The sequence below is a fragment of the Micromonospora sp. NPDC005194 genome (assembly GCF_040608335.1).
In the GTDB taxonomy this organism is placed as follows: Bacteria; Actinomycetota; Actinomycetes; order Mycobacteriales; family Micromonosporaceae; genus Micromonospora.
The window spans coordinates 1-57,671 of the sequence record NZ_JBEXIA010000025.1 but is presented as its reverse complement, the minus strand read 5'-3'; the positions used below and the strand labels follow the sequence as shown (position 1 = coordinate 57,671).

Below are 57,671 nucleotides of genomic sequence, written 5' to 3'. Positions count from 1 at the left end.
CCCGATGGTCAGATTGGGCACGAAATGGTTGTCCATCACGTCCACGTGCAACCAGTCCGCGGCGTCCTCGACGGCACGGACCTCTTCGGCGAGGCGGGCGAAATCGGCGGCCAGGATGCTCGGCGCGACGATCGGCGGCGGTACGGTCACGGGGCCAGTGTACGAACGCGGCCACCCGCCGCCCGCAGCACGGCACCAACTCCGACACGCTGTGATCCAGCAGTGACCAGTAGTGCAGAATAAGCCGGTCCGGGCCATCGATTCCGGACGAACAGACATCAGTGGCTGGCCGATCGACCCAAACGCGACGACACTCCAACCGGGACGGTGCCGTAGGCTGCACGCCCGCCGGGGTCGCGCCGCGGGGCGCGGTGACCGGTCGCCAGCTCCCGGGAGGGCGGACGATGCGACGGTGGCTTCCAGCGCTGGCGCTGGTCGGCATCACGACGATGCTGCTGGCCGGCTGCGGTCCGGCACGAGGCGCGGACGGTGACCTCACCGACGACTGGCCGGCACTGCGGGTTCCAAGACCGTTCACCCCCGCCACCGACACCTGCCTGCCCCGGATCACCTCCGTCGTGCAGGCCAGCACGTACGAGACTGTCGACTGCGCCCGCAGCCACCTCGCCGAGGCGATCCACGTCGGCACGTTCACCGGCACGGCCGCGCAGGCCGGCACCCGGCCGGGCCCGGGCTCGACCGCGCTGCGCGCGGCCCGCTCCGAGTGCGACCAGCGGGCCCGGGAGGTGCTCGGCGGCGACTGGCACACGGCCCGGCTCACCCTGACGCTCTCGCTGCCCAGCGGCCCAGCCTGGACCGGCGGCGCACGCTGGTTCCGCTGCGACCTCAGCGAGACCGACAGCATCGACAACACCCGGCCGGTGAACCGCGTCGGCAGCCTGCGCGGCGCGTTGATCGGCGACACCCCGCTGACCCACGGCTGCTTCGACCCCAAGCTGATCGGCGACAACCTCAACTACATGGCCCCGGTGCTCTGCACCGAGCCGCACCGCGCCGAGTTCGTCGGCGTCTACGAGGAACGGGACATGAGCTGGGCCGAGTTCACCCGCGCGGGCGAGCAGGCGCACCGGCGCTGCATGGCGTTGATCGCCACGTACGCGGCCGTGCCGAACAACAGCGACCTGCCGTACCGGGCCGGGTCCATCTACTACCCACCGTCGCAGCGGGAATGGGAGGAGGGCGACCGTGGAGTGCGCTGTTTCCTGTGGAGCGACGACCGCAAACTCACCCGTTCGATGCGCGGCGCCGGCCCCGAGGGACTGCCCGCGATCTGAGTCGCGGTGCCGTATGCTGCTGCGCCGTGGCGCTACCGGCCGGCTGGGGGCCGTCCGGAGGTCACCAGCGGCGGGAGGTCGACGATGCGACGGTGGTTGACGGCGATTGCCGGGGGCGCGGTGGTGGCCCTGGCGCTCACCGGCTGTGGCGCACCCGCCGGAGTCGACCGTGACCTCATCGACGACTGGCCGGCGCCCGTGGTGGCGCAGCAGTTCGTCCCCGCCGCCGGCGTCTGCCACCACTCCTCCCAGCAGGTCGGCTTCCTCAGCGGCTACAACCCCATGGAGTGCGCCGAGTCGCACCGGGTGGAGACCCTGCACGTCGGCACGCTCACCGGCCCCGGCACCGAACGCGGCACACCTCCGCCGCCCGGCTCGGTGGGCATGCGGGCCGCGCAGGCCGGCTGCGAGACGGAGGTCAACAAGGCCGTCGGTGCCGACTGGCGCTCCGGGCGCCTCGGGCTCGCCGTCGTGCTGCCCTCGCCGGCCGCCTGGGCCGGCGGGGCCCGCTGGTACCGCTGTGACGTCACCGAGATCGCCAGCATCGACGACACCGCCGTCGACCTGCGCACCGGCAGCCTGCGGGGTGCCCTGACCGGCGCGTCGCCGCTGGCGTACCGCTGCTTCAACCCCAAGCTGGACAGGGACAAGATCGAGGAGATGGTGGCGGTGTCCTGCACCGCCAAGCACCACGCCGAGTTCGTCGGGATCTGGCAGGCCCCGGACATCAGCTACGCCGAGTTCAACCGCACCACCAAGCGCACCCACCGGGCGTGCCAGTCGGTGACGGCCAAGTACGCCAAGGTGCCCGACAACTCGCAGCTCGACTTCCGCGCCGGAACGATCTACTACCAGCCGTACGAGCAGGAGTGGCGCAACGGCAACCGCGGCGTGCAGTGCTTCCTCTGGATCAGCGACCGGGACCTGACCCGCTCGCTGAAGAACGCCGGCACCAAGGGCCTCCCGGTCACCTGATTCCGGCCGGCACGACCGCACCCGGCCGGCTCGGCCGGGTGCGGTGTCGCGTTCAGCCCTCGCGCGGGGCGGCTGTCAGCCCTTGCGCAGGACGGCGAGGAACATCGCGTCGGTGCCGTGGCGGTGCGGCCAGAGCTGCACGGTGGGGCCGTCGCCCAGGCCGGGCATGCCGGCCGGCAGCAGCGGTCGGGCGTCGACGAAGTCCACCGACACGCCGCTGCGGCGAGCCGCCTCGGTGACCGTCACGTGCGTCTCGACGGTGTGCGGCGAGCAGGTGACGTAGGCGACCAGCCCGCCCGGTCGGACCGCCCGCAGCGCGGCGCCCAGCAACTCCCGCTGCAGCCGGGTCAACGGCGGCAGGTCGGAGGGCTGGCGGCGCCAGCGCGACTCGGGCCGGCGACGCAGCGAGCCCAGCCCGGTGCACGGGGCGTCCACCAGCACCCGGTCGAAGTGGCCCTCCGGCAGCTTCGGGTCCGCGCCGACCTCACGACCGTCGGTGGCCACCACGGTCACCGGCAGACCCCGGGTCGCCTGGGACACCAGCCGAGCCCGGTGCTCGGCCACCTCCACGGCGGTCAGGTGGGCGCCGCGCTGCGCGGCCAACGCGCCGAGCAGGCCGGCCTTGCCGCCCGGACCGGCGCACAGGTCCAGCCAGCGCCCGTCCGGGCCGTCCAGCGGCGCGTCGGCGAGCGCGGCGGCCACGAGTTGGGAGCCCTCGTCCTGGACGTGGGCGCGACCGTCGACCACCGCCGGCACGTCGCCCGGGGCGCCGCCGGGAAGGTAGACGGCGTACGGCGAGAAGGCGCCGGGCGCGCCGCCGACCTGGTCGGCCAGCTCAATCGGGTCGATCAGGCCGGGACGGGCGCACAGGTGCACCGGGGGACGCTCATTGTCCTCGATCAGGAGCCGGGCGGTCTCGCCCAGGTCGCCGTCGAGCGCCTCGGAGAAGGCCCGCACGATCCACTGCGGGTGGCTGTACGCCAGCGCCAGGTGCCCGACCGGGTCGGTCTCGATCGGCGGGGCGAGCTTGGCCACCCACCCGTCGATGTCGCGGGTGGACACCTCGCGCAGCACCGCGTTGGCGAACCCGGCGGCGCCCGGCGCGACCGAGCGGACCAGGTCCACGGTCGACGACACGGCGGCGTGCGGGGGCACCCGGGTGTGCAGCAGCTGGTACGCCCCGATCCGCAGCGCGTCGCGCGCCGGCGGGTCGATGCGGGCCACGTCCCGCCCGGACGCGTCGCTGAGGATCGCGTCGAGCGTGCCGAGGTGGCGCAGGGTGCCGTAGGTCAGCTCGGTGGCGAACGCGGCGTCGCGGCCGTACAGCCCCTCCTCGCGCAGGATGGTGGGCAGCACCAGGTTGGCGAAGGCGTCGTCGCGGTGCACGGCGGCCACCGCCTCGTACGCCACGCGTCGTGGCCGGTCCAGGGGCGGCCGGGTCGGCCGGCGGTCGCCGCCGCGGCCGGCGGACGAACCGCCTCGGAACGGACGCGTCCCCTCCGGGGCCGTCACGCGAGACCCTCGCCGGCGCTGACGCGGACGCCGCGCGCCCAGTCGGTGGCCGCCATGGCGCGCTTACCCGCGGCGCGGACCTCGCCGAGGCGCACCGGCACGGTGGCCGTGCCGGCCAGCGCCCGGTTCTTCTCCACCAGCAACTCCCCCGGTTTCAGGTCCGGTCCGTCGGCCACCGGTGCGACCGGGCCGAGCTTCACCCGCTCGTCCCGGAAGGTCGTCCACGGCCCCGGGGCCGGCGTGCAGGCGCGGATCCGCCGGTCCACCGCGAAGGCCGGATCACCCCAGCGCACCCGGGCGTCCTCCACGGTCAGCTTCGGCGCCAGCGACACCCCGTCGGCGGGCTGCGGCTCGGCGCGCGCGGTGCCGTCGGCGATCGCGTCGAGCACCGCCACCAGCAGCCCGGCGCCGGAGTCGGCGAGCCGCTCCAGCAGGTCGCCGGAGGTGTCGCCGGGGCGGATCTCGTCGGTCAGGGTGCCGAAGACGGGGCCGGTGTCCAGGCCCTGCTCCAGTTGGAAGACGCTGGCCCCGGTCAGCTCGTCGCCGTGCAGCACGGCGTGCTGCACGGGCGCGGCGCCCCGCCAGGCGGGCAGCAGCGAGAAGTGCAGGTTGATCCAGCCGTACCGGGGGATCTCCAGGGCGGCCGGCGGAACCAGCGCGCCGTAGGCGACCACCGGCACGCAGTCCGGGGACAGCTCGCGGAGCCGGTCGAGGAACTCCGGGTCGCGGGGGCGGGCCGGCGTCAGCACCTCGACGCCGTGCTCGTCGGCCCACGCGCCGACCGGGGAGCGGGACAGGCCACGCCCCCGCCCGGCGGGCGCGTCGGGCCGGGTGACCACGGCGACCAGCTCGTGCCGGGAGGCCGCGACGGCGGCCAGGGCGGGCACGGCCACCGCCGGCGTACCGGCGAAGATCACACGCATCCGGGTCACCGACCCAGACCGAAGGGGTCGCTGATGTGCGGGCTGAGCTTGACCGTGGGCGGGGCCGCCGCGTCGTACCACTCGGCCTGGCGGATCGCCTTCATGGCTTCCTTGCGCCCCTCCGGGTCCAGTCGGTCCAGGAAGAGCACCCCGTCGAGGTGGTCGGTCTCGTGCTGCACGCAGCGCGCCATCAGGCCGGTGCCGACGATCTGCATCGGGTCGCCGAACGAGCTGAAGCCCTTGGCGATGACGTTCTGCCGGCGCTTGGTGTCGAAGTAGAGCCCGGGGATGGACAGGCAGCCCTCGGGGCCGTCCTGCTCCTCCTCGTCGGGGAACTCCAGCACCGGGTTGACCAGGTGCCCGAGCACGTCGTCGACGTCGAAGGCGAACACCCGCAGGCTGACACCGAGCTGCGGCGCGGCCAGGCCGGCGCCGTTCTGCTCACGCATCGTGTCGGTGAGGTCGGCGACGAGCCGCCGTAGCTCGGCGTCGAAGTCGACCACCGGATCGGCCGGCGTGCGCAGCACCGGATCCCCAAAAAGACGGATGGGCTGGACGGTCACGCGGGACGGCTCCTTCATCAGGCGGGCGAGCGGTGCCGTACCAGTCTACGGAGTGCTCCCGAGCGCCCCGGCCGGCGTACCTCGATCGGCCACCGCCGGTGTGCCCAGCGTCACCGGCAGGCTCTCGTAGCCGCGCAGGGTCAGGCGGGTCCGGTGCCGAGGCTGCCCCGCCAGGGCCAGCTCGGGCAGACGGCGCAGCAGCATCGGGAACGCCAGCTGCGCCTCCAGCCGGGCCAGGCCGGCGCCGAGGCAGTAGTGCGGGCCGGCGCCGAAGGACAGCGGGTGCGCCTGCTCGCGGGTCGGATCGAAGCGCCCCGGGTCGGGGAACCGGCGCGGGTCGCGGTTGGCCGCGCCGAGCAGCAGCAGCGCCGTACTGCCGGCCGGCAGGTCGAGCCCGCCGCAGCGCACCGGCGCGGTGCTCGTCCGGGTGGTCAGCTGCACCGGGGAGTCGTAGCGCAACAGCTCCTCGACGTACGCCGGGGCGAGCCCGGGGTCGGCGCGCAGCGCCGAGGCGGCCTCGGGGTGACGCAGCAGCACCACCAGGCCGTTGCCGAGCAGGTTGGTGGTGGTCTCGAAGCCGGCGACCAGCAGCACGACCAGGTTGGCCAGCAGTTCGTCGCCGGCGAGCCGGGCGCCGTCGGCGTCGTGCACCTGGACCAGCGCGGTGGTCAGATCATCGGCCGGTGCCCGGCGTCGGGCGACGATCAGCTCGACGAAGTAGTCGCGCAGCTCGGCGGCGCCCGCGTCGGCGACGGCCAGCTCCTCGGTGGTGATCTCCGGCTCCAGCACCCCGGTCAGGTCGCCGGTCCAGCGGCGGAACAGCGGCCGGTCCTGCGCCGGCACGCCGAGCAGCGCGCAGATCACCCCGACCGGCAGCGGGTACGCGAAGTCGGCCAGCAGGTCGATCGGCTCGCCGTCAAAGGCGCGGGCAATCATCGCGTCGAGCAGTTCCTCGGCCTGGGCGCGCACCACGTCGCGCATCCCGGCGATCCGACGCGGGCTGAACGCGCCGGCGGCGAGTCGGCGCATACGGCTGTGATCGGGCGGGTTGGTACGCAGCATGGACCGGGCGATCGACGTGATCGCCGGGCTCTGCCGCCAGTTCGGCCAGACCTGGTCCCGCAGCGCGTCGTCGAGCACCCCGAGCCGGGGGTCGCGCAGCAGCTCGTCGACCTCCGGGTAGCCGGTCACCACGTACATGCCGGGCAACGCCTGCACCACCGGGCCGTGCGAGCGCAGCCGTTCGTACGTCGGGTACGGATCGACGCGTCCCTGCGGCGACATGAGCAGCGTGAGCGCCTCGGCAGCATCCATGGCTGGCCTCCCCCGTCGATGCGTCGGAGGCTCCATCATCCCGGTGCCGCCGGCAGCCGGCATCCCCCGCCCGGCACGCGCGTCAGCCCGGGGCGGTTGCCGCCCGGCTCAGCAGGGCGCGGACCCGCTCGCCGTCGGGGTGACCGAGGTCGTCGAGGATGCCCAGGGCACGCCGCCAGGTACGCGCCGCGCCGGCCGGGTCCCCCGCCGCGCGCCGGCTCTCGCCGAGCCGGGCGAGGGTGTCCGCCTCGTCGTAGCGGTCGCTGATCCGCCGGTACAGCCGCAGCGACCGCCCGTAACAGCGGATCGCCTCCCGGTGGTCGCCCAGGCGCGCGTGGATGAAGCCGAGGCTGTCCCAGGTGTTCGCCTCACCGTGCCGGTCCCGGGTCCGGCGCAGCAGCGCCAACGCCTGCTCGCAGTGGGCGAGCGCCGGGCGGTACTGGCCGAGCTGGGCGTGCGCCCAACCCACCGCGTTGCGGGCGCTGGCCTCCCCGGCCAGATGGCCGGCGTCCCGGTACAGCGCGAGAGCCCGCCGCACGTGGTCCAGCGCCTCGGCGTACCGGCCGAGGCCGTCGAGCATCGCGCCGAACGCCCGGTGGGTACGCGCCTGCCCGGTGTGGTCACCCAGCGCCCCGAAGAGCGCCAGGGCCTGCCGGTAGTTGCTCGCCGCCTCGTCCACCCTGCCCAGCCGGGACAGCACCCGGGCGAGGTCGCGGTGGGCGTTCGCCTGCCCGAGTCGGTCCCCCGCCCGCCGCGCCCCGGCCAGGGCGGTCCGCTGGGCGACGGCCAGATCCGGCCACCGCCCCCGGCGTTGCAGAAAGTCCACAAGCGTCCACGCGAGCTGCCAGGCGTGACCGTCGAAACCGGCACGGTTCGCGTGCGCGACCGCCGCCAGCAGCACCGGGTACTCGATGGTGAACCAGTCGAGCGCCTGCGCGTGGTCGGTGATCTCCTCGGGCGCCACACCCGGTGGGGCCGCCGCCAGGGTGACCGGATCGCGACCCGGCTGCAGCAGCAGCGCGGCCGCGTGCGCGGTGTGCAGGTAGTGGTCCAGTCCGCGCCGGATCGCGGCCCGCCGTGCCTCGGCCGGCTCGAGTCGGTCGGCCTGCTCGGCGGCGTACGCCCGGAGCAGGTCGTGCGCGCCGAACCGGCCGGGGGCGTGCTCGCTGACCAGATGGGCGTGGGCCAGCTCCGCCAACAGTCGGGGCACCTGCTCCCGGGGCAGCCCCGCCAGGCTGGCCGCCGCGGCGACCCCGATGTCCGGGCCGGGGTGACAGCCGAACAGCCGGAACAGCCGTGCCGCCGCGGGCGTGAGGCTCCGGTACGACCAGGAGAAGACTGCCTGCACGTCGGTGCCGGCGTCGCCACCGTCCAAGGAGTCCAGCGGGCGCGGCGCCGCGCGCAACTCGGCGGCGAGGGTGGCCAGGGAGAAGGCGGGATTCGCCGCACTCCGCGCGGCGAGCACCGCCAGGGCCAGCGGCAGCCGCGCACATCGCTCGATTATCTCGTCCACGGCCTGCGGCTCGACCGCCAACCGGTCGGCGCCGAGCCGCCGGGCCAACAGCTGCCAGGCCTCGGCGGCGCTGAGCAGCTCGACGCCGACCGGCCGGGCGCCCTCGGTGGCGACCAGGCCGGCCAGCCGGTTGCGGCTGGTGACCAGAACCAGGCAGGTCGGGCTGCCGACCAGCAGCGGGCGAACCTGGTCGGCATCGCGGGCGTTGTCCAGCAGCACCAGCATCCGGCGACCGGCGAGCAGGCTGCGGTAAAGCCCCACCTGCGCGGGCAGGTGGGTGGGGATCCGTTCGGGCGGCACCTCAAGGGCCTCCAGGAAACCCCGTACCGCCTCGACGGTCGTCACCACCGTTCCCGTGGAGTCGAATCCGCGCAGGTCGACGTAGAGCTGGCCGTCCGGGAAGCGGTCGGCGACCCGGTGCGCCCAGTACACCGCCAGCGTCGTCTTGCCCACCCCGGCCGTGCCGGACAGCGTCACCACGGTGGCCGGCGCCCGGCCGCCGTCGCCGGGGGTGTCCAGGCCGGCACAGGCGACATCGAGCTGGGCGAGCTGGGCGGTACGTCCGACGAATCCGGGCAGCGCCGGGGGCAGTTGGCGGGGCACGGGGAAGCGGGTCGGGGCGGCCCGGGTGCCGCCGCTGCGGGCCCGTACGGCCCCGGCGCCCGCCCGGCCGGTGGCCGCGTGGTCCCGCGTCGGACGTCGACGTCGCTCCTCGATCCGGTCCCGCGCGGTGGCCAGCACTCCCTGCTCGGTGGGGGTCGCCCCGAGCAGCCGGATGAGCGCGTCGAACCGCTCCGGCGGGGGCAGGATGTGGCCGGCGAAGTACTCCCCGATGATCCCGCGCGACCAGCCGGTCTTCGCCGCCAACTGCCGGTACGTCAGCCGCGTCTCCCCCTGCTGCCGGGCTTCGCGGCGGCGCAGCTGGCGCAACAGGCCGGCCAGCTCTGACAGGGTCTGCGCCTCGACACCGCCGCGGGCCACGTCGAACGCCGCGGGCGGCCCCTGCGGTGCTCGACGAACGCCGGACGGTACCCGTTGGTCGGACATGCGGCCCCCACCCCCTACCGGTCACCCGGTCGCCCCGGGTGCCGACACGGGCAGGCTAGTTGCGGTCACACACCGCTAGATAGGAGGCGGCCGATGTCTGACAGTTCCACATCGGACCGCTGCCCCGTCCGGCGGTGTCCGACGGTGTCCAGTCCCGTCCAGGATCGCCGTGCTGAACCGACGTCTCGTGCCACCGTCCCTGGTGCGGGTTCGGCCCGCGCCACGAAACCCTGGGGAAGGGGCACCAGATGATCCGTCCACACCCGACCGTTCGACGGTCCACGACGATGCTGCGTCGCATCGCCGTCACCGCCTGCGGCCTCACGCTGCTCGTCGCGGGCGTGAGCGCCGCACCGGCCACCGCCGCGCCGAAAGGCAAGGCCACCACCACCGGATCGTTCGTCGACAGCACGGCGGTGCCCGGCGGCTTCGCCTCCTGGTCGGAGCTGCTCGGGTTGCAGCAGCGGATGAACACCGCCGCCGCGCAGATCACCAACGCGGCGCAGCGCAGCGCGAACTCCGGCTTCGCCGGTATCGTCGCCGATCCCACCACCCGTCAGCTCCAGGTCTACTGGAAGGGCGAGCCGCCGGCCCGCCTCGTGGCCAACGCGCGGGCCACCGTCGCGACGACGGTGCTGCCCGCCGCGTACTCACAGCGGGAGCTGATGGTCGCGGCCGACCGGCTGCGCGCCACGGCCGGCGACAAGATCACCACGGTGGGGCCGCGCGCCGACGGCGCCGGCCTGCTCGTCGGTACGCAGAGCGGGCTGCTCGGCGCGACGGCTCTCGCCGGCGTCCCGGTGACCGTGCAGACCGGCGTCGCCGCCGCGCCCGCGACCCGGTGGGACGACACGTCGCCCTGGTGGGGTGGCGCAGCGTGGCGCAACACCGCCACCGGTGGCGGCTGCTCGACCGGCTTCGGGGTCTTCCAGGGCGGGGTGTCGCGGATGCTCTCCGCAGCGCACTGCGCCAACCTCAACGTCCTCGCGACCGACCCGACCGGGCAGACGATCGGCACCGTCGGAACCCGCAACGTCAGCAGCGACACCCTGCTCATCGCCGGCACCTCCGGCGGCCGGGTCTTCAACAACAGCACCGACGCGGCCGGCGGGGTGGTCAGCAAGTTCAGCAACCAGGTGATCGGCGCGCAGGCCAGCCAGGTCGGCAACTGGGTGTGCACCTCCGGCGCGTACTCCGGCACCCGCTGCTCGATCCAGGTGAAGGCCCGCAACCTGTGCATCAACGTGCGTAACTTCGGCACGGTCTGTGGCCAGGTGCAGGCCGAGAACACCACCCGCACCAACGCCGTCGGCCAGGGCGACAGCGGCGGCCCGGTGGAGATCGTGAACCCGGCGAACACCCTCCAGGTCTGGGCGACCGGCACGAACACCGCCATCGACGACACCAACACCGCGACGGCGTGTACGGGCTACGTCCCCACCGGGCGGGTGTGTGCCTGGCGGATGTACTACGAGGACATCTTCTCCGGCATGGCCGGCGTCGGCGCCTCGGGCGTGGTCCTGGGCTGACGCCTCGCGGCGAACCGTCGGTCGAGCCGACGGCCGGGCCGGCGCGCACCCCGCGCGCCGGTCCGGTTCCGCGCTGGGCTCAGGCGCCGACGCCCCGGTCCGCGGCGAGCACGGCGTCGCCGCCGAGCAGCGCCGGCTCGGGCAGCGGCAACTGGATCTTGTGGGCCGCCTCCCAGTCGTAGACCAGGCCGGGGCGCACGTGCGCGGCGAAGTAGTCCACGGCGCTCATCCCGCCCACCACCGGCTCGTCGACCTCGGCGACCAGCTGGGCGGGGACCAGGGAGAAACCGTTCTGGACGGCGGCGCTGAGCCGACGGTGACCGTCGACGACGAAGAAGTACTCGCCGGTGAAGCCGATCTTCAGCGGCTCCAGGGACTCGTCGCCGGCCTCGGCCACGTCGCCGACGAACTCGCTGTCCCAGAGCCCGCGCAGGGTCGCGATGTCCTCGGTCGGGTAGATCCGCGCCGGGTCGAGCAGCAGCAGCGGCGAGCCGTCGCGCAGCACGTCGGCGCCGAGCGTGCCCTCGTACGCGGCGATGATGTGCTCGACCACCTCGGCGGCGGAGGCCCGGGTCGTGTCGCAGATCAGGTCATAGTTGCGCAACCGTGCCTTGTCCACCCCGTAGCGGACGATGAACCGGCTGCGCTCGCTCTCGCTGCGCTCGCGGAGCTTGGCCTTCGCCTCCTCCAGCGAGGCGTAGCTCTCCGCCGGGCCGGACGGGCGGGCCAGCACCCGACGGGCCGCCTCCCCCGGCTCGGTGATCATGTGCACCTTGAGCGCGTCGGTGAAGAAGTGCCAGGCCAGCCGCGAGTCCATGATCAGATGCTCGCCGGAGGCGGCGATGTCGCGCTGGAGCTGATCGACGTAACCGTCGACGGCCTGGTCCAGCTCGGCGTGCAGATTGAGCTGCAGGGCGGTCATCTGCCGCTGCTGCGCCATCTCCCGGTAGAGGTCGCCCACGCTGACCCGGCGCATGCCGAGCCGCTTGGCGATCTCCACCGACACGGTGCTCTTGCCGCTGCCGAGGTCGCCGTTGAAGACGATCGATTGTCGAACGGTCACGACTGGTCCACCCCTGATAACCGGCTTCCTGACATCATCGACATCGCGTCCGACCGGCGCGTTCCCGGCCCGCCCGCCTTCGGGCGGTGCCGTGACCTGGGGCCGTCGTACGACCGAGCATGACGGGCGATGCTACCACCTCGGCGCCAGCGCTTTGCCGGACGCGGTGTGCGGGCGCCACCCGTCAGGCCGGCTTCCGCCCGCCGGCCGCGCCCCCCGGGAAAGCGGCCGCGCCCTGGGAAAACGGTCAGAACAGGCTCAGCGGATCGACCTGGAGACGAACCGGATCGGCGGCCTTGCGGGCGGTGCGCACCCCGGCGGCCGAGTGCAGGGCCTCGGCGAGCGCGGCGGCCCGCGCCCGGGGCACCCGGACCAGCATCCGCTCGCGCCCCTCGTCGGCCGGCACCGGCCCGAGCACCTCGGCGTCGCCGGGCAGCCGGGCCGCGGCGAGCAGGTCGGCCACCGCCTCGGCCGGGCCGGTGACGCTGGCCATCCGCACCGCCGGCGGGAAACCCAGCTCGCGGCGCTCGGCCAGTTCCCGGCCGGCGAACCAGGCGGCGTCCCAGCGCAGCAGCGCCTGCACCGGGGCGAGCGCGCCGTCGGCGACCACCACCACCCGGCCGGCCGGCGCCGGGCGGGCCAGGGCCGTCGCGGCCAGCCACCGGCGCAGCGCCTCCTCGCCGGCACGCAGGTCGGCCCGGGTCAGCAGGGCCCACGAGTCGAGCAGCAGCACCGCGCCGTAGCCGCCTTCGGCGACCGGCTCGGCGCCGGGGGTGGCGACCACCAGCGCCGCACCGCCGGGCACGTCGGTCAGCACCTCCTCCCGTCCCGAGGTCCGCACCGGCACGTCGGGAAAGGCCCGGCCCAGCTCCTCGGCGGTACGTCGGGCACCGGTCACCGCGGCGCGCAGCCGCCGCCCGCCGCACTGCGGGCAGGCGTACGCGGCGGCGACCCGGGCGCACCACCGGCAGGCGGGGGTGCCGCCGGCCGACGGCAGCGCGAGCGGGCCGGCGCAGTGCGCACAGCGCGCCGGGGTACGACAGTCGGCGCAGGAGACCGAGGGCAGGTAGCCCCGCCGGGGCACCTGCACGAGCACCGGCAGGTCCGCCCGGAGGGCGTCACGGGCGGCCGTCCAGGCGAGGCTGGGCAGCCGCGCGGTGGCCGCACCGGGATCACGGGCGAGCTGTGGGTCGTCACCGGTCGGCGCGATGGCCGGGATACGCGCCCGCACGGTGGCCCGGTCGGCGACCACCTCCCGGGCCCAGCCGGTCTCCAGCAGCAGTTGTGCCTCGGCCGTACGGGCGTACCCGCCGACCAGCGCGCCGGCCTCGCCGAGCTGCGCCCGGGTGAGCAGCACGTCGCGGGCGTGCGGATAGGGCGCCCGGGGTTCGGAGTGCAGGTCGTCCCCGTCGTCCCAGACGGCGACGAGACCGAGCCGGGGCACCGGGGCGAACATCGCGGCCCGGGTCCCGATGACCACCGGCACCTGCCCGCGCCGGGCGGCGAGGAACGCCCGGTAGCGCCGGGCCGGCCCGAGGGCGGCGGAGAGGCTGACGTGCCGCCCCGGGCCCAGCACGCCGGTCAGCGCGGCGTCGAGGCGGTCGAGGTCACGGGCGTCGGGCACCACGACAACGGCCCCCCGCCCACCGGCGACGGTGGCGGCCACCGCGTCGGCGTAGCGGGCGGCCCAGTTCTCGCCGGGCAGCGCGGACCAGACCGCGCGGGGCGCCCGGCCGTCGGTGAGCGCCCGCAGCAGCGCCGGCCCGGTCGGGTAGTCCCGCCACCCTCTCGGGTCGACGGCCTCCCCCGGCACGACGGCCTCCCCCGGCTCGACGGGGCCAACCGCGTCGCTGGCAGCACCGGATTCGGGGGTCGGGGTGGGCTGTTCGTCGTGGGGTTCCTTCTCGACCCGGGCGTGCCGGGGTGGCACGGCGAGCCGGAGCACGTCGGCCAGGTTGCCCGCGTACCGGTCGGCGACCGCCCGGGCCAACCGGGCGATCTCGGGGGCCAGCACGGGCTCGGGCGAGACGACCTTCTCCAGGTAGGCGAGCCGGCCGGTGTGCCCGGAGTCGTCCGCCCGGGCCAGCAGCCAGCCGTCGACCAACTGCCCCGCGAAGCGCACCTTCACCCGGGTGCCGGGCACCGCCACGTCGTCGAGTTCGGCCGGCACCAGGTAGTCGAACGGCCGGTCCAGGTGCGCCAGCGCGACGTCCACGCAGACGCGCGCGACCGGCGACCCGTCCGCGGGTCGCCGGTCGCTACGCCTGGTGGCGGTCAGGCTCCCGCGGCCGACTTGAGGTCGGCGGCCCGGTCGGTGCTCTCCCACGACAGGTCCGGCAACTCCCGGCCGAAGTGGCCGTACGCGGCGGTCTGCTGGTAGATCGGGCGGAGCAGGTTGAGGTCCCGGATGATCGCGGCCGGGCGCAGGTCGAACACCTCGGAGACGGCCTTCTCGATCGAGGCCACCGGCACGGTCTCGGTGCCGAACGTCTCGATGAACAGGCTCACCGGGTGCGCCTTGCCGATGGCGTAGGCGACCTGCGCCTCGCACCGCTCGGCCAGGCCGGCGGCGACCACGTTCTTGGCCACCCAGCGCATCGCGTACGCGGCCGAGCGGTCCACCTTGGACGGGTCCTTGCCGGAGAACGCGCCGCCGCCGTGCCGGGCGTACCCGCCGTAGGTGTCGACGATGATCTTGCGGCCGGTCAGGCCGGCGTCACCCATCGGGCCGCCGATCTCGAACCGGCCGGTCGGGTTGACCAGCAGCCGGTAGCCGTCGGTGTCCAGACCGAGGCTCTCCAGCTCGGGCGCGATGACGGAGTCGCGCACGTCGGGGGTGAGCAGCGACTCCAGCGAGATGTCCGCGGCGTGCTGGCTGGACACCACAACGGTGTTCAGGCGGACCGGGCGCAGCCCCTCGTACTCGATGGTGACCTGGGTCTTGCCGTCCGGGCGCAGGTACGGGATGGTCCCGTCCTTGCGCACCGCGGCGAGCCGGCGGGCCAGCCGGTGGGCCAGGGCGATGGGCAGCGGCATCAGCTCGGGGGTCTCCGAGCAGGCGAAGCCGAACATCATGCCCTGGTCGCCGGCGCCCTGGGCGTCCAGCGCGCTCTCCGAGGCGCCGGTACGCAGCTCGAAGGCGTTGTCCACGCCCTGCGCGATGTCCTCGGACTGGGCGCCGATCGAGACGCTGACCCCGCAGGACGCGCCGTCGAAACCCTTCTTCGACGAGTCGTAGCCGATGTCGAGGATGGTGCGCCGGACGATGGTGGGGATGTCGGCGTACGCCTTCGTGGTGACCTCACCGGCGATGTGGACCTGGCCGGTGGTGATCATGGTCTCGACCGCGACCCGGCTGTGCGGGTCCTCGGCGAGCAGCGCATCGAGGATGCCGTCGCTGATCTGGTCGGCGATCTTGTCCGGGTGGCCTTCCGTGACCGATTCGGACGTGAAGAGGCGGCGTGTCACGGCACTCCTAAGCGTGTGAGGTCGTTCCGCGGCAGTCTAGTCACCGCTGCGGCCGGTGTCGGGGTCGGTCGCGCGCTGTTCCACCCGTCAGGAGCGGTTGGCCAGCCGCGCCACGACGAGGTCCCACACGGTGTCGGCCACGGCCTCCTTGGCCTGCTCCGGCAGACGGCTCACCGAGCCGTCCGCGCCGATGACCGTCACCGTGTTGGTGTCGGCGCCGAAGACCCGGTCCGGGCCGACCTCGTTGACCACGATCAGGTCGGCCCGCTTCCGGGCGAGTTTCGCCCGGCCGTTGGCCTCCGCGTCGCCGGTCTCGGCGGCGAACACCACCAGCACCTGCTCCGGTCGCTTGCGCTGGCCGAGCTCCGCCGCGATGTCCGGGTTCGTGACGAGCTCGATGGTGGGAGCGACGCCGTCGTCCGACTTCTTGATTTTGCCAGGCGCGTACGTCGCCGGTCGGAAATCGGCCGGAGCCGCCGCCATCACGACCGCGTCGGCCTCGGCGGCGGCCTTGAGGGTCGTCTCGCGCAGCTCGGCGGTCGTGCCGACGCGGACCAGGTCGACCCCGGCGGGGTCGGCGAGGGAGACGTTGGCCGCGATCAGCGTGACCCGCGCGCCCCGGGCGACCGCCGACCGGGCGAAGGCGTAGCCCTGCTTGCCGGAGGAGCGGTTGCCGAGGAAACGGACCGGGTCCAGCGGCTCGCGGGTGCCGCCGGCGGTGACCACCACCCGGCGGCCGGCCAGGTCGGCGGGGGCGGACACGCCCCGAGCGAGGACCTGGCGGGCGACCGCGAAGATCTCCGCCGGGTCGGGTAGCCGGCCCTTGCCGGTGTCGACGCCGGTGAGCCGCCCGACGGCCGGCTCGATGACCCGCACGCCCCGGGCCCGCAGCGTGGCGACGTTGGCGACGGTGGCCGGATGCTCCCACATCTCGGTGTGCATGGCCGGAGCCAGCACGACCGGGCAGCGGGCGGTCAGCAGCGTGTTGGTCAGCAGGTCGTCGGCGAGCCCGTGGGCGGCCTTGGCCAGCAGGTCGGTGGTGGTCGGCGCGACCACCACGAGGTCGGCCTGCTTGCCGAGGCGGACGTGCGGCACCTCGTGCACGTCGGACCAGACGTCGTCGGCGACCGGTTGACCGGAGAGCGCCGCCCAGGTCGGGGCCCCGACGAACTTCAGCGCCGACGCGGTCGGCACGACCCGGACCCGATGGCCCGACTCGGTGAAGAGTCGCAGCAGCTCACACGCCTTGTAGGCGGCGATGCCGCCGCCGACCCCGAGGACGATCGAGGCGGACATCGACGGGTGCGGGCTTACGGCTGGTCGGTCGGCTCAGCGGTGAGCAGGCCCGCGTTGATCTCGCGCATGGCGATGGAGAGGGGCTTCTCCTGCGGGGTCGTCTCGACGAGCGGACCGACGTACTCCAGGAGGCCCTCACCGAGCTGGCTGTAGTAGGCGTTGACCTGGCGCGCGCGCTTGGCGGCGAAGATGACCAGCGCGTACTTCGACGTCGTCTTCTCAAGGAGCTCGTCGATCGGCGGGTTGGTGATGCCTTCGGGGTTGGCGATGGATCCCACGAATTAACCTCTGCGTCTTTCGAGCCGCGCGGACGCGGTGCTGAGTCTCAACGGCGGCCGGCCGTCAGCCGCGTACACGCGACCAGGCCGGATCCGGATAAGAAGAACCGAGTAAGCCTACCAGCTCGTCGGCGACCCGATCGGTGTGGTCGTGCGTCAGGGTGTGCGCGAAGGCGGCGGCCACGGCGGCGTCGGGCCGGTGCCCGGGCGGGATCAGCAGCACCAGCCGCGCGGCGGGCAGTCGCGCCCGCACCAGCCGGGCCCCGGCGACGTCGAGCGGGAGCAGGACCGGCTGCCCGGCGTCGAGCCGGGCGCGCAGCGGCGGGTCGAGGGTGCCCCGGTGGTACGCGCCGATCCGGGACCACTCCAGCAGGTCTCCGGTGGCCACCCGGCGTTCGAACTCGGCCGGGGCGAGGAAGACCCGTTGCTCTCCGTCCACCTCCGGTTCCCGGCGCGGCCTGGTCGTTGCCGGCACCGGGATCCACACGGACGGGAAACGCGCCCGAACGAGCTCGACGACACTCTCCCTGCCGGAACCCGAAGGTCCAGCCAGGACAGTGAGCCGAGCCGCCGGGCGCGCCTCGTCATCCGTGCTCACTGCTTGTTTCTACACGCTGCCAGGTTCAGTTGGCGGCGAACTCTCCAAGCAGTGCCTTGCGCTGCTGCTCGCCGAGGCCACGCAGGCGACGGCTGTCAGCGATCTTGAGCTTCTCCATGATCTGGGTAGCCCGGATCTTGCCGATGCCCGGCATCGCCTGCAGGACGGCCGAAACCTTGAGCTTGCCCACGACGTCGTCGCTCTCGGCCCGCTCGAGGACGGCACCGAGGGTGGTCTTGCCCTGCTTGAGCTGCTCCTTCAGCTCGGCACGGGCCTTGCGGATCTCCGCGGCCTTCTCGAGCGCGGCAGCGCGCTGTTCGGGGGTCAGTGACGGGAGCGGCACCAGTTCTCCTCAGGTCCCTATCGCGGCGGGCGGGGCGCACCGCCGCATCTGTGAAACGTGGTGTCGCTGTGAACCAAGGGGTCCGTGGTTCCCAGCGCGGGGAAAACTAGCGGTCAACGGAGCTTTCGGCAACGTGGGCGCGCGATGATCATCGCAAAGTGACCGAGCCGTCAGTCAGTCACCGGGCAGCCAGAACGGCCCGGCACTCGCCCGCCACCCGGTCCGCGGCGGCCCGCAGGGCGTCCGCGTCCGGTCCCGCCGACAGGACCTCCCGGGAGTACGACGGGAGCACCGAAGCGAGGCTGGAACCGAAGACGGTACGCAGATCGGCGGCACCCGCACCCTGCGCGCCGAGCCCTGGAGCGAGCAGCGGACCCCCCACGCCGGAGAGGTCATGACCGGTGTCACCGATGGTCGCGCCGACCACCAGACCGAAGCTGCCGAGGGGGTCCGCACCCCGGTTGAGCTGGGAAATCTCGTCGATCACGGTCTGCGCGACGGTCCGCCCGTCGGCCGTACGGGCCCGCTGCACGGCCGCGCCCTCGGGGTTCGAGGTGAGGGCCAGCACGAAGACCCCGCCGCCGTGCTGGGCGGCCAACTCGAACATCGGCGCCAGCGAACCTACTCCCAGGTAGGGACTGGCCGTGACCGCGTCGACATACAGCGGGCTGGATGGATCAAGGTACGCGGAGGCGTACGCGCTGACCGTTGAGCCGATGTCGCCACGCTTGACGTCCAGAAGAACGAGCGAACCGGCTTCTCGTAACTGTCGGATAGTTGACTCAAGGATCGCCACACCGCGGGATCCGAATCGCTCGAAAAAGGCCGACTGAGGCTTGACCACCGCAACCCGGTCACCGAGGGCGTCCACCACGGTCCGGGAGAACCGGTCGAGGCCGTCGACGTCGTCCGCGAGGCCCCACCGGGCCAGCAGACCGGGATGCGGGTCGATGCCCACACAGAGCGGCCCGCGCTCGGTGACGGCCCGGTGCAGTCGGGTGCCGAAGCTCTCCATCTGTGCACTTCCCTTCTCGTCCGGGCGGCGGACCGCCTCGGTGCGTACTCGTTGACCGGGACCGCTCAGCCGGCCGCCACCGCCGCCGCCACCCCGGCCGCGATACGGGCCAGGTCGGCGTCGTCGGTGACGTACGGCGGCATCGTGTAGATCAGGTCGCGGAACGGCCGCAGCCAGACGCCCCGCTCGACGGCCGCCGCGGTGGCCGCGCCGAGGTCGACCTCGTGGTCGAGCTGGACCACCCCGATCGCCCCGAGCACCCGCACATCGGCCACGCCCGGGGCGGCGCGCAGCGGCTCCAGGCCGGCGCGCAGGCCGGCGCCGACCCTGGACACCTGCGCCGCCCAGTCCCCGGCCCGCAGCAGCCCGATGGAGGCGTTGGCGACCGCGCAGGCCAGCGGGTTGCCCATGAAGGTGGGCCCGTGGGCCAGCACGCCGTCGGCGGAGATGCCCCGGGCGATCTCGGCGGTGCACAGCGTCGCGGCCAGGGTCAGGTAGCCCCCGGTGAGCGCCTTGCCCACGCACATCACGTCCGGGGCCACCCCGGCGTGCTCGGCGGCGAACATCGCGCCGGTACGGCCGAACCCGGTCGCGATCTCGTCGAAGATCAGCAGCACCCCGTGCGCGCGGGTCACCTCGCGCAGCACCCGCAGGTAACCCGGATGGTGGAACCGCATCCCGCCGGCGCCCTGGACGACAGGCTCGACGATCACCGCGGCCAGCTCGTCGGCGTGCCGCTCGACGGTGTCCACCAACGCCGCCACGTACGCCTCGTCGGGCGGGTCGGTGAAGCCGCCGGGCGGCACCGGGGCGAAGATCTGCCGGGGCAGCACGTCGCCCCAGAGGTGGTGCATCCCGCCCTCCGGGTCGCAGACGCTCATCGGGTGGAACGTGTCGCCGTGGTAGCCACCCCGCCAGGTCGCCAGCCGGCGCCGCTGTGGCCGCCCGATGGCCCGCTGGTACTGCAGGCACATCTTGACCGCCACCTCGACGCTGACCGAGCCGGAGTCGGCCAGGAACACCTGCTCCAGACCCTCCGGGGCCAGCTCGACCAGGGTCCGCGCGAGCTGCACCGCAGGCTCGTGGGTCAGCCCGCCGAACATCACGTGGCTCATCCTGCCGAGCTGGTCGGTCACGGCCGCGTCCAGCACCGGGTGCCGGTAGCCGTGGATCGCCGCCCACCAGGACGACATGCCGTCCACCAGCTCCCGGCCGTCGGCCAGGGTCAGCCGTACGCCCTCGGCGCCGCGCACCACGCACGGCGGGTTCGCCGGTGGCAGCGCGGCGTACGGGTGCCAGACGTGCGCCCGGTCGGTGGCCAGGATCTCCTCGGGCGTCATGCGTGCTCCTTCCAGGCGCCGGTCGTCAGGCCGCCGGTCGGGTCGTTCCTTCTCATCCTTTGCTCTGCTTCAACGGACGCAACGCCCGGTGTCCGGATATCGGACGCCGGCCGTTGCGTGGGTTGAAGCAGAGCAAAGGCCTCGCGGAGGGGGTGGAACCCCCGCCGCAGAGCCGGCGCGGCGCGGGGCGGGGTCAGCACCGGACCCGGGCCGGTCAACGCCCGGCGACCGGGTCCGGCGCCCCCGCTGTGGCCGCCGCGCGCGCGGCGGCACGGACGGCGGCGCGGACCAGGGCCGGCCCCCGGTAGATGAAGCCGGTGTAGAGCTGCACCAGGTCGGCGCCGGCGTCGACCATCCGCGCCGCGTCGTCCGGGTCCAGCACCCCGCCGACGCCGATGATCGGCAGGGCGCCGGCGGTCTCCCGATGGACGAACGCGACCACGTCCCGGGCGCGGCCGGTCAGCGGCCGGCCGGACAGGCCACCGGTCTCGGCGCCGCGTTCGGCCTCGGCCGGGGCCAGGCCGTCGCGGGCCAGGGTGGTGTTGGTGGCGATCACCCCGGCGGCGCCCCGGGCCAGGCACACCTCCAGCAGCTCGGCGATCGCCGCCTCGGTGAGATCCGGTGCGATCTTGACCAGCACCGGCTTCTCCCCCACCAGCGCGGCCAGCAGGGCGTCCAGATGCGCGCGGTCCTGCAACGAGCGCAGGCCCGGGGTGTTCGGCGAGGACACGTTGACCGCGAAGTAGTCACCGTGCCCGCGCAGCGCCCGGTACGAGGCGAGGTAGTCCTCGACCGCCTCGTCGAGCGGGGTCACCTTGGACTTGCCCAGCGAGATCCCCAGCGGCACCCCGATGGGGCGCGGCAGCGCGTCCAGCCGGGCGGCCAGCGCGGCGGCCCCGGCGTTGTTGAAGCCCATCCGGTTGACCACGGCCTCGCTGGCCGGCAGCCGGAACAGCCGTGGCCGGGGGTTGCCCGGCTGGGCGTGCGCCGTCACCGTGCCGACCTCGACGAAGCCGAAGCCGAGCGCCGGCCAGGCCGCCAGCGCGGCGCCGTCCTTGTCCATGCCGGCGGCCAGCCCGACCGGGTTGGGGAATCGCACGCCGAACACCGTGCGCGGCGCCTGGACGGCGTAGCGGGCCCGCAGGGCCGCCAACGCCACCGGACGCCGCGACAGCCCGGCCAACCGCCGCAGCGTCCACTCGTGCGCGGCCTCGGCGTCGCCACCGCCGAGGCGGAACAACCCCGGCCGCACGACCCGCTCGAACAGGGTCACTGGGCCGCCCGGAGGGTGGCGTGCAGGTCCTGCAGGGGGCGGACCTGCATGTCGCCCCGGATCCGCGCCTCGATGCCCATGACCGCCGCCGCCGCGCCCGGAACAGTGGTGATGCAGGGGATGTCGGCGGTGACGGCGGCGCTGCGGATCTCGTAGCCGTCGGAGCGGGCGCTCGCGCCGGAGCCCTGCGGGGTGTTGACCACCAGGGCCACGTCGCCGCCGAGGATCAGCGACACCGCGTCCTCCCCCTCGCCGGCCTCGTAGTGCTTGCGGATCTGCTCGCAGGCGATCCCGTGCCGGCGCAGCACCTCGGCCGTGCCGGTGGTGGCGACGATCTCGAAGCCCAGGTCGGCCAGCCGCTTGATCGGGAAGATCATGCCGCGCTTGTCCCGGTTGGCCACCGACACGAAGATCTTCCCGGCGGTCGGCAGCGACCCGTACGCGGCCGACTGGCTCTTGGCGAAGGCGTGCCCGAAGTTGGTGTCGATGCCCATCACCTCGCCGGTCGACTTCATCTCCGGCCCGAGCAGCGAGTCGATCCCCTTGCCGGCCCGGGTCCGGAAGCGCTTGAACGGCAGCACCGCCTCCTTGACCGCGATCGGCGCGTCGGCGGGCATCGTGCCGCCGTCGCCCGTCGCCGGGAGCAGGCCCTCGGCGCGCAGCTCGGCGATGGTCGCGCCGAGCGCGATCCGGGCGGCCGCCTTGGCCAGCGGAACGGCCGTCGCCTTCGAGACGAACGGCACGGTCCGCGACGCGCGCGGGTTGGCCTCCAGGACGTAGAGCACGTCGTCCTTGAGCGCGTACTGCACGTTGAGCAGACCGCGCACGCCGACACCGCGGGCGATCGCCTCGGTGTAGCGGCGGACCTCGGCCAGGTGCGACCCCGCGAGGGTGATCGGCGGCAGCGCGCAGGACGAGTCGCCGGAGTGGATCCCGGCCTCCTCGATGTGCTCCATCACGCCACCGATGTAGACCGCGCCGTCGGCGTCGCACAGGGCGTCCACGTCGATCTCGATCGCATCGTCGAGGAACCGGTCCACCAACACCGGATGGTCGCCGGAGATGTCGGTGGCCCGACCGATGTAGTCGCGCAGCGTCGGGTCGTCGTAGACGATCTCCATGCCCCGCCCGCCCAGCACGTACGACGGTCGGACCAGCACCGGGTAGCCGATCTCGTCGGCGATCGTCTTGGCCTCGTCGTAGGACGTGGCCATGCCGTGCGCCGGCGCGCGCAGCCCGGCACGGGCCAGCACCGCGCCGAACGCGCCCCGCTCCTCGGCCAGGTGGATCGACTCCGGGGAGGTGCCGACGATCGGCACGCCGGCGTTCTTGAGCCGCTGCGCCAACCCCAGCGGGGTCTGCCCGCCGAGCTGCACGACCACGCCGACCACACCCGGCCCGCCGGCCGCCCGGCCGGAGGAGTCCTCCGCGTGCCAGACCTCCAGGACGTCCTCGAAGGTCAGCGGTTCGAAGTAGAGCCGGTCGGCCGTGTCGTAGTCGGTGGAGACCGTCTCGGGGTTGCAGTTGACCATGACGGTCTCGTAACCGGCCGACCGCAGCGCCTGCACCGCGTGCACGCACGAGTAGTCGAACTCGATGCCCTGCCCGATCCGGTTCGGGCCGGAGCCCAGGATCAGCACCTTCGGCCGGCCCGACGGCACGACCTCGGTCTCCAGGTCGTACGTGGAGTAGTGGTAGGGGGTGGTGGCCTCGAACTCGGCCGCGCAGGTGTCCACGGTCTTGTAGACCGGGCGCACGTCGAGGCGGTGGCGCAGGGTCCGTACGCCGTCCTCGGCCGCCAGCTCCGGACGCAGCGCGGCGAGCTGCCGGTCGGACAGGCCGGCCCGCTTGGCGCGACGCAGCAGCTCGACGTCGAGCACCGGCGCGTCGACGATCTCGGCGCGCAGCTCGATCAGCGCGGCGATCTGGTCCAGGAACCAGGGGTCGATCCCGCCGGACGCCTCGGCGACCTCGGCGATCGACGCGCCGAGACGCAGCGCCCGCTCCACCGTGTAGAGCCGGCCGTCGTGCGGGATGCGCAGCGCGGTGAGGGTGTTCTCCCGCGTCGCGTCGGCCGGGTCGGGCTGCGTCCAGAAGCCGGCGGCCTTGGTTTCCATCGAGCGCATCGCCTTGTTCAGCGCCTCGGTGAAGTTGCGCCCGAGGCTCATCGCCTCGCCCACCGACTTCATGGTGGTGGTCAGTTCCGGGTCCGCGCCGGGGAACTTCTCGAACGCGAACCGGGGGATCTTCACCACCACGTAGTCGAGGGTCGGCTCGAACGCCGCCGGGGTCTTCAGGGTGATGTCGTTGGGGATCTCGTCGAGCGTGTAGCCGATGGCCAGCTTCGCGGCGATCTTCGCGATCGGGAAGCCGGTCGCCTTGGACGCCAGCGCCGAGGAGCGCGACACCCGGGGGTTCATCTCGATCACGACGATCCGGCCGTCGACCGGGTTGACCGCGAACTGGATGTTGCAGCCGCCGGTGTCCACCCCGACCTCGCGCAGCACCGCGATGCCCAGGTCGCGCAGGCGCTGGTACTCCCGGTCGGTGAGCGTCATGGCCGGGGCCACGGTGACGCTGTCGCCGGTGTGCACGCCCATCGGGTCCAGGTTCTCGATCGAGCAGACGACCACCACGTTGTCGTGCCGGTCGCGCATCAGCTCCAGCTCGTACTCCTTCCAGCCGAGCACGCTCTCCTCGATGAGCACCTCGTGCACCGGACTGGCGGTCAGGCCGTCGCCGGCGATGCGGGCCAGGTCCTCCGGGGTGTGCGCCATGCCGGAGCCCAGGCCACCCATGGTGAACGACGGCCGGATCACCACCGGCAGGCCCAGCTCGGCGACTGTCGCCTCGACCTCGTCCATGGAGTGGCACACCCGGGAGCGGGGCACCAGCCCGGCCGGGTCGTCGACGCCCAGGCGTACGCCGGCCTTCGCCACGATCTCCTTGAACAGCTGGCGGTCCTCGCCCCGGTTGATGGCGTCGATGTTCGCGCCAATCAGCTCGACGCCGTACTTGTCCAGGACGCCGGCCTCGTGCAGGGCGACGGCCGTGTTCAGCGCGGTCTGGCCGCCGAGGGTGGCCAGGATCGCGTCCGGGCGCTCCTTGGCGATGACCAGCTCCACGAACTCCGGGGTGATCGGCTCGACGTACGTGGCGTCGGCGAACTCGGGGTCCGTCATGATCGTGGCGGGGTTGGAGTTGACCAGGCTGACCCGGATGCCCTCGCTGCGCAGCACCCGGCACGCCTGCGTGCCGGAGTAGTCGAACTCGCAGGCCTGCCCGATGACGATCGGCCCGGAGCCGATCACGAGGATGTGCTTGAGATCGGTCCGCTTAGGCATTGCTGCGCCCCTTGCTGTGGGTCCGGCCTTCGATCAGTTCCGCGAAACGGTCGAAGAGGTAGTCGGCGTCGTGCGGGCCGGCCGCCGCCTCCGGGTGGTACTGCACGGTGAAGGCGGGGACGTCCACGGCCCGCAGCCCCTCGACCACGTTGTCATTGAGGCAGACGTGCGACACCCGCACCCCGCCGAAGTCGGTGTCGATCACCTGGTCGGGAACCACCGCGCCCTGCCCCGCACCGGGCACCCGGACCGCGAAGCCGTGGTTGTGGCTGGTCACCTCCACCTTGCCGGTGGCCCGGTCGAGCACCGGCTGGTTGATCCCCCGGTGGCCGTAGCCCAGCTTGTAGGTGCCGAAGCCGAGCGCCCGGCCGAGAATCTGGCTGCCGAAGCAGATGCCGAACAGCGGCACCTCCCGCCGCAGCGCCTCCCGGGCCAGCGCCACCGGGCCGTCGGCCGTCGCCGGGTCGCCGGGGCCGGGCGACAGGAAGACCGCGTCGGCGCCCGTGGCCAGCAGGTCCTCGATGCTCGACGAGGCCGGCAGCACGTGGGTGGTCACCCCGCGCGCGGCCAGCCGGCGCGGCACGTTGCGCTTGATGCCCAGGTCCAGCGCCGCCACGGTGAACCGGTGCTCGCCGAGCGCCTCGACGACGTACGGCTGGGCGGTGGTCACCTCGGCGGACAGGTCCGCGCCGACCATCTGCGGTGACTGCCGGACCCGGGCCAGCAGGCTCTGCGGGTCCTTCTCGACGCTGGAGATGCCCACCCGCATGGCGCCCCGCTCACGCAGGTGCCGGGTCAACGCACGGGTGTCCACGCCGCTGATGCCCACCACACCCTCGGTGGCGAGGCGGTCCTCCAGGCTGCCGGTGGCCCGCCAGTTCGAGCCGATCCGGGCCGGGTCGCGGACGACGTAGCCGGCCACCCAGATCCGGCCGGACTCGTCGTCCTCGCCGTTGACGCCGGTGTTGCCGATGTGCGGCGCGGTCTGCACCACCACCTGCCGGTGGTAGGACGGATCGGTCAGGGTCTCCTGGTAACCGGTCATGCCGGTGTTGAAGACCGCCTCGCCGAAGGTCTCACCGACGCTGCCGTACGCCTCGCCGGGGAACGTGCGCCCGTCCTCGAGGACGAGGATCGCGGAACGTCTACGGGTCACTTGACTGCCTTTCCGTCCAGGACCGTCGGCTCGCCGCGCAGGAAGGTCGCCACGATGCGACCCGGCAGCGTCATGCGGGCGTACGGGGTGTTGCGACTGCGACTGGCCAGTTCCGCCGGCTCGATGGTGCGGCGGGCGGCCGGGTCGATCAGGGTCAGGTTGGCCGGCACACCGGGCGCCGGGTCGACGCCGTGCCCGGTCAGCCCCGCGATCCGGGCGGGGGTGCGCGACATCCGCTCGGCGATCAGGTCCCACTCGGGGCCGAGCACGTCGAGCGCGATGGACAGGGCCGTCTCCAGGCCGAGCATCCCCGGCCGGGCGTACGCCCACTCGCACTCCTTGTCCTCCACGGCGTGCGGGGCGTGGTCGGTGGCGATGATGTCGATGACGCCGTCGGCGAGCGCGGACCGCAGGGCGGTGATGTCCGCGGCCGTGCGCAGCGGCGGGTTCACCTTGAAGACCGGGTCGTAGGTCGCCGCCCGCTCGTCGGTGAGCAGCAGGTGGTGCGGGGTGACCTCGGCGGTGACGCGTACGCCACGGGCCTTGGCCTGGCGCAGCACCTCGACGCTGCCGGCGGTGGAGACGTGGCAGACGTGCAGGCGGCTGCCCACGTGCTCGGCCAGCAGCACGTCCCGGGCGATGATCGCCTCCTCGGCGACCGCAGGCCAGCCGATCAGCCCCAGCCGGGTGGAGACCTCACCCTCGTGCATCTGGGCGCCCTCGGTGAGGCGGGGCTCCTCGGCGTGCTGGGCGATGATCCCGTCGAACGCCTTGACGTACTCCAGGGCCCGGCGCATCAGCAACGGGTCGGCGACGCAGTGCCCGTCGTCGGAGAAGATCCGCACGCGGGCCGCCGAGTCGGCCATCGCGCCCAGCTCGGCCAGGCGCTCGCCGGCCAACCCGACGGTGACCGCGCCGACCGGCTGCACGTCGACCAGGCCGGCCTCCCGGCCGAGCCGCCAGACCTGCTCGACGACGCCTGCGGTGTCCGCGACCGGCGAGGTGTTCGCCATCGCGCAGACCGCCGTGTAGCCGCCCAACGCCGCCGCCCGGGACCCGGACTCGACGGTCTCGGCGTCCTCCCGGCCGGGCTCGCGCAGGTGGGTGTGCAGGTCGACCAGGCCCGGCAGGGCGACCAGCCCGGCGCCGTCGACCACCACGGCGTCCGGCGCGGACAGCCCCGGACCGACCTCGGCGACGACGCCGTCGCGGATCAGCAGGTCGGTCGGCGCGGCGCCGACGATGCTCACGCTGGTGATGAGGTACGCGGTCACCGGTTGTTCCCTCCGAGCAGCAGGTACAGAACAGCCATCCGCACGGAGACCCCGTTGGTGACCTGTTCGACGATGGTGGAGCGGGGTGAGTCGGCCACCTCAGGGGTGATCTCCATCCCCCGGTTCATCGGGCCCGGGTGCATGACGATCGCGTGCTCGGGCAGGCGGCGCATCCGCGGGCCGTCCAGCCCGTAACGGCGGGAGTACTCGCGCGCGGAGGGGAAGTAGGAGTCCTTCATCCGCTCCCGCTGCACCCGCAGCATCATCACCACGTCGACGTCGGGCAGCACGGCGTCGAGGTCGTAGGACACGTCGGTGCCCGGGGCGAGCGCGCCGGCGATGTCGACGGGGATGAGGGTGGGCGGACCGACCAGGGTGACCTTCGCGCCGAGGGTGGACAGCAGCAGGACGTTGGAGCGGGCCACCCGCGAGTGCAGCACGTCGCCGACCACCGCGACCGACAGGCCGGCCAGCCGGCCCAGCCGGGCCCGCATGGTGTACGCGTCGAGCAGCGCCTGGGTGGGGTGCTCGTGGGTGCCGTCGCCGGCGTTGACCACCGACCCGTCCACCCAGTTGGCGAGCCGGTGCGGGGCGCCGGAGGCGGGGTGCCGCACGACCACCGCGTCGGCGCCCATCGCCTGCAGGGTCAGCGCGGTGTCCTTCAGGCTCTCGCCCTTGGCGACGCTGGACCCCTTCGCGGAAAAGTTGATCACGTCGGCGCTGAGCCGCTTCGCCGCCGCCTCGAACGAGATCCGGGTGCGGGTGGAGTCCTCGTAGAAGAGGTTCACCACCGTCCGGCCACGCAGCGCGGGCAGCTTCTTGATCTCGCGGCCGGCGACCGTGGCCATCTCGGCGGCGGTGTCCAGGATCTCGGTGGCGGTGTCGGCGTCCAGGTCCGCGCCGGAGAGCAGGTGCCTGATCATGAGGTGGCTCCCCCGTACAACTTGACCTCGTCGGCGCCGTCGGTCTCGGCGAGCGTCACCTTGACGCTCTCGGCGAGCGCCGTCGGGATGTTCTTGCCGACGTAGTCGGCGCGGATCGGCAACTCACGGTGGCCGCGGTCGACCAGGACGGCGAGCTGCACCGACGCCGGGCGGCCCACGTCGTTGAGCGCGTCGAGCGCGGCGCGCACGGTGCGCCCGGAGAACAGCACGTCGTCGACGAGGATCACCCGCCTGCCGTCGATGCCGCCGCTGGGCACCTGGGTCGGGCCGATCGCGCGGGTCGCGTGCCGGCGCAGGTCGTCGCGGTAGAGGGTGATGTCGAGCACACCGACCGGGACGACGACGTCCTCGAAGGTGCTGATCCGGGAGGCGAGCCGCCGCGCGAGGGGCGCACCCCGGGTGGGAATCCCGAGCAGCACGGTGTCGGCGGCGCCCTGGGTCTTCTCCAGGATCTGGTGGGCGATGCGGTCGACCACGCGCTGCACGTCGGCGCTGGCGAGGATCACCTTCACCGAGGGTTGTCGCGGTGGTGACGAGCGGGCAGCCGGTGGGTATGCCACGGCGGACCTCCTTCCCCGCCTCACGGGACGGGTCGTTAAAGGATGTCGGGCACCTCCGGCCGGCGAGCGCGAGCGAACCCGACCGAGGCTTCACGCCACGTTACCAGTGGTCACCGGGCCGACGGACGGCGGCCGCTGACCACCGGATCAGGCCGACGAAATGGGGATAACTCCCTCGGTGCTCCCCAACGGTAAGGTCACGACCACTTGACCACGTGTCGCATTCCCCGTACCGTCACGCTCCGTAGCGATCGACGGGAGAACCCCGAGCAGCACTGGGAGTGTCCGAATGCCCTCTGAATACGCCAAATCTCTGGGCGCACGCCTGCGCTCCATCCGCCAGCAGCAGGGCCTCTCCCTGCAGGGTGTGGAGGAGAAGTCGAACGGGCGGTGGAAGGCCGTGGTGGTCGGCTCGTACGAGCGTGGCGACCGGGCCGTGACGGTGTCCCGTCTGGCCGAGCTGGCCGAGTTCTACCGGGTCCCCGTCTCGGAACTGCTGCCGGACGGCAGCGGCGTCCGGCACGAGCCCACCAGCAAGATCGTTCTGGACCTGGAGCGGCTCTACGACGAGGCCTCCGAGGACCTGGCCTACGTCGCCCGCTACGCCCGCGCCATCCAGCAGCAGCGCGGTGACTACAACGGCCGGGTGCTCTCCATCCGCGCCGACGACCTGCGGGCGCTCGCGATCGTCTACGACGCCTCACCGTCGGGTCTGATCGAGCGGCTCACCGAGCACGGCGTGCTGGTGGCCGACCCCCGGGCGTTCTTCGCCTCCTGAGCTGTCGCTTCACCGAAAGAAGGGCCCGTGCCGGATGGCACGGGCCCTTCTCGTCGTACGGGTTACGCGGCCGCTCAGCGGGTGGCGTACTCGGCGATGCGCCCGAGCACGCCGTTGAGGAACCGCGGCGAATCGTCGGTGGACATCTGCCGGGCCAACTCGACGGCCTCGCTGATCGCCACCGCGTCGTCGATCTCGTCGACGTAGAGCAACTCGTAGACGGCGATCCGGGCCAGGTTGCGGTCGACCACCGGCATCCGCTCCAACGTCCAACCCTCGGCGTAGCTGGCGATCAGCTCGTCGATGCGGTTGAGGTGCTCGGCGACCCCCTCGATCAGGCCCACCGCGTAACCCAGGTGCTCCGGGCGGGGCTGTTCGATGCGCTGGAGGTAGCCGGCCAGGACCTCGACGGGCGGCCGATCCCGCAGGTCGGCCTCGTAGAGGACGTCCAGCGCCCGCTTGCGCGCCTTACGGCGCGCCGGCATCTGCTGCTTGGGACCCTCAGCCATCAGGCGCGGCCGAGGTAACGGCCGTCGCGGGTGTCGACCTTGATCTTCTCACCGGTGGTGATGAACAGCGGAACCGGCACGGTGGCGCCGGTCTCCACGGTCGCCGGCTTGGTGCCGCCGGTCGAACGGTCGCCCTGCAGGCCGGGCTCGGTGTAGGTGACCTCCAGCACGACGCTGGTGGGCAGCTCGATGTAGAGCGGCACACCCTCGTGCTGGGCGACGGTCGCCTCCGCCTCGGGCAGCAGGTAGTTGGCTGCCTCGCCGACGGTGCCGCCGGGCACGGTGATCTGGTCGAAGGTCTCCAGATCCATGAAGACGAAGTCTTCGCCGTCGGCGTACAAATACTGCATCGTGCGCTTGTCCACGGTCGCGGTTTCGACCTTGGTGCCCGCGTTGAAGGTCTTGTCGACCACCTTCCCGGACAGCACGTTCTTCAGCGTGGTGCGCACGAACGCGCCACCCTTACCGGGCTTGACGTGCTGGAACTCGACGACGGCCCAGAGCTCGCCGTCCAGGTTGAGTACCAGGCCGTTTTTGAGGTCGTTGGTGGAGGCCATTTCCTGCCTTGATCATCAATTGGCGGACAGACCCTAGGAGTCTACTAGCTGCGTCGAATCGCCCGGTCCCCGCTCGGGACGACCCCTGCGCGGGTGGCCAGGTGGTGCAGGGCGAGGCGGTAGCCGTCGATGCCGAGACCACAGATCACCCCGGTCGCCACCGCGGAGACGACGGAGTGGTGCCGGAACTCCTCGCGGGCGTGGATGTTGGAGAGGTGCACCTCCACCAGCGGCCCGCGCAGCATGGCGCAGGCGTCGCGCACCGCGTACGAGTAGTGCGACCAGGCGGCCGGGTTGAGCACCACGGCGGCGCCCTCGTCGGCGGCGGCGTGCAGCCAGCCGAGCAGCTCGTGCTCGGCGTCGGTCTGCCGGACCGTCACGTCGAGCCCCAGGTCCCGGCCGGTGGCCTCGCAGAGCGTCACCAGGTCGGCATAGCTGGTCGAGCCGTACACGGCGGGCTCCCGGGTGCCGAGGCGGCCCAGGTTCGGCCCGTTCAACACGTACACCTTCACGGGGTGGCCACCTCGCGGTAGGCGGCCTCCAGCAGCGCGTCGTCCGGGCCCTCCAGCATCGCCGGGCGGGCCAGCGCGTCCAGCACCACGAACCGCAGCCGGCTGCCCCGGGCCTTCTTGTCCACCCGCATCACGGCCAGCAGCCGCTCCCAGGCGTCGGCCGGGTAGCTCACCGGCAGACCGAGCGCGGTCAGGGTACGCCGGTGCCGATCGGCGGTCGACGCGTCCAGCCGGCCGGCGAGCCGGGCCAGCGTGGCCGCGTACACCAGGCCCACGGCCACGGCGTGGCCGTGCCGCCAGCGGTAACCCTCGACCTGCTCGATGGCGTGGGCCAGGGTGTGGCCGTAGTTGAGCACCTCCCGCAGGCCCGACTCGCGCAGGTCGCCGGCGACCACGTCCGCCTTGACCCGGATGGCCCGCTCGATCAGCTCCCGGGTCACCGGCCCGCGCGGGTCGGTGGCCGCCGCCGGGTCACGCTCGACGAGATCCAGGATCACCGGGTCGGCGATGAAGCCGCACTTGACCACCTCGGCCAGCCCGGCCGCCAGGTCGACGGCGGGCAGGCTGTCCAGGGTGGCCAGGTCGGCCAGCACGCCGACCGGCGGGTGGAACGCGCCGACCAGGTTCTTGCCGGCGGCGGTGTTGATCCCGGTCTTGCCGCCCACGGCGGCGTCCACCATGCCCAGCAGCGAGGTGGCCACCGGCACCCAGCGCACGCCGCGCAGCCAGCAGGCCGCGACGAAGCCGGCCAGGTCGGTCACCGCACCGCCGCCGACGCCGACCACCGCGTCGGTACGGGTGAAACCAGCCGCGCCCAGCCGGTCCCAACAGGCGGCGGCCACCTCGATCTGCTTGCCCGACTCGGCGTCGGGCACCTCGATCGGCAGCGGCTCGACGCCGGCCGCGCGCAGCCGTTCGCCGATCGCGTCGGCCAGGGCCTTGAGCGGGGGCGTGTGCAGCACCGCCGCCCGGGTCGCGCCGGGCAGCAGCCCGGGCAGCGCGGCCAGCAGGTCGCGCCCGACCAGCACGTCGTACGGCCGTTCGCCGCCGACCGAAATCCGGGTCACCTCGTCCATCGCCGGCAGCCTAGTCCAGCGGACGGCGTGGCGACCGCGTCTGTCCACCTGCTGGCCGGGCGGCCCAGTCGGCCAGCAGGCGCGCGTGCTCGGCCACGGCGGTACGCAACGCGTCCGGGTGGCGCACGGTGAACGCGCAGCCCAGCCCGGCGAGCAGCGCCGCCATACCGGGAAGGCTCTCCGCCCGGGCCCGCAGCAGCACCCCGTCGCCGCTGGCGGTCAGCTCGGCCACACCGGCCGGGATGCGCCGTCGGGCGGCGACCAGGTCGGTCTCCAGCAGCACCTCGACCTCGTGCCGGTAGGGCACGCCCGCCAGCGACCGGGTCAGCCACGCCACCGCGTCGAAGCCGTCCGGCACCGTGAACGTCGCCGCGCCGGGCGTCACGGCGCCGATCCGGTCCAGTCGGAACGTGCGCACCTCCCCGCGCCGGTGGTCGTGGCCGGTGACGTACCAGCGGCCGGCGTGGAAGACCAACCCGTACGGGTCGAGGTCGCGATGCGACAGCTCACCGCGCCACGAGCGGTAGTCCAGGCTCACCCGCTGCCGGTGCCGGGCGGCCGCGGCCAGGGCCAGCAGGGTGCCCGACGCCGGTCGCGCCTGGGGCTCGGGCCGCCGCAGGGTGAAGCCGAGGTGCTCCTGCACGGCGGTCAGCCGGTCGGCCAGCGCCGCCGGCAGCACCCGGCGGATCTTCGCCAGGGCGGTCGCCGTGGCCGGCAGTTCGGTGGCCAGCCCGACCCTTTCGGCGACGACCAGGCCGAGCAGCACGGCCACCGCCTCGTCGTCGGTGAGCATCAGCGGCGGCAGCTTGAACCCGGGATGCAGCCGGTAGCCGCCGTGCCGGCCCCGGTCGGCGAGCACCGGGATGCCCAGCTCGACCAGGGTGGCCGCGTAGCGGCGCACGGTCCGTTCGTCGACACCGAGCCGGCTGGCGAGCTCGCCGGCCGTCGCCCGGTGCCGGGCCTGGAGCAGCTCGAGCAGGGCCAGCACCCGACCGGCGGGGTGAGACACGGGCCACTCCTTCAAACCGGGCGGATTCTGTCCGCTTTCGATCATACGGTCGCTCGGTAGCCGAGAGAAGGAGTGACAGATGGCGACGTTCGTACTGGTGCCCGGGTTCTGGTTGGGCGCCTGGGCGTGGCGGGAGGTGACCGGTCTGCTGCGCGCGCAGGGCCACGACGTCCACCCGATGACGCTGACCGGGGTGGCCGAGCGCCACCACCTCGCCGGGCCGCAGGTGACCCTGCAGACGCACACCACCGACATCGTCCGGCTGATCGAGGTCGAGGATCTGCGCGACGTGCTGCTGGTCGGGCACTCGGGCGGCGGCATGCCGGTGGCCCAGGCGGCCGACGTCATCCCGGACCGCATCGCCCGGGTGGTCTACGTGGAGAGCGGGCCGCTGCCGGACGGCACGGCGCAGTTCGACACGGTGCCGCCGCCGGAGCAGCAGCGGCTGCGCGCGGCGATCGGCGACGGGCACCTGCTGCCACCGCCGGCCTGGGACCCGGCGGCCGACCCGACCAACCTGGCCGGCCTGGACGAGCCGACGCTGTCCCTCCTGCGCGAGCGCTGCACCGCGCAGCCCCTGCGGACGGCGACCGATCCGGTACGCCGCACGGGTGGCCGCCCGGTGCCGACCGCGCTGGTCGCCAGCACCTTCCCGCTGGCGGTGGTGCGGCAGATGATCGACGAGGGGCACCCGTTCTTCACCGGCCTGGCCGACGGCCAGCTGCACGAGCTGCCCACCGGGCACTGGCCGATGCTCAGCGAGCCGAAAGCGCTGGCCGACGTCCTCGACCTGGTCGCTCGCACCTGAGCGGAGGCCCGCACCGGGCGGCGAACGCACCGACCGCCGCCCGGAGGGCCGGTCCGGCGTCAGCGCGGAAGCAGGGCGGCGATCTCGGCGACGACCGCCGCCGGGGTCCGGCCGTCGGTGATCACCGTCTCGGTGGCCACCTCGGCGTAGAGCGGCCGGCGCTGATCCATCAGGTGCTTGAGGGTGGCGCGCGGATTGATCGCCAGCAGCGGCCGGCCCGCGCCGAGCCCGACCCGCTTCACCGCGTCGGGCAGCTCCACCGAGAGGTGCACGACCCGATGACCCACCAGGGCCGCCCGGGTCTCCTCGGCCAGCACGGCGCCGCCGCCGAGGGCGAGCACACCGGTGCCGGCGGCGAGCGCCGCCGCCACGGCGGCCCGCTCCAGGGCCCGGAAGTGGTCCTCACCCTCGTCGATGAAGATCTCCGGGATGCTCTTGCCGGCCAGCTGCTCGATGTCGGCGTCGGTGTCCCGGAACTCCACGCCGAGGGTGGCGGCGAGCGCCTGCCCCACGGTGGTCTTGCCGCAGCCGGGCGCCCCGACCAGGACCACGACCGGCGCCATCAGCGGATGACCAACGCGTCGAGGTAGCCGGCCAGGTTGCGGCGGATCTCGGCGACCGAGTCACCGCCGAACTTCTCGGTGGCCGCCTCCGCCAGCACGAGCGCCACCATCGCCTCGGCGACGACCGCGGCGGCGGGCACCGCGCAGACGTCGGAGCGCTGGTTGATGGCGGTCGCCGGCTCGCCCGTGACGACATCCACGGTGGCCAGCGCACGGTTCAGCGAGGAGATCGGCTTCATGGCGGCGCGCACCCGCAGCGGCTCGCCGGTGGTGATGCCGCCCTCCAGCCCGCCGGCCCGGTCGGTGACGCGGCGGACGCCGGTGGCCGACGGGATGATCTCGTCGTGCGCCTCGGAGCCACGGGAGCGGGCCTGCTGCCACCCGTCGCCGATCTCCACCCCCTTGATCGCCTGGATCGACATCAGCGCCGTGGCCAACCGGGCGTCGAGTTTGCGGTCCCACTGCACGTGACTGCCCAGGCCCGGCGGCACCCCGTACGCCAGCACCTCCACCACGCCGCCGAGGGTGTCGGCGGCCTTCTTCGCGGCGTCCACCTCGGCGACCATCAGGGCGCTGGCCTCCGGGTCGAGGCAGCGCAGCGGGTCGGCGTCGATGCGGTCGGCGTCGGACGGGGTCGGGCGCAGCCCGGGCTTCGCGGCCACCGGCCCCAGCTCGACGACGTGCGAGACGATCTCGATGCCCAGGGCCTGCCGGATCAGCGCCTTGGCGACGGCGCCGACGGCCACCCGGGCGGCGGTCTCCCGGGCGCTGGCGCGCTCCAGGATCGGCCGGGCATCGTGGTGGCCGTACTTCTGCATGCCGGCCAGGTCGGCGTGGCCGGGCCGGGGGCGGGTCAGCGGCGCGTTGCGGGCCTGCCGGGCCAGCTCGTCGGGGTCGACGGGATCGGCGGCCATCACCGTGCGCCACTTCGGCCACTCGGAGTTGCCCACCCGGATCGCCACCGGGCTGCCCAGGGTCACGCCGTGCCGCAGCCCGCCGATCACCTCGACCTCGTCCTGCTCGAACGACATCCGGGCACCACGGCCGTAGCCCAGCCGACGGCGGGCAAGCTCGCCCGCGATCTCGGTGGTGCTCACCTCGATGCCGGCCGGCACCCCCTCCATCAGCGCGACGAGGGCGGGACCGTGCGATTCACCTGCAGTCAGCCAGCGCAACACAGCGGTCAGTCTGTCACGGCGCGCGACGGGCGCGTCGCGCTGCCCGCCTCGTCCCGCCCTGCGGACGGCCGGGACCGTCCGCAGGGCGGCTCCGCGCGACGGATCAGATGCCCCGGCCGCGCTTGTGCAGGGTGCGCAGCACCGCGTCGGCCCGGACCACCCGACCGGCGACCGCGAGCGCCAGGTAGGCGCGCGGCTCGCGGGGATTGCTGCGCAGGGTGCGTCGCGCCCAGCGCAGCGCGCCCCGGCGGTCACCGGAGGCGGCCTGGGCGAACGCGATCTGCCCGGCGACGCGGGCCGCACCGGCCGGCTGGGTGGCGAACTCCGGGTAGCGCCGCAGCAGCCACTGCAACGCCTCGGAGATGGTGTCCCAGCGCTGCGCGAAGTACGAGCGCTTGTGCCAGCGCACCAGCACCGACGGCGTCGGCAGGTTGATCAGCGGCGCGCTGCGGGCGGCCCGCAGCAGAAATTCGTAGTCCTCCGCGTAACTGCCCGGAATCTCCTCGTCGACCAGGCCGAAGCCCTCGCGCAGCGCCGTCGCGCGGATCAGGAAGGTGGACGGGTGCAGCTCGGTCAACCGGTCCCGCAGGAGGTCGTCGAGGGTGATCCGGTCCTTGTCGAGCACCCGGTCGACGGTGTGCCCGTCGTAGCTGACGCGGATGCCGCAGCAGACGAACTCGGCCGCCGGGTCGGCGGCCAGGGCGTCGACCTGGGCGGCCAGCTTGCCCGGCAGCCACTCGTCGTCGTCGTCGCAGAACGCGATCAGCTCACCCTCGGCGGCGAGGGTGCCGCTGTTGCGCGCCCCGGCCAGCCCCGGCGCGCGCCCGTTGCCGATGACCCGCACCGCCCGGTCCGGCCCGGCGAGGGCCGTCAGCGACTCGTCGGGCGTGGACTGGTCGAACACGACGACCGCCTCGATCCGGCCCGGGTACTCCTGGGCGAGGATCGCCGCGAGGGCGGCGCGCAGCAGCTCGGGGCGGTCCCGGGTGGGCACCACGACGCTGACGCTCGGCTGTCCGGTCATCTGGTCTCCTCCGTATCCTGGCCGGGTCGCGGCCCCCTCCGCCAGCGGGGTCGGCGCCGGGCCGACCGGGCCACCAGGTCATCCACGATCTGCCCGACCCGGGCGACGGCCGCGCGCCGGGCCTCGTGCGCCGCCGGGTCGGCGGCCACCGCGTACCGGGACGGGTCGGCCTGCCCGGCGGCGAGCGCGTCGTGCAGCGCCTCCCGGGTCTCGCAGAGCGCCACCAGCCCGGCCGCGCCGAGCCGACGCGCGAAGAGCTGCTGGTGGTCGTCGACGTGCTCACCGCGCGACGGGTCGCGGGGCACCACGATGGGCAGGTGCCCGTGCCGGCGGGCCTCCAGGATCGTCGCCGGGCCGCCGTGACACACCACCAGGTCCGCGTCGGCCATCGCCTGTTGCAGGGCGTCGTGACCGAGGAAGGGCACCGCGCCCGGCAGGGGCGGCGCCGTGGTGTGGCCGTGCTGCAGGGTCAACCCGACCGGGCCGGACTGCGCGTGCCACTGCGTCAACCAGTCCACGAGCCGGTCGAAGGGGTGCTTGTCGGTGCCGACCGCGACGAGCAGCCGGGTCTGCTCGACGTCGGTGGTGTCGCGCTGGCGCGGCAGCCGGGACGGGTCGGCGACGGTGTCGCGGCGGGCCGTGCCCGTCTCCCCGCTCACAGCAGGGTCCCGACGACGGTGGCCTCCGGGTACTGCCGGCGCTGCTCGTCCCACTGCACGAGCATCGCGGACAGGAACGGCCGGCAGAGCCGGGCGGTCAGCGTCGGGGTGTCGATCCGGTCGTACACCTCGATGTAGACGGTCGGGATGCGACGCAGGCGGGCCAGCACCACGAACGGCACGGCCACCCCGGCGCCGGTGGTGACCACGGCGGCGACCCGCCGGCCCCGCAGCACCCGCCAGGCCAGTCGCGCGTTGCGCAGCAGGTTCGGCACGTTGCGGGTGGTCGGGTGGTGCGCCGGCACCAGATCCTCACCGGCCAGCAGTGACACCGCCTCCGGGGTGTCGAAGGTGACCCAGCAGCGCCGCCACCGTTCGTACCAGGGCCGCAGGGCAAGTAGTTGGGCCAGGTGGCCGCCGCTGGATCCCACCAGCAGCAGCACCGGCGGCTCGTCGTCGTTGTTCGTGTCCACGCGACTCCCCACAAGTCAGCTTGGAATTCCGATTCACGCCAGGCAGAAGCAGATCACAGGTTTTCCGGTCGTTGAATAGCGCGACCGGGCGAGGCGACGATCTCCACTCGGCGTCGTCAGAGCCGCTGTCGGCCCCGCAGCCCATCGATCGTCATCACGACCTGCCATTATGTCGTCACTCTGCGACGCGCACCCGGCGTCGCGTTGTCTCCAGTTCAGTCGCTATGTCGTTTCTCGATGACGTCCAACAGTGCGGGATGCAGCGCGCCGTTCCACCCGGCGCCGGCGTCCGCCAGCCGCCACGTCCGCAGCCACATCTCCACCAGGTACGCGTCGGCCACCAGCCGGCACTGCGCCGGGCCCAGGCCGAGCCGCGCACCATGCCGGCCCAGCTGCCCGTCCACCGCCACGGCGGCCACCGCGGCCGGTTCGGCGCGCAGCACCAGCGACCGCTGGAAGGCGTCGTGCGCCAGGTCGAAGCCGACCGGCACGTCCGGACCACTGTGCTCCCAGTCCCAGGCCACCAGCCGGCCGTCGTACGTGCCCAGGTTCCAGGGCACCCAGTCGCCGTGCCAGTGGCCGAACTCGACGGCCGTGTCGCCGTGCCGGCGGGCCAGCGCGGCGACCGCGGCGACCGCCCGCGCCCCGGCCGGCCCGGCCGCGGCGGCCCGCTCGGCCTGGGCGGCCAACCGGGTCAGGAACGTCGAGGACGCCAGCGGCCGCGGTGCCCCGGCCGGGGCCCCGCGGCGGGCGACCGCGAGCAACGCCGCGATCCGTGGCGGGTCGTCGGCCGGCACGCCGCGTACGTCCGGTGGCAGCGGTTCGATCACCGCGACCGCCTGGCCGGCCCACGCCGTCTCGGTGAGCAGCCCCGGCGGCACCGGATGGTCGACGACGCCGGTCACCGCGCGCAACGCCCGCAGCGCGCTGGCCTCGGCGGTGACCAGCGCCCGGGTGGCGTCGTTCCAGCCGATCTTCGCGTAGCCGCGCGGACGACCGTCGACGGTGAACAGTTGCAGGGTGGGTTTGACGTTCGGGTCCGGCGGACGGACACCGCACGCGGCCAGCAGCGGCGTACCGCCCAGCGCGGCGGCGAGCCGCTCGGTCAGCAGCAGCTCGGTCACGGCCGCCCCCACCGGCACCGAGACGGTCAACGTCGGAAACGGCGCCAGACCCGCCCCGCCGAACCGGGCCAGCCCACCGAGCGCGGCCCGCAGCGCCCGCACCTTCGGCGGCCGCAACGCGTTGTACGCCAGCAACGACGCCGCGCCGGCCCGGGGTGCGCCCAGCGGCACGAGGAACCGCGCCCGGGCCACCGACGGCACCACCGCGTACCGGGCCACCGCCCGGTACCCGGCCGGCAGCGCGCCACCCACCGTCAGGCCGACCCGGTCGTCCGGGAACACCGCGCGGCTCACCCAGCCCAGCCCGTCCACCCGGGACCGGGGATCGGTGGCCGGGGTGACCCCGGTCGTCACGCCGCCCGGTCCGCCCAGTCGAGGTCCAACCCGAGCCGCTCGCGCAGCGCGTCGTTGTACGGGCGGTAGTAGTCGGTCAGCTCGGCGCGGACCGCCGGCTCCAGCGGCGCGGAGCGCCGGTCGTTGTAGACCTTGAAGTTCGGCAGGTCGTACGGGGGCAGCCCGAGGAAGTCGAGGGTGCGCCGGTACGTGGCGCGGGAGTCGCGGTACAGGTCCTCGCTGGGCAGGAAGAGGATCTGCTCGGAGTCGAAGCGTTCCAGCCACGGTTCCAGGTGCTCCAGGTAACGCCCCCGGGCCCGGTACGTGTACCAGTCGTACGCCTCGCTGAACGCCTCCGGCTCGGCGATGAGCCGCTCCCGCTCCCCCGCTGTGCGCTCCGGCTCGGCGGCCAGCGCGGCGGCGAAGTCCAGCGGCTCGATGCCGTGGGTGCGGCGCTCCTTCCAGTGCGAGTACGCCCGCTCGACCGGGTCGCGCAGCAGCACGATCAGCTTCACCGTCGGCAGCAGAGCGGCGACCCGCTGCGCGGCGAGCGGGTGGAACATGTAGAGCGGGGCGGCCTCGCCGACCCGGACCGGCCCGCCGTGCCGCTTCGCGAGGGCCTCGCGCTGCCGCTCGGTCGGGAAGTGCGAGCGGTACCACGCCTCGCCCCGGCCCCAGTGCTCCTCGAAGTAGTGCGCCGACTTGGTGTTCCAGGCGGGAAAGAGCCGGGGCACCAGGGGGTGCTGGATGAGGTAGTTCCACAGGGAGGTGGTGCCGCCCCGCTTGGTGCCGATGATCAGGAAGTCCGGCAGGGGTCGCCGGTCACTGGTGCGGACCCCGTAGTCGACCAGGGACTCTTTCACCCGGGTGGTCACCTGGGTCGGCACCAGCTGCTTGACCCGGTCACGGATGGACGCCACGATGGCCCTCACCTGCCTCTCGTCGATTCCGGGCCGACCCCGGCGGCCGTGGCCGCGTCGTCGGATCCACGGATCTGCCTCATGGTCACCCGGATGCCGGCGCGCACCCGGGGCAACGTCAACAAGCCGACGCAACCGGCCAGCAGCACGCCCAGCGACACCGCCAGGCCCGGCAGGCCGCGGCCCCCGGCCAGCACGCCGATCCCCGCCGCGAGGCCCACACCGCCGAGGGTGGCCGCCGCCGCGCGCAGCGTCGCGGCGTCGACCAGCGGCTCGGCGACCACCGCGCGGGCGAACGCGGCGGCGGTGAGGTTCTCGGTGGCGATGCCGGCGGCCCAGGCGAGCGCCGCGCCCGTCGCGCCGTGCCCGGGGATCAGCCAGAGCCCGAGCGAGACGGTCACGGTGAGCCCGGCCAGGGTGGACACCAGGTGCAGCCCGCTGCGCCCGCCCATCAGCAGCAGGCTCTGCACGTTGCCCACGCCGGTGTTCACCAGCATCGCCAGCGCGAGCACCGTCATCGCCGGCACGCCGGCGGTGAACTCCGGGCCGAACAGTTGCAGGAACGCGAGCGCGAACACCGCGAGCAGCAGGTACACCGGCCAGGACAGCACCAGCCCCCAGGTGGTCAACTGCCGGTGCACGGCCGCCGCGGCGGCCCGCTCACCACGCCCCAGCAGCCGGGACAGCTGCGGTGACACCGCCACCCGCAACCCCTGCATGGCGAGCTGGCCGGCCAGCACGTACCGGCCGACCGCGCCGAACACGCCCGCGTCGGCCGGCCCGGCCAGCACCGACGTCAGCAGCACCCCCACCCACATGCTGCCCGCGTCGATGGCCGCCGAGGCGGCCCGGGGCAGCGCGAAACGCCAGAACGTCGACCAGTCGGCCCGGCCCGGTCGCAGCGCCGCGCCCCGGCCCAGGCCGAGCGGGCCGGCCACCAGGGTGAGACAGGCCAGCAGCGCCAGCGCCGCCGGCACCAGCCAGCCGGTCATCCCGGCGAGCAGGCCGCCGCCGGCCAGCGCGGCCGCGCCGACCAGCGCCGGGCGGGCCACCGGCAGCAGCAGGAACTGCACGCCGACGTACGCGCGAATGGGTCGTACGCAGCGCAGCGCGGCCAGCAGCAGGGTCATCGCCACCACCACCGGCACGGCGGCGAAGGTGAGCGTCAGCAACGCGTCGCCGCCGTCGCCCGAGCCCCGCAGCAGTCGGGGGGCGAGCGCTTCGGCGCTCAGCGCTCCGACGCCGGCGACCACGAGCCCGGCCAGCAGCGGGGGGATCAGCGCCACCGGAAGCACCCGGGCCGCGTCCCCCCGGACTCCGAGACGACGCCGGGGCAGCGCCCACATCAGACCGGTCTCCGCGCCCAGCGTGCAGACCGCGGTGGCCACGGTGACCACGCCGATGGCGGCGAAGAACGCGCCCGCGCCGGCCGTTCCGTACCCCCGGGTGATCACCACGGCCAGCACGAAGCCGAACAGTCCGCTGGTGGCGGCGCCGAGCAGCCCGGCCACGCCGCTGCGGGCGCTGCGGCGCGTCTCCGCCGCGCCGATGTCGACCGTGCCGGCGGCGCCCGCGCCCGAGCGGTGCGGGCCGTCGGGGCCGGCGCCGGCCGGTGGCCGGGTGGCGGCGGTCATGCCGGCACCGCCGTACCCGGCGGGCGCGGCGGGCCCTGCCGCTGCGCGCTCGCCAGCCGTTCCCGTTCGGCGAGCGCCATGGCGAAGGCGACCGCGAAGAACGCGACCGACAGGTTCTGGTTGGCCATGCCGTAGAACGGGACCTGCACGAGGCAGACCACCGGCACCACCGCCAGCCACTGCCCGGCCGCCGAGGTCGCCCGCGCGCAGATCACCGCGGCGGCGACGAACCAGGCCAGAAAACACACCAGCGCCGGTACGCCGTGGCTGAACAACACCATCCACAGCTGCCCCTGGGTGCCGATCGGCGCGGCCGCGGAGACCGTGTCCACGTTCACCGGAGCGCCGTAGCCCAGCCACGGCGAATCCTGCACACGGCGGATCACCTCCGTGTAGAGCGACAGGCGGTCCGTGTTGGTGTCACTGGAATCGACCCGCTGGCTGATCAGGTCGGTGATCGGGATGACCAGGGTGGCCAGCGCGCCGATCACGACCACGCCGACGATGGACGCGGCGACCCGGACGTTGCCGCGCATGCTGGCCCGCACCCCGAGCACCGCGAGCCCGGCGCCCAGGCTGAGGAACATCGCCCGATTCAGCGTGAGGAACGCCGGCGCCAGCGACAGCGGCAGGGACGCCAGCAGCATCCAGCGCAGCAGACCCCGACGGCGCAGCATGGTGTACGCCACCACACAGGGCAGGGTCATGGCGTACGCGCTGCCGTAGTTGTTGGTGTACGAGAACGGCGCGGCCGGCCGGTAGATCGGGTTGAGCGAGCGCTCGCTGTACTCCGCGGTGGTCAGGTGCACCATGTCCTGGATGAACGGGGTACGAGCCACGCCGGCGGGCAGCAGCACCTCCATCGGGGTGGTCATCGCCAGCCGGGGCACCAGCACCCCGAGCCAGCCCAGCACCACCAGAGCGAACCAGAACGCGCAGAGCGGGGTGAGCACCGCCACCAGGTCGGCGCGTTCCCGAGCGGCGGCGTAGACGTAGACCCCGACCACCAGCGCGGTCAGGTAGAAGGCCAACCGCAGGGCGAACGTCAGCAGCGAGGCCGGCGAGGACAGTTGGGTGGCGCTGACGACCACGATGGCCAGGAACAGCAGCCAGCTGCCGGCGGCCGGCGGCAGCGGCACCCGACCCCGGGTGAGCAGCAATGCGAGCAGCAGCGCGCCCAGCAGCGGCCAGCCCAGGTAGAAGGCCCCGAGCGACCACCAGAGCGGCACCAGCCCGAACATCAGCGCCAGCGGCCAGAGCGGCAGCCGGGCGGGGGGCGGAGGCGGTGGCGCCGGCCCGAGGGGGGCGGCGGCGTCGCCGGGTGGCGGCTCGGTCGCCGGGGCGCGGGTGAGCGACACCGGTCAGACCCGGCCGTTGCGGGTGAGCACGAAGCCCAGCGGGGTGACCCCGGCGGCGCGCAGCCGCTCGACGAGCCGCCGCAGGTCGCTCTGCCGGGTGCGGTCCCGCTCGATGACCACCACGGCGCTGCCCTGGCGGGCCACCGCCACGCCACGCTCGTCGGACTCCGCAGGTGGGGCGTTGAACAGCACCAGCCCGTGGTCCGCGCCCTGCCGCCAGGTGCCGAAGCGGACGCTGCCCACCCCCACGGTCACCTCGTCCGCCGACGTCGGCCGGCCGTTCTCGGCGTGGCCGGACGTCACCCGGGGCAGGGTCAGCGTGGCGTCCGGGTCGGTGGACGGACGGGCGCCGGGCGGGTGCGGGGAGGGCCGCCGAGGCGCCGGGCTCTCCGCGGTGGCGCCGGCCGGGCTCGGAGCGCCAGCCGGGCGGGGCTTGGGCACCAGCGGCCGGGACGGGTCGACGGGCAGCCGCCCGCGGTCGGCGAGGACGGCGGCGCGCAGGCGCTCCACGCGCCCGCTGTCGTCGGCGACGAAGACCTCCCGGCCGTCGGCGGCGAGCGCCACGGCCAGCCCGGCGGTGAGGGCCGTGGCGTCTTCCCGGGCGGTGACCAGCGCGACCCGGGCCGGTTGGCGGACCCGCTCGGCGACCGCCATCGCCACGTAGCGGATGTCCGCGTCGACGGCCCGGGGGCTGCCCCGAAACGCCGGCCGACGCACCGTGCCGAGCAGCGGCAGGCCGCTGGCGTCCCGACCGTCGTTGACCGAGCGGACCCGCCGGTCGGTCGACTCCCAGGCGTACGCCAGCACGACGCCGATCAGCGCGCCGCCGAGCAGGCCGGCGACCAGGTAGAGCGGCCGGTGCCCGGCGGAGGTGGCCAGTGCCCGCTCGGCGGTCTGGGTGACCCAGCCGGGGTTGACGTCGACCGCGGCGATCTCGGTACGGGCGGCGTTGAGCTGGGTGAGCTGGTTGTTGATGCCGGACAGTTCGGCCAGCGCGGCGTCGCCGGCGGCGGTGCCCTTGGCGCTGCTCACCCGCTTCTGGACGGCGACCTGCTGGGCGGCGACCTTGGTGATGCTGGCGTCGTAGGAGCGCAGCATCTCGGCGCGCTGCTGCTCGTACATGGTGCGCCGCACGTCGAGGTACGCCTGCGCGGCGAGGTTGGCCCCCTGCACCGCCCGCTGCGCGTCGGGCGCCTGGTAGCTGAAGCGCAGGATCTGCCCGCCGGTGGGGACCTCGACCTCGAGGGCGTTGCGGATCTCGCGCGGGTCGCCGCCGGCGGCGTCGGCGAGACGTTGGACCACCTGGGTGCCGGTGGCGAGACCGCTCTCCACGTTCATGTTGACGGCGCGGTCGGCACCCGCACCGCTGGGGGTGAAGGCGTCGGTGACCACCGGGCGGACCGCCACCACCGCGCTCGCGGTCACCGCCGCCGGCACGAGCAGCACGTAGCCGAGGGCGGCGAGCAGGCCGACCAGGGCCACCGCGACCACCAGCCGCAGCCGGTGCATCGGCACCCGCAGCAGGTCGGTGAGCGTGACGGTACGGGCGGTGCCGGCGGACGGGCCGTCCGTCGGCCAGGAGGCGGGCGTCGTGTCAGTCATGGAACTTCTTCACCGTCTGTTGAGGATTGCCGACGACGACGACGCCCGGTGGCACGTCCGCGCGCACCACCGTCGCGGCGCCCACGACGCTGTTCCGGCCGACCCGGACCCCCTTGAGGACCAGGGCGTGCGCGCCGATCCACACGTTGTCCTCAAGGACGATCGGGGCGCGCGTGGCCGGGCCGGGCGGGGCGTGCCGCTGCTCGGGCGGCAGGTTGTGGAAGTCGTTGTCGAGGAGTTCGCAGTCGGACAGGAGGCACCGGTCTCCCACCGTCACCGACGTCCAGGTGCCGATCCAGGTGGCGTTCAGCAGACAGTCGGCGCCGATGCGCACCTCGCCGGGGCCGGCGAAGCGGACCAGTTTGTTGAGGCGGCTCCGGTCGCCGATGCTGACCCGTACGCCCCGGCGCAGCCGGATCCGACCTCGGATCTCCACGTCCCGGCCGAGCGTGAGCCGGCGGTAGCGCAGCCTGTACCACGCGCGTTTGAGCGCGAAGACCAGGTGCACGGCGCGTTTCGCGCGGATGCCAGCGGCGCCGACCAACGACCCCTCCCCCACATCGTGGGGTCGGCGGCGGTGGTCCCGCCGCCGACCCAACGCGAACAATCTACCGATGCTCCGTTACCAACGGTTGACCGTTACTGCACGGAGAAGAACATCGAGGGGGTAGACCAGGACAACTCGGGCGCCGCTGTGGCGATGACCGTCGCCGTGGCGCCGTTGACCACGGCGGTCGGCGCGGCCGTCGGGTCGAACGGCACGCTGCGCAGCGTGCCGTCGGTGGCACCGTAGACGATCCGACCGCCGACCCAGGCCATGCCGCGCACAGCCGACCAGGTGACACCGGTGGTGGGCAGCGCGAACTCGGTGGCGCCCAGATAGTTGCCGTCGATCTCGAAGTAGCGGTAGTAGAGGTTGTTGGTGCCGGTCCGGGTGTAGTAGAGCCGGCCGTCGAGGTAGAAGGCCCCGGTCAGCAGCGCCGGGTTGAACCAGTCGTTGTAGCCGGACGCCTCCCACGGCGACCCGATCGCGCCGCCGTTGAACAGCGAGACGTCGATCCGGCTGCCGGTGGGCGTACCCGCGACGGTGTGCGCCCAGTAGATCCGGTCGTCGACCCGCCAGGTCGCGCCGGCCGCGGTGTAGGCGGCCTGGCTGACCACGGTCGAGGTGCCCAGCGCGGCGCCGTCGAACGGCACCTTGGTCACGGCGCCCGGGGCGGTGGCCAGGTAGAGGTTGCCGGTGGTCGCCGACGGCGGGTTCTTCGCGGTGAACGTACGCCCGCCGGCGAGCGGGAACATGCCGAGCCGTCCGTGGTACTCCTCGCCCATGCCGTCGGAGTTGTGCCCGAAGTAGAGGCCGTCCGAGCCGCGCCAGAGCACCGGCACCGCGGACCCCCAGGCGGTGGTGCCGGCGGGCATCGAGGCGCTGCCGCTGCGGCGCGGGTTCCAGTTCACCGGCAGGCCGGTGGCCGGGGTGACCGCGCCGATGCCGAGCCGGTCGATCGCGCCGTTGCCGGCGGCGTCGTTGGCGTTCGGGTTGTTCAGCCACCGGAAGTGCCCGCCGAGGTAGATGACGTTGTCGGCCACCTCGACCGAGGTGATGGTGTCGTTGCCGGTGAAGTCGACCCAGGTGGCGAGCTGGCCGGCGCCCCGGGCGGGGGTCTCGAAACGGACCAGGGCGTCGCAGTAGGCGGTCGGCCAACCGCCGCCGCCGTTGGAGCCGACCACGAACCAGCTGCCGTCCTCGCCGAACCGCACGTCCTGCACGTAGTGCACGAACGTCGTCGGGGCCGCGCACGGCGGCACGTACTTCTCGGTGCTCCAGTCCAGCACCGTCGGGGTGCCGGTGAGGTCGACAAGCGCGATCTGGTTACGCGGCAGGTCGTTGACGAGCGTGAAGTTGCCGCCCAGCACCAGGGTGCCGCCGTCCGGCGTGACGTCGATCGTCCACACGTACGACGTGGTGCCGTGCCGCCCGACGGTGGCGTCGACGGCGAACGTCGGGTCGATCGCGCCGGTCGTCGCGTTGAGCCGGCCGAGACCGGCGTGCGCGGTGCCGTTGAGCCAGTTGAACGCGCCGGCCACGTAGAGCGAGTTGCCCGACAGGACCAGGTCGCGGACGGTGCCACCGTCGGAGCGCCCGACCCAGCTGTCGATGATCGCGCCGGTCGCGGGGTTCAGCGCGACCAGGTTCTTGCGGGAGACGCCGTTGACGTTCTTGAAGGCGCCGCCGACGATCAGCGTCCCGCCGGGGCCGGCGAGCAACGTGTTGACCGCGCCGTCGAGCACCGGCAGGAAGCTCGTGGACATGGTGCCGGTGGTCCGGTCGTACGCGAAGAGGTAGCGCTGCGTGATCCACGCGGAGCTGGCGGTCTGTCGCAGCTGGGTGAAGCTGCCGCCGACGAAGACGGTGTTGCCGACCTGCGCGAAGGCGCGGGTCTCGCCGTCGCGGGCGTGCGGGGTCGTGTCGCTGGGATTCGCGGACACCAGGGTCGCGGTCCCGGGGACCGGCACCACCGCCGCCGAGGACACCGAGGGCACGCTGAGCACCGCGGCGACGACCGCCAGAGCGACCACCCCCGCCCGAGTACGACGTCGTACTGACAAACGCCACAAGTGCGAGAGTTTGGGCACGCTGCGCCTCCAAGATGGATGAGAACCCGAGGTAGCGTGCCTCGCCCAGCCTGGTAGGCGCATCCGCCGATTGGGCGGTGCCTGAATCTGCTAGCCGACAGAACGCCGGAGGATCAGTTGGCTGACCCTCGATGAACGGCGTGCGTCGTCACGATGTCGTCATCTCGTCAGCGGCTACCTCCGGTGGGCTGGCGCAGGTACGCGTCCTTGCCGGCCTGGGTGAAGCCGGCCACCGCGGAGGCATCGTGGTTCATCGTCATGTCACAGGTCGCCGTGCGGCTGGTCATGCCCGGCGAGTTGAAGTAGATGGCGGCCTTGATCTTCGGATGGGCCTTCAGGGCCGCCGGGAACTCCTGGAACCAGCGCTGCTTGGCCCCCGGGTCCTTGGCGTCGAAGTTCGTGCCGAACTCGGCGAGCATCCGCGGCTTGCCGGCCCCGATGCCGTTCTCGTCGAGCCAGCGGTAGAAGCCGTCCACTGTGGTGCTCGGGCTCTTCCACACGGTGCTGCCGTTGCAGACGTGGAAGTTGTACGGGTCGTAGGCCACCCAGTCGACGTACCGGTCGCCGGGGTAGAGGCCGGCGTACCGGGAGTAGTGCCCGGACCAGCCCATCATCGTCCAGACCCAGACGGCGTTGTCCGCGCCCGCCTTGGCGAACCGCTCGTACACGTACTTCCAGGCCCGGACGAAGTCGGCGTCGCTGCCCTTGCCCGGCTCGTCCTCCGGCTCGTGGTCGAAGCCCAGGAACACCGGCACCTTGGCGTCGCGGATGCGACCGGCGACCGCGTCGATGGTGGCGTCCTGCCGGCCACTGTAGATCTCGGACCACTTCAACGTCGTGCCGGCGGAGAAGTCGCGGGACTCCCAGGCGAAGAACATCAGCCGCCCCTCGCGCATCTGCTGGGTCTCGTACGCGTCGGGGAAGGCGCCGTTGCTGCCGGCGTTGGAGAAGTCGTGGTAGCGGTGCACGATGTCGAACTTGCGCCCGACCTGCGCCTCGACGTCGGTGATCGCCTTGCCGTGGTCCCAGCCGCTGCCCGCGTTGGCCGGTGAGTACATCCCCCACCAGGCGCCGCAGGACGGCACGAGCGTGTCGGACACCTGGCCGCACTTGCCGGACGGGAGGGTGGGGCTCTGGGTCGGGGTCGGCGTACGAGTCGGCGCGACCGTCGGCGTGGGCCGGGGCGCGGCGGTCGTCGGCGCGACCGTCGGCGAGGGCGGCGGCGCCGGTCGGGTGGTCGGCGCCGACGTCGGCCCGCTGCCGAGGTCGTAGCTGATCACCAGGCTGGGTCGCAGCTCCGGGTTGCGGTTCTCGACCGACGCCCAGTAGACGCGGGTCTCCAGACCGGTCTGGGCGAGCGACACCGTCCAGGTGCCGTTGCCGGTGACCAGCTTGGAGACGTCCCACTCGTTGACGCCCTTGGCCACGCCGGCGACGGTGTCCAGCGCGGGGCTCGCCGTCGCCGGGGCCGGGCGCGTCTCGCGGGCGCTCAACGACGAGGCGTGCGCGGTCACCGTGGCGGCGAACTGCTGCCAGGCGTGCATGCGCAGGGTCGCCCGGACGTTGACCGCGGCGGCCGGCACGGTGGTCACGGCGAACTCGACGACCGCCTCGCGGCCACCGCGCGGGTTGCCGTCGCAGCGCGCCGGGCAGGTCGCCAGGGTCGTCTTGGTGGCGTTGTCGCCGTCCTGCGTCACCATCGTCGCGGTGGTGTCCGCCACCGCGCGGATCGACAGATCGTCGCTGGCCAGCAGCGGCATCATGGTCGCCACGATGCCGGCCACCACCGCACCGCCGACCACGCCGATGGCGATCGCCTTGCGCCGGGGACCGTTGCGGAGCCGGGTGATGCGGTGCAGTCCATGCCTGGTCAAGGAGAACTCCCTGTGTCTGCTGCGGTAACCGTGAGCAGCGTATCGACGACCAGGGCATGTCGCGGGCAGGACAGTTTCCCGTAAGCGCGTCTTAACCGTCAGCTAAGGAAGGCGCCCCGACGGGCCGCCATCAGCGCCTCCCGCATCGCCTCGACCGGCGCGGCAACGCCGGTGAACTGCTCGAACTGGCCCACCGCCTGCGCCAGCAGCAGGTCCAGTCCGGACACCACCCGCAGACCGGCCGCGCGGGCGGACGCGGCCAGCGGCGTCGGCCACGGGTCGTACAGCGCGTCGAAGTAGACCCCGTCCGACCGCCACGTCACCACGCCGGCGAGCGGGTCGGCGACCCCCTTCGGGACGGTGGAGACGACCACGTCGGCGGCGGCGAGGTGCCGGGGCGCGTCGGCCCAGGCACCACCCGCCAGCGCCACGTCGAGGGCGTCGGCCACCGGGCGAAGCTCGTCGACCGCCTCGACCCGGCGGGCCACCACAGTCACCGAGGAGCACGCCAGCCGTGCGGCGGCGGCGAGCGCGGCGCGGGCCGTTCCCCCCGCGCCGAGGACGGTCAGGGTGGCGCCGGGCGCCACCCCGGCCCCGGTGAGCACATCGACCATGCCGCCGACGTCGGTGTTGTCCGCGTACCAGGAGCCGTCCGGACGGCGTACCAACGTGTTGGCCGCGCCGACCGCGACGGCGACCGGCGACGCGGCGTCGGCCACGGCGAGCGCCGCCTCCTTGCCCGGCATGGTCACCGACAGCCCGGCCCACTCGGGGCCCAGGCCGGCGACCAGGGCCGGCAGCTCCGCGGCCGCGCACTCGACCCGGGTGTACGACCACCCGGCCAGCCCGGCGGCGGCGTAGCCGGCGGTGTGGATCACCGGCGACAGGGAGTGCGCGATGGGTTTGCCCAGCACCGCGGCCCGACGGGCCACCACGGTCCGCGTCATGTCCGCCCCCCGTACACGTCGCCTCGACCCTACCCACCGCACCGACCACCGCACCACCCGTCGCCGACCGCGCCCACGGTGTTCGCTTGACGTTCCATCGACGTCGGTGAAAGCATTCGGCGCAGGACGATCGATCGGAAACAGGGGGGAACCATGAACAAACGGATTCTGCGCGTCCTCATCGCGATTGCCGCGGCCTTCAGCCTTTCGTTGATGGCCGCCGCACCCGCGCGTGCGGACAGCGCGGCGGGCAGCTGGTCGGACAACCACGAGCTGTGCGCGTCCAGCTCGTGCGTGCGCGCCGGCAACATCGTGCGCCTCTGGCAGGCCATCATCTGGGCCGACGACCTCAGCGGCACCGTCGGCACCAGCTTCATCGACGGCGAGTACGGCTCCAACACCGCCGCCAAGACCAGGACCTGGCAGGACGTGATGAACATCGGCATCGACGGGTCGGTCGGGCCGCAGACCTGGGGCAAGGCGTACGGCGCGGTCAACCGCAACACCGGCTACGACACGAGCACCCAGACCGGGTACTTCTACTACGGCTACAACCGCACGTTCGCGCTGCGCAAGCAGAACAGCAACGGGGTGTGGACGTTCCTGAACCCGCGCACCGGCTCATGGACCGGCACCAGCCACTGACAATGACGTAAATCGTCTCTCATCAGGGCCAGCGTGAAGGCTCCCTTTCCAAGCCGACACATTATCGGTCACCATTGGAAAGGGAGCCTTCGCACTGTTGCGGGCGGCGCGGGACGGCTGCCGGTACCGTGTCCGCCGTTATCTGAGCCACCGGCCGGACCGCTACCCGTCAACCGGCTTCGGCCGGTTTCTCACCTGGTCAGGGGAGCGTAGCCACCGACGAGCAGTTGCCGATACCGGTGCGGCAGATCCGGTAGGAGTAGCCCGACCGCGCGAAGGCCGCCCAACCTTCCGACGAGGTGCAGATCGAGTTGCCCTTCCACGACCACGAGCTGCTACCCGGGGCGCGCTCCTGCCAACGGGCGCAGTGCCCATCGGTCAGCGGGTCCCGGGCGTAGAGGTCCCAGTCACCATTCTTGATGTAGACGGCCCGACCTGCGGCACCGGTGGTGCTCCTGGTGACCTCAGCGGCCTGTGCCGGCACTGCCGCGAAGGCAAGCAGCACCATAGCCGTCGAGGCGACCGCTCCAGCTCGCGCCGTCCATCTCTTCGTGGTCACAACCATTCCCCCCGTTCTCAAGACTGTCGATACGGACAGCGGCAGCCTAAGAGGCAGAGGAGAAGTGCGCTGCCCCGCCAGCGCGGCGTGACGGTGAACCCGAGATGGGAACGGGCGGCATCAGATCACCCCAGCCTCCTTGGCCTTGGCCTCGTTACGCTTCTGCTCCTCGTACGTCTCGGCGAAAGCGGAATGCCCCTGCTTGTCGATCGCCACGAAGTAGAGCCACTTGCCCACCGGCGGGTCCATCGCACCCTCCAGCGCCGGTTTACCGGGGTTGTTGATGGGAGTCGGAATCAGGCCCCTCAGCTTGCGGCTGTACGGGCTCGTGGTGTCGAGCAGCTCCGACTGATTCATCTCGGCCGATGTCTTGGTCGGCTTACCGGTCAACTCCAACCAGTAGTTGACCGTGACGTCCATCTCCAGGCAGTTGCAGTTGAACTCGCCGTACACCCGGTTGTAGGCCACCCGCGCGACCTTGCCCAGGTCGTCCTTGTTGCCGGCCTCGGCCTGGGCCAGCGACGCCACGATCAACGCCTCGTACGGGCTGACGCCACCCCGCTCCTTCTGCACCCGGTCGGCGAACTTCATCTCGCCGGTCACGGAGAGGAAGTTGTCCACCATCAGCTTGAGGATGCTCTCGGCCGTGGCCTTGGGCGGGATCTCGTACGTGTCCGGATAGAGGAAGCCCTCGATGGACTTGACGACCTTCTTGCCGTCGTCGCGCTTGAACCACCAGTCCGGGACGCCGAGCGCCTCCGGGTCCTTCGCGGCGGCCTCGAACTCCTTGACCGGGATCTTGGTCTTGTCGGAGAGCAGCTTGTAGATGTTCTTGCTGGTGCGGCCCTCGGGGATGGTCAGCCCGTTGACGATCTTGTTCTTCAGGTCGAGCATGGCCGTCACGGCACTCGCGCCGCTCATCTGCTTGCGCAGCTTGTACGTGCCCGGCTGGATGTTCTTGCTGCGCGAGTTGGCCTCGGCGGCCTCGATGAACGCCTTCTGGCTCTTCACCACGTCCGCCGCGACCAGGGCGTCGGCCATGTCGGCCAGCAACGCGCCGTTCTTGATCTCGACGGTGATCTCACCGGACCCGGCACCGTCGTAGTCGGGGGTGACGAAGTAGTTCTGGATCCGGTCGAACCCGTAGAACGCGCCGCCACCGATGCCGCCCAACAGGAGCAGGGCCATCAGCAGCGCCAGGAAGGTCTTGCCCCGGCCACCACCAGAACCGCCCTTGCGCTTACGGAAGCTGCGCCGGTGCCGGCCCTTCTCACCCCGCTCCGGCTCGTCAAACCCAAGATCCAGATCGTCGATCATTACGTCCGCCTCCGCTGCGCGTCCAGCCAGCTCTGCAGGATCTCCACCGCGGCCGCCTGGTCGACAACCGCACGTTGACGTTTACCTCGGACGCCACGTTCGGCAAGCCTACGAGAAGCGACCACGGTCGACATCCTCTCGTCGGTAAGCGTTACCGGTACGGGCGCTATCACATCGACCAATCGGTCAGCGTACGCCTTCACTCCGACCGCCGCGGGACCGTGTTTGCCGGCCAGGTTGACCGGAAGGCCGACGACAACCTCGACCGCTTGATGTTCGGCCACCAGGGCCGCGAGCTGGGCAAGGTCGCTCGGCACCGCGTCCGGCGCGGCGGTGAGATCGCGGGCGAGGGTGACCAGCGGCGTGGCCAGCACCCCGTCCGGATCCGAGCGGGACACCCCGACGCGCACCTGACCGACGTCCACGCCAATACGAACGCCCCGTGTGAAGCCACTCACCGACGGTCACCCCTCGGCTGTCGACGAACCAGGGCGGACCGATCGGTCCGCCCTGGTCGACCATGACCGTCCATCACGCCTCGGTGATCGCCTTCTCGACGGTGAGCAGCAGGTTCGGCGCCTCGGCCGCCGGCAGGCCGCCGCCCTGGGCCAGGTCGGGGCTACCCCCGCCGCGCCCGGAGAACGCCGCCTTCACCAGGTCCGAGGCGGCCAGACCCCGACTGCGGGCGGCCGCGTTGACCGCCACCACCAGCGACGCCTTGCCGTTCGCGCGGGCCGCCACCGCGACCACCGCCGGCCGCGCCGGGTCGATCTTGCCGCGAATCTCCTGCGCCAGGGTCCGTACGTCGTTACCGGCCGCGCCCTCCGGCGCCTCGGTGCCCACGTACGCCACCCCGCGCACATCCTTGGCCTGCGCCGCGAGCGCCGCCGCGCCACCCAGCACCAACTGGGCGCGCAGCTTCTCCAGCTCCTTCTCCGCGTCCCGCAGCTGGGTCACCGTCTGCTCCACCCGGTCGGCGACCTGGTCGTTGGGCACCCGGTACAGCTCGGCCAGCCGGGAGACCAGCAGGTGCTCCTTGGCCAGGAAGCCGAAGGCGTCCATGCCGACCAGCGCCTCGACCCGGCGGACACCGGAGCCGATGGACGACTCGGAGAGGATCTTCACGAGACCGAGCTGGGCCGAGCGGGCCACGTGCGTGCCGCCGCACAGCTCGCGGGCGTAGTCGCCGACCTCGACGACCCGCACCTCCTCGCCGTACTTCTCGCCGAACAGCGCCATCGCGCCGATCCGCCGCGCCTCGTCGAGCGAGGTGATGAAGGCGTGCACCTCCAGGTCGGCCAGGAGCACCTCGTTGACCTGCTGCTCCACGTCGCGCAGAACGGTAGGCGACACACCCGTCGGGGTGTTGAAGTCGAACCGCAGCCGACCCGGGGCGTTCAGCGAACCCGCCTGGGTGGCCGACTCGCCGAGGAAGTTGCGCATGGTCTGGTGCACCAGGTGGGTGGCCGTGTGCGACCGGGAGATCGCCCGCCGCCGGGTGGTGTCGATCTCGGCGTAGCCGGTGTCGCCGGGGTGCACCTCACCCCGGATGACCCGGGCCCGGTGCACGATCAGGCCGGGCACCGGCTGCTGCACGTCGAGCACCTCGACCTGACCGTCGCCGACGGTGATGATGCCGTGGTCGGGCTGCTGGCCACCGCCCTCGGCGTAGAACGGGGTCGTGTCGAGCACCAACTCGACGGTCTCACCCTCGGTCGCCGCCTGACGCGGGCCGTCGGAGCCCAGCAGCGCCCGCACCCGCGACTCGCGGGCCACCTCGCTGTAGCCGGTGAACGTCACCGGGCCACCCGCGTCGAGCACCGACCGGTACGCCGACACGTCGGTGTGCCCCGTCTTGCGGGCCTGCGCGTCCGCCTTCGCCCGGGTCCGCTGGTCGGCCATCAGCCGGCGGAAGCCCTCGTCGTCGACCGTGAGGCCCTGCTCCGCCGCGATCTCCAGGGTCAGGTCGATCGGGAAGCCGTACGTGTCGTGCAGCTGGAACGCCTTCGCCCCGGACAGCGCCGTGCCGCCCGCCGTGCGGGTCTCGGCGATCGCGGTGTCCAGGATCGTCGTCCCGGCGCGCAGCGTCGACAGGAAGGCTTCCTCCTCGGCGTACGCGTACTGCGCGATCCGGTCGAAGTCGGTCGCCAGCTCCGGGTACGACGGCGCCATGCAGTCCCGCGCGACCGGCAGCAGCTCCGGCAGCGCCCGGTCCTGCCAGCCGAGCAGTCGGATCGACCGGATCGCCCGGCGCATGATCCGGCGCAGCACGTAGCCACGGCCCTCGTTGCTCGGGGTCACGCCGTCGCCGATCAGCATCAGCGCGGTCCGTACGTGGTCGGCGACCACCCGCAGCCGGATGTCGTCCGGGTGCGACTCGCTGGCCACGTGCCCGGAGTGCGCGCCGTAGCGCTTGCCGGTCAGCTCGGCCGCCCGGGCGAGGATCGGCCGGACCTCGTCGATCTCGTAGAGGTTGTCGACGCCCTGCAGGATCGAGGCCATCCGCTCCAGGCCCATGCCGGTGTCGATGTTCTGCGCCGGCAGGTCACCCAGGATCGGGTAGTCCTCCTTGGTGGTGCCCGGACCGCGCTCGAACTGCATGAACACGAGGTTCCAGTACTCCATGTAGCGGTCCTCGTCGACCGCCGGGCCGCCCTCGCGGCCGTACTCCGGGCCCCGGTCGTAGAACAGCTCCGACGACGGACCGCACGGCCCGGGAATGCCCATCGACCAGAAGTTGTCCGCCTTGCCCCGGCGGACGATCCGCTCGGCCGGCACACCCACCGACCGCCAGATCTCGTACGCCTCGTCGTCGTCGAGGTAGATCGTCGGCCAGATCCGCTCCGGATCCAGCCCGTAGCCACCCTCGGCGATCGGCTTCGTGGACAACTCCCACGCCAGCGGGATCGCGCCGGCCTTGAAGTAGTCACCGAAGGAGAAGTTGCCGTTCATCTGGAAGAACGTGCCGTGCCGGCTGGTCTTGCCGACCTCGTCGATGTCCGGGGTGCGCAGGCACTTCTGCACGCTGACCGCCCGCCGGTACGGCGGGGTCTGCTGGCCCAGGAAGTAGGGCACGAACTGCACCATGCCGGCGTTGACGAACAGCAGGTTCGGGTCGCTGATGGCGGGCAGCGGAGCGGACGGCACCACGGCGTGGCCGTTCGCCTCGAAGTGCGCGAGGTACCGCCGCTTGATCTCCGCCGTCTTCATCGCTGGTGTTCCTCCGGAAAAATGTCTCGATCGCCGATCCGCGGGGACTCCCGCAGCTCGGCGAACTGGTCATCGAACGCCTCACCCTGGGCGAACGCCTGGTGGATCTCCTGCTCGCGCTCGGCCATCCCGATCCGGACGTCCTCCACGAAGCTACGCAGCGATTCCACCAGGCCGCCAGCGGATTCCGACAACGAGCTGGCGATGCCGGCCGGGGTGTACGCCTGCGCGGTCCGGGTCGCCTTGCGGACCACGATCACGCCGACGGCCACGCCGATGCCGAGCCAGAACAACCGCCTCATGTCCTGCTACCTCCTGCTGGCCCGGCCGGTCAGCGGTTGCCGCGCCGGGCGGCCCGCCGCTGCTGCTTGATGGTGTCGCGCACCTCGCGCTCGGTCTCGGCGTGCCGGCGGCCGGCGGCGGCCTTGCGCACGCCGTAGCCGAACGCGGCCACCTTGACCAGCGGGTTCGCGGCCGCGGCGGAGACCACTGTGGCGAGGTTGGCGACGTTGGCGGTGACGTTCTGGGCGTGGCTGGTCATCGTGTCGACCTTCGCCAGCTGCAGGTTCACGCCGTCGAGCGAGGTCTGCACCTGCTCCAGGGCGACGTTGACGTTCTTCACCGTGGTGTTCACGTCGCCGAGCAGCGGCGCCGTCCGATCGTTGAGGTCGTTGATCATGCGCGTGGTGGCGTCCACCGTGTGCCGCAGCCGTAGGATCGGCAGCGTCAGGATGAGCACCAGCACCGCGAACGCGCACGCCGCGATCAGCGCCGCGACCTCTAAAATGTCGCCCACGCGTGTCCCTCCTCAAGCAGATTTCCGCCGGACCCGACGTCCCCGGAACGCACAACCTGGCGCCCACCGAACCCACCGAGCCGTCGCCGGTCGCCGGGCACGGGCGGGCCCGCCAGCCCCAGACCCTACCGTCCGTGATGGAGAGCGGCTCAGGACGGTGAGGGTGTCACGTCGCCCAGCGGATCTCCGCTGACCGTCGGGAACGGGTCCTCTCCGGTCAGTGACGGATCGGTGCTGGGCTGCGGCCTGGTCCGCTCATCGTCGATCGCGTTGCGCACCTTCACCGACACCAACGAGCCGGTGCACTCCCCCGCAGCGGCCGACGGCTCCGGAGACGGCACGATCGCCGGCTCCCCGTCGACCGGCGGCGGTACGCAGGCCGGCGCCCGTACCCACAGGTCGAGGGTCAGCTCGTCCTGACGCCAGCACGTGTAGCTGCCCTTCGTCTCCTGCTCCGGGCAGCGGCTCACCTTCCACGGTCGCCAGCCGTCCTGGCGCAGCGCGTCCTCGTAGACCTTCGCCGTCTCCTCCGGCGACTTCTCCGAGGTGACGGTGCGCTCGCGCAGCCGGCAGTCGAGCAGGCACCAGCGGCTGCCGCTGACGTCGTCGACCGTCTTCGTCGCGGCCCACGCGGGCACGGCGAGCTGGTCCAGGTTGTCGAAGACCGGGTCCCGGCTCAGCGTGCGGACGCCGAAGAAGAGCGGTACCGCGCCGAGCAGCACGACGCTGACCAGCGCCAGGACGGCCACCCGCAGCCGGCGTCGTTCGCGCGACTGCCGGCGTACCTCGGAACGGGCGCCCGGGGCGTCGTCGTCGGCGGACGCGTCCTGGCCGGCCGCGCGCAGTGCGGGCCCGTCGGCCGGTTCGGCGACCGGCGCGGTCGCGGTGGGCACCTGATGCCGGCGCGGGCGAAGAGGTCCTTGTTGTACCAGAACCCGACCATGCCGAT

At 73.0% G+C, this 57,671-nt stretch carries 53 protein-coding genes (1 of these 53 running past the window's edge); 6 read left to right on the top strand and 47 right to left on the bottom strand.

All coding sequences use genetic code 11. The annotated features are described in order from the left end of the window. Window positions 1-150, bottom strand: partial view of a ribulose-phosphate 3-epimerase gene (gene rpe / locus ABZU53_RS21175; RefSeq protein WP_354857803.1) — the 5' portion only. The gene continues 531 nt to the left of window position 1, outside the view; only the first 150 of its 681 coding nucleotides appear in the window; its start codon is at window positions 148-150; its stop codon lies beyond the left edge, outside the window. Between the two features lie 254 nt (window positions 151-404). Here rpe and ABZU53_RS21170 point away from each other — a divergent pair, with 254 nt between their 5' ends. Together ABZU53_RS21170 and ABZU53_RS21165 are read left to right on the top strand one after the other, a co-directional pair. Further along, window positions 405-1,295, top strand: coding sequence for a septum formation family protein (locus tag ABZU53_RS21170; RefSeq protein ID WP_355067103.1), 891 nt, complete (start codon window positions 405-407; stop codon window positions 1,293-1,295). An 84-nt stretch (window positions 1,296-1,379) separates the two neighbouring features. Continuing rightward, entirely contained in the window at window positions 1,380-2,270 is an 891-nt protein-coding gene (locus ABZU53_RS21165) for a septum formation family protein (protein ID WP_355067102.1), read from the top strand. Between the two features lie 75 nt (window positions 2,271-2,345). On the opposite strand, the gene ABZU53_RS21160 is transcribed toward ABZU53_RS21165, so the two are convergent. The 5 genes from ABZU53_RS21160 to ABZU53_RS21140 form a co-directional block, all read right to left on the bottom strand. Next, window positions 2,346-3,782: a transcription antitermination factor NusB gene (locus ABZU53_RS21160; protein WP_355067101.1), complete on the bottom strand. Its 1,437-nt coding sequence runs from the start codon at window positions 3,780-3,782 to the stop codon at window positions 2,346-2,348. Next, window positions 3,779-4,705, bottom strand: coding sequence for a methionyl-tRNA formyltransferase (fmt, locus tag ABZU53_RS21155; protein WP_355067100.1), 927 nt, complete (start codon window positions 4,703-4,705; stop codon window positions 3,779-3,781). The genes ABZU53_RS21160 and fmt overlap by 4 nt, the downstream gene beginning before the upstream one ends. Window positions 4,706-4,710: 5 nt before the next feature. Continuing rightward, window positions 4,711-5,268 (bottom strand): peptide deformylase, encoded by a 558-nt coding sequence (gene def / locus ABZU53_RS21150; protein WP_354857793.1) that lies wholly within the window; start codon window positions 5,266-5,268, stop codon window positions 4,711-4,713. 45 nt (window positions 5,269-5,313) lie between these two features. Then, window positions 5,314-6,582 carry a cytochrome P450 gene (locus tag ABZU53_RS21145; RefSeq protein WP_355067099.1) on the bottom strand — a complete coding sequence of 423 codons (1,269 nt, stop codon included), beginning with the start codon at window positions 6,580-6,582 and terminating at the stop codon, window positions 5,314-5,316. 82 nt (window positions 6,583-6,664) lie between these two features. Next, window positions 6,665-9,142 carry a tetratricopeptide repeat protein gene (locus ABZU53_RS21140; RefSeq protein WP_355067098.1) on the bottom strand — a complete coding sequence of 826 codons (2,478 nt, stop codon included), beginning with the start codon at window positions 9,140-9,142 and terminating at the stop codon, window positions 6,665-6,667. A 248-nt stretch (window positions 9,143-9,390) separates the two neighbouring features. On the opposite strand from ABZU53_RS21140, the gene ABZU53_RS21135 reads away from it, so the two are divergent. Then, a complete protein-coding gene (locus ABZU53_RS21135) occupies window positions 9,391-10,671 on the top strand; it encodes a hypothetical protein (RefSeq protein WP_355067097.1) in 1,281 nt (426 codons plus the stop codon). Window positions 10,672-10,750: 79 nt separating this feature from the next. Here ABZU53_RS21135 and ABZU53_RS21130 read toward each other — a convergent pair whose 3' ends face one another. The 15 genes from ABZU53_RS21130 to pyrR form a co-directional block, all read right to left on the bottom strand. Further along, window positions 10,751-11,734 (bottom strand): AAA family ATPase, encoded by a 984-nt coding sequence (locus ABZU53_RS21130; RefSeq protein ID WP_354857784.1) that lies wholly within the window; start codon window positions 11,732-11,734, stop codon window positions 10,751-10,753. A gap of 247 nt (window positions 11,735-11,981) precedes the next feature. Next, window positions 11,982-13,949 (bottom strand): primosomal protein N', encoded by a 1,968-nt coding sequence (locus ABZU53_RS21125; protein WP_355067096.1) that lies wholly within the window; start codon window positions 13,947-13,949, stop codon window positions 11,982-11,984. A 59-nt stretch (window positions 13,950-14,008) separates the two neighbouring features. After that, on the bottom strand, window positions 14,009-15,202 hold the full coding sequence (metK, locus tag ABZU53_RS21120; protein WP_354862956.1) for a methionine adenosyltransferase: 1,194 nt from the start codon (window positions 15,200-15,202) through the stop codon (window positions 14,009-14,011). An 87-nt stretch (window positions 15,203-15,289) separates the two neighbouring features. Further along, a complete protein-coding gene (gene coaBC / locus ABZU53_RS21115; RefSeq protein WP_355067095.1) occupies window positions 15,290-16,498 on the bottom strand; it encodes a bifunctional phosphopantothenoylcysteine decarboxylase/phosphopantothenate--cysteine ligase CoaBC in 1,209 nt (402 codons plus the stop codon). 14 nt (window positions 16,499-16,512) lie between these two features. After that, a complete protein-coding gene (gene rpoZ / locus ABZU53_RS21110) occupies window positions 16,513-16,776 on the bottom strand; it encodes a DNA-directed RNA polymerase subunit omega (protein ID WP_007075826.1) in 264 nt (87 codons plus the stop codon). 64 nt (window positions 16,777-16,840) lie between these two features. Next, window positions 16,841-17,374 (bottom strand): guanylate kinase, encoded by a 534-nt coding sequence (locus ABZU53_RS21105; RefSeq protein ID WP_354862959.1) that lies wholly within the window; start codon window positions 17,372-17,374, stop codon window positions 16,841-16,843. A 25-nt stretch (window positions 17,375-17,399) separates the two neighbouring features. Then, complete coding sequence (mihF, locus tag ABZU53_RS21100; protein ID WP_007458370.1) at window positions 17,400-17,717, bottom strand: integration host factor, actinobacterial type; 318 nt, start codon at window positions 17,715-17,717, stop codon at window positions 17,400-17,402. A gap of 178 nt (window positions 17,718-17,895) precedes the next feature. Further along, window positions 17,896-18,732 (bottom strand): orotidine-5'-phosphate decarboxylase, encoded by an 837-nt coding sequence (gene pyrF / locus ABZU53_RS21095; RefSeq protein WP_354862960.1) that lies wholly within the window; start codon window positions 18,730-18,732, stop codon window positions 17,896-17,898. Between the two features lie 65 nt (window positions 18,733-18,797). Continuing rightward, window positions 18,798-20,072, bottom strand: coding sequence for an adenosylmethionine--8-amino-7-oxononanoate transaminase (locus ABZU53_RS21090; RefSeq protein WP_355067094.1), 1,275 nt, complete (start codon window positions 20,070-20,072; stop codon window positions 18,798-18,800). Between the two features lie 214 nt (window positions 20,073-20,286). Next, entirely contained in the window at window positions 20,287-21,345 is a 1,059-nt protein-coding gene (locus ABZU53_RS21085; RefSeq protein WP_355067093.1) for a quinone-dependent dihydroorotate dehydrogenase, read from the bottom strand. Continuing rightward, window positions 21,342-24,689 (bottom strand): carbamoyl-phosphate synthase large subunit, encoded by a 3,348-nt coding sequence (carB, locus tag ABZU53_RS21080; RefSeq protein ID WP_354862812.1) that lies wholly within the window; start codon window positions 24,687-24,689, stop codon window positions 21,342-21,344. The genes ABZU53_RS21085 and carB overlap by 4 nt, the downstream gene beginning before the upstream one ends. After that, window positions 24,682-25,845 (bottom strand): glutamine-hydrolyzing carbamoyl-phosphate synthase small subunit, encoded by a 1,164-nt coding sequence (gene carA, locus ABZU53_RS21075; RefSeq protein WP_355067092.1) that lies wholly within the window; start codon window positions 25,843-25,845, stop codon window positions 24,682-24,684. Before carA ends, carB begins: the two co-directional genes overlap by 8 nt. Then, window positions 25,842-27,119 (bottom strand): dihydroorotase, encoded by a 1,278-nt coding sequence (locus tag ABZU53_RS21070; RefSeq protein ID WP_355067091.1) that lies wholly within the window; start codon window positions 27,117-27,119, stop codon window positions 25,842-25,844. The genes carA and ABZU53_RS21070 overlap by 4 nt, the downstream gene beginning before the upstream one ends. After that, window positions 27,116-28,042, bottom strand: coding sequence for an aspartate carbamoyltransferase catalytic subunit (locus ABZU53_RS21065; RefSeq protein WP_007458351.1), 927 nt, complete (start codon window positions 28,040-28,042; stop codon window positions 27,116-27,118). The genes ABZU53_RS21070 and ABZU53_RS21065 overlap by 4 nt, the downstream gene beginning before the upstream one ends. After that, window positions 28,039-28,623, bottom strand: a complete 585-nt coding sequence (gene pyrR / locus ABZU53_RS21060) for a bifunctional pyr operon transcriptional regulator/uracil phosphoribosyltransferase PyrR (RefSeq protein ID WP_355067090.1) — start codon at window positions 28,621-28,623, stop codon at window positions 28,039-28,041. The genes ABZU53_RS21065 and pyrR overlap by 4 nt, the downstream gene beginning before the upstream one ends. Before the next feature lie 289 nt (window positions 28,624-28,912). Here pyrR and ABZU53_RS21055 point away from each other — a divergent pair, with 289 nt between their 5' ends. Next, window positions 28,913-29,401: a transcriptional regulator gene (locus ABZU53_RS21055; RefSeq protein WP_007458348.1), complete on the top strand. Its 489-nt coding sequence runs from the start codon at window positions 28,913-28,915 to the stop codon at window positions 29,399-29,401. A 74-nt stretch (window positions 29,402-29,475) separates the two neighbouring features. Here the strand turns inward: ABZU53_RS21055 and nusB are convergent, their stop codons facing one another. From nusB to ABZU53_RS21030, 5 genes are read right to left on the bottom strand one after another with little or no spacing between them, the layout of a single operon-like run. Further along, on the bottom strand, window positions 29,476-29,886 hold the full coding sequence (nusB, locus tag ABZU53_RS21050; protein ID WP_193376622.1) for a transcription antitermination factor NusB: 411 nt from the start codon (window positions 29,884-29,886) through the stop codon (window positions 29,476-29,478). Window positions 29,887-29,909: 23 nt separating this feature from the next. After that, window positions 29,910-30,467, bottom strand: coding sequence for an elongation factor P (gene efp / locus ABZU53_RS21045; protein WP_007458344.1), 558 nt, complete (start codon window positions 30,465-30,467; stop codon window positions 29,910-29,912). A 44-nt stretch (window positions 30,468-30,511) separates the two neighbouring features. Then, a complete protein-coding gene (gene aroQ, locus ABZU53_RS21040) occupies window positions 30,512-30,979 on the bottom strand; it encodes a type II 3-dehydroquinate dehydratase (RefSeq protein ID WP_354863183.1) in 468 nt (155 codons plus the stop codon). Beyond that, window positions 30,976-32,055: a 3-dehydroquinate synthase gene (aroB, locus tag ABZU53_RS21035; protein ID WP_355067089.1), complete on the bottom strand. Its 1,080-nt coding sequence runs from the start codon at window positions 32,053-32,055 to the stop codon at window positions 30,976-30,978. Before aroB ends, aroQ begins: the two co-directional genes overlap by 4 nt. Before the next feature lie 10 nt (window positions 32,056-32,065). Then, window positions 32,066-33,064 (bottom strand): YafY family protein, encoded by a 999-nt coding sequence (locus ABZU53_RS21030; RefSeq protein WP_355067088.1) that lies wholly within the window; start codon window positions 33,062-33,064, stop codon window positions 32,066-32,068. A gap of 79 nt (window positions 33,065-33,143) precedes the next feature. On the opposite strand from ABZU53_RS21030, the gene ABZU53_RS21025 reads away from it, so the two are divergent. Further along, window positions 33,144-33,872: an alpha/beta hydrolase gene (locus ABZU53_RS21025; protein WP_355067087.1), complete on the top strand. Its 729-nt coding sequence runs from the start codon at window positions 33,144-33,146 to the stop codon at window positions 33,870-33,872. A gap of 59 nt (window positions 33,873-33,931) precedes the next feature. Here the strand turns inward: ABZU53_RS21025 and ABZU53_RS21020 are convergent, their stop codons facing one another. From ABZU53_RS21020 to ABZU53_RS20955, 14 genes are all read right to left on the bottom strand, one after another. Then, window positions 33,932-34,435 (bottom strand): shikimate kinase, encoded by a 504-nt coding sequence (locus ABZU53_RS21020; RefSeq protein ID WP_354863179.1) that lies wholly within the window; start codon window positions 34,433-34,435, stop codon window positions 33,932-33,934. Then, window positions 34,435-35,613, bottom strand: coding sequence for a chorismate synthase (aroC, locus tag ABZU53_RS21015; protein ID WP_354863178.1), 1,179 nt, complete (start codon window positions 35,611-35,613; stop codon window positions 34,435-34,437). Before aroC ends, ABZU53_RS21020 begins: the two co-directional genes overlap by 1 nt. Before the next feature lie 103 nt (window positions 35,614-35,716). Beyond that, window positions 35,717-36,637 (bottom strand): glycosyltransferase family 2 protein, encoded by a 921-nt coding sequence (locus ABZU53_RS21010; RefSeq protein WP_355067086.1) that lies wholly within the window; start codon window positions 36,635-36,637, stop codon window positions 35,717-35,719. Continuing rightward, the gene (locus ABZU53_RS21005) at window positions 36,634-37,296 is read right to left on the bottom strand and encodes a glycosyltransferase (RefSeq protein WP_355067085.1); all 663 of its coding nucleotides are present in this window, start codon (window positions 37,294-37,296) and stop codon (window positions 36,634-36,636) included. The genes ABZU53_RS21010 and ABZU53_RS21005 overlap by 4 nt, the downstream gene beginning before the upstream one ends. Next, window positions 37,293-37,769, bottom strand: a complete 477-nt coding sequence (locus ABZU53_RS21000) for a UDP-N-acetylglucosamine--LPS N-acetylglucosamine transferase (protein ID WP_354863194.1) — start codon at window positions 37,767-37,769, stop codon at window positions 37,293-37,295. The genes ABZU53_RS21005 and ABZU53_RS21000 overlap by 4 nt, the downstream gene beginning before the upstream one ends. Before the next feature lie 215 nt (window positions 37,770-37,984). Beyond that, window positions 37,985-39,247 carry a hypothetical protein gene (locus ABZU53_RS20995; RefSeq protein ID WP_355067084.1) on the bottom strand — a complete coding sequence of 421 codons (1,263 nt, stop codon included), beginning with the start codon at window positions 39,245-39,247 and terminating at the stop codon, window positions 37,985-37,987. Continuing rightward, the gene (locus ABZU53_RS20990; RefSeq protein ID WP_355067124.1) at window positions 39,244-40,146 is read right to left on the bottom strand and encodes a sulfotransferase domain-containing protein; all 903 of its coding nucleotides are present in this window, start codon (window positions 40,144-40,146) and stop codon (window positions 39,244-39,246) included. The genes ABZU53_RS20995 and ABZU53_RS20990 overlap by 4 nt, the downstream gene beginning before the upstream one ends. Window positions 40,147-40,154: 8 nt before the next feature. Further along, entirely contained in the window at window positions 40,155-41,780 is a 1,626-nt protein-coding gene (locus ABZU53_RS20985) for a lipopolysaccharide biosynthesis protein (protein ID WP_355067083.1), read from the bottom strand. Then, the gene (locus ABZU53_RS20980; protein ID WP_354862972.1) at window positions 41,777-43,045 is read right to left on the bottom strand and encodes an O-antigen ligase family protein; all 1,269 of its coding nucleotides are present in this window, start codon (window positions 43,043-43,045) and stop codon (window positions 41,777-41,779) included. The genes ABZU53_RS20985 and ABZU53_RS20980 overlap by 4 nt, the downstream gene beginning before the upstream one ends. Window positions 43,046-43,141: 96 nt before the next feature. After that, window positions 43,142-44,740: a lipopolysaccharide biosynthesis protein gene (locus tag ABZU53_RS20975; protein WP_355067082.1), complete on the bottom strand. Its 1,599-nt coding sequence runs from the start codon at window positions 44,738-44,740 to the stop codon at window positions 43,142-43,144. Then, window positions 44,733-45,284, bottom strand: coding sequence for an acyltransferase (locus tag ABZU53_RS20970; RefSeq protein WP_354862968.1), 552 nt, complete (start codon window positions 45,282-45,284; stop codon window positions 44,733-44,735). The genes ABZU53_RS20975 and ABZU53_RS20970 overlap by 8 nt, the downstream gene beginning before the upstream one ends. Before the next feature lie 95 nt (window positions 45,285-45,379). Further along, a complete protein-coding gene (locus ABZU53_RS20965) occupies window positions 45,380-47,317 on the bottom strand; it encodes a hypothetical protein (protein WP_355067081.1) in 1,938 nt (645 codons plus the stop codon). Between the two features lie 224 nt (window positions 47,318-47,541). Then, entirely contained in the window at window positions 47,542-49,248 is a 1,707-nt protein-coding gene (locus ABZU53_RS20960) for a glycosyl hydrolase (protein WP_354862964.1), read from the bottom strand. 98 nt (window positions 49,249-49,346) lie between these two features. Further along, on the bottom strand, window positions 49,347-50,195 hold the full coding sequence (locus ABZU53_RS20955; RefSeq protein ID WP_355067080.1) for a shikimate dehydrogenase: 849 nt from the start codon (window positions 50,193-50,195) through the stop codon (window positions 49,347-49,349). Between the two features lie 153 nt (window positions 50,196-50,348). On the opposite strand from ABZU53_RS20955, the gene ABZU53_RS20950 reads away from it, so the two are divergent. Then, entirely contained in the window at window positions 50,349-50,840 is a 492-nt protein-coding gene (locus tag ABZU53_RS20950; RefSeq protein WP_354862950.1) for a peptidoglycan-binding domain-containing protein, read from the top strand. A gap of 199 nt (window positions 50,841-51,039) precedes the next feature. Here the strand turns inward: ABZU53_RS20950 and ABZU53_RS20945 are convergent, their stop codons facing one another. From ABZU53_RS20945 to ABZU53_RS20915, 7 genes are all read right to left on the bottom strand, one after another. After that, the gene (locus tag ABZU53_RS20945; RefSeq protein ID WP_354862949.1) at window positions 51,040-51,348 is read right to left on the bottom strand and encodes a hypothetical protein; all 309 of its coding nucleotides are present in this window, start codon (window positions 51,346-51,348) and stop codon (window positions 51,040-51,042) included. 171 nt (window positions 51,349-51,519) lie between these two features. Continuing rightward, on the bottom strand, window positions 51,520-52,716 hold the full coding sequence (gene mltG, locus ABZU53_RS20940; protein WP_354862947.1) for an endolytic transglycosylase MltG: 1,197 nt from the start codon (window positions 52,714-52,716) through the stop codon (window positions 51,520-51,522). Continuing rightward, window positions 52,716-53,174, bottom strand: coding sequence for a Holliday junction resolvase RuvX (gene ruvX / locus ABZU53_RS20935; RefSeq protein WP_354862946.1), 459 nt, complete (start codon window positions 53,172-53,174; stop codon window positions 52,716-52,718). Before ruvX ends, mltG begins: the two co-directional genes overlap by 1 nt. Window positions 53,175-53,247: 73 nt before the next feature. Continuing rightward, window positions 53,248-55,926 carry an alanine--tRNA ligase gene (gene alaS / locus ABZU53_RS20930; RefSeq protein ID WP_354862944.1) on the bottom strand — a complete coding sequence of 893 codons (2,679 nt, stop codon included), beginning with the start codon at window positions 55,924-55,926 and terminating at the stop codon, window positions 53,248-53,250. Further along, complete coding sequence (locus ABZU53_RS20925) at window positions 55,923-56,228, bottom strand: hypothetical protein (RefSeq protein ID WP_354862942.1); 306 nt, start codon at window positions 56,226-56,228, stop codon at window positions 55,923-55,925. Before ABZU53_RS20925 ends, alaS begins: the two co-directional genes overlap by 4 nt. A 29-nt stretch (window positions 56,229-56,257) precedes the next feature. Then, window positions 56,258-56,722 carry a DUF948 domain-containing protein gene (locus tag ABZU53_RS20920; RefSeq protein WP_354862941.1) on the bottom strand — a complete coding sequence of 155 codons (465 nt, stop codon included), beginning with the start codon at window positions 56,720-56,722 and terminating at the stop codon, window positions 56,258-56,260. 149 nt (window positions 56,723-56,871) lie between these two features. Further along, window positions 56,872-57,567 carry a hypothetical protein gene (locus ABZU53_RS20915; RefSeq protein WP_354862952.1) on the bottom strand — a complete coding sequence of 232 codons (696 nt, stop codon included), beginning with the start codon at window positions 57,565-57,567 and terminating at the stop codon, window positions 56,872-56,874. Window positions 57,568-57,671: the final 104 nt, after the last annotated feature.

Coding starts and splice junctions, on each gene's coding strand:
- ABZU53_RS21170 (WP_355067103.1), top strand. CDS start 405: ATGCGACGGTGGCTTCCAGCGCTGGCGCTGGTCGGCATCACGACGATG.
- ABZU53_RS21165 (WP_355067102.1), top strand. CDS start 1,380: ATGCGACGGTGGTTGACGGCGATTGCCGGGGGCGCGGTGGTGGCCCTG.
- fmt (WP_355067100.1), bottom strand. CDS start 4,705: ATGCGTGTGATCTTCGCCGGTACGCCGGCGGTGGCCGTGCCCGCCCTG.
- ABZU53_RS21145 (WP_355067099.1), bottom strand. CDS start 6,582: ATGGATGCTGCCGAGGCGCTCACGCTGCTCATGTCGCCGCAGGGACGC.
- ABZU53_RS21140 (WP_355067098.1), bottom strand. CDS start 9,142: ATGTCCGACCAACGGGTACCGTCCGGCGTTCGTCGAGCACCGCAGGGG.
- ABZU53_RS21135 (WP_355067097.1), top strand. CDS start 9,391: ATGATCCGTCCACACCCGACCGTTCGACGGTCCACGACGATGCTGCGT.
- coaBC (WP_355067095.1), bottom strand. CDS start 16,498: ATGTCCGCCTCGATCGTCCTCGGGGTCGGCGGCGGCATCGCCGCCTAC.
- pyrF (WP_354862960.1), bottom strand. CDS start 18,732: ATGGAGAGCTTCGGCACCCGACTGCACCGGGCCGTCACCGAGCGCGGG.
- ABZU53_RS21090 (WP_355067094.1), bottom strand. CDS start 20,072: ATGACGCCCGAGGAGATCCTGGCCACCGACCGGGCGCACGTCTGGCAC.
- carB (WP_354862812.1), bottom strand. CDS start 24,689: ATGCCTAAGCGGACCGATCTCAAGCACATCCTCGTGATCGGCTCCGGG.
- ABZU53_RS21065 (WP_007458351.1), bottom strand. CDS start 28,042: ATGATCAGGCACCTGCTCTCCGGCGCGGACCTGGACGCCGACACCGCC.
- ABZU53_RS21055 (WP_007458348.1), top strand. CDS start 28,913: ATGCCCTCTGAATACGCCAAATCTCTGGGCGCACGCCTGCGCTCCATC.
- nusB (WP_193376622.1), bottom strand. CDS start 29,886: ATGCCGGCGCGCCGTAAGGCGCGCAAGCGGGCGCTGGACGTCCTCTAC.
- efp (WP_007458344.1), bottom strand. CDS start 30,467: ATGGCCTCCACCAACGACCTCAAAAACGGCCTGGTACTCAACCTGGAC.
- aroB (WP_355067089.1), bottom strand. CDS start 32,055: ATGGACGAGGTGACCCGGATTTCGGTCGGCGGCGAACGGCCGTACGAC.
- ABZU53_RS21025 (WP_355067087.1), top strand. CDS start 33,144: ATGGCGACGTTCGTACTGGTGCCCGGGTTCTGGTTGGGCGCCTGGGCG.
- ABZU53_RS21020 (WP_354863179.1), bottom strand. CDS start 34,435: ATGGCGCCGGTCGTGGTCCTGGTCGGGGCGCCCGGCTGCGGCAAGACC.
- ABZU53_RS21010 (WP_355067086.1), bottom strand. CDS start 36,637: ATGACCGGACAGCCGAGCGTCAGCGTCGTGGTGCCCACCCGGGACCGC.
- ABZU53_RS20985 (WP_355067083.1), bottom strand. CDS start 41,780: ATGACCGCCGCCACCCGGCCACCGGCCGGCGCCGGCCCCGACGGCCCG.
- ABZU53_RS20975 (WP_355067082.1), bottom strand. CDS start 44,740: ATGACTGACACGACGCCCGCCTCCTGGCCGACGGACGGCCCGTCCGCC.
- ABZU53_RS20955 (WP_355067080.1), bottom strand. CDS start 50,195: ATGACGCGGACCGTGGTGGCCCGTCGGGCCGCGGTGCTGGGCAAACCC.
- ABZU53_RS20950 (WP_354862950.1), top strand. CDS start 50,349: ATGAACAAACGGATTCTGCGCGTCCTCATCGCGATTGCCGCGGCCTTC.
- ABZU53_RS20945 (WP_354862949.1), bottom strand. CDS start 51,348: ATGGTGCTGCTTGCCTTCGCGGCAGTGCCGGCACAGGCCGCTGAGGTC.
- mltG (WP_354862947.1), bottom strand. CDS start 52,716: ATGATCGACGATCTGGATCTTGGGTTTGACGAGCCGGAGCGGGGTGAG.
- alaS (WP_354862944.1), bottom strand. CDS start 55,926: ATGAAGACGGCGGAGATCAAGCGGCGGTACCTCGCGCACTTCGAGGCG.
- ABZU53_RS20925 (WP_354862942.1), bottom strand. CDS start 56,228: ATGAGGCGGTTGTTCTGGCTCGGCATCGGCGTGGCCGTCGGCGTGATC.